The organism is Luteimonas endophytica (assembly GCF_029887875.1).
Taxonomy (GTDB): domain Bacteria; phylum Pseudomonadota; class Gammaproteobacteria; order Xanthomonadales; family Xanthomonadaceae; genus Luteimonas; species Luteimonas endophytica.
The window spans coordinates 74,611-130,397 of the sequence record NZ_JARXRM010000028.1 but is presented as its reverse complement, the minus strand read 5'-3'; the positions used below and the strand labels follow the sequence as shown (position 1 = coordinate 130,397).

The 55,787-nt window shown below is 70.1% G+C and carries 48 protein-coding genes, 2 tRNA genes, 3 rRNA genes and 1 other RNA gene (1 of these 54 running past the window's edge); 32 read left to right on the top strand and 22 right to left on the bottom strand.

Annotation, left to right across the window (positions count from 1 at the left end):
- On the top strand, positions 1-361 hold the end of the coding sequence (locus QFW77_RS08015; RefSeq protein ID WP_280573957.1) for an SDR family oxidoreductase. It extends 458 nt beyond the left edge of the window; 361 of the gene's 819 nt are visible here — the last part of the coding sequence; its start codon lies beyond the left edge, outside the window; its stop codon occupies positions 359-361.
- Between the two features lie 22 nt (positions 362-383).
- Here QFW77_RS08015 and QFW77_RS08010 read toward each other — a convergent pair whose 3' ends face one another.
- Positions 384-1,265 carry an ion transporter gene (locus tag QFW77_RS08010; protein WP_280573956.1) on the bottom strand — a complete coding sequence of 294 codons (882 nt, stop codon included), beginning with the start codon at positions 1,263-1,265 and terminating at the stop codon, positions 384-386.
- A gap of 61 nt (positions 1,266-1,326) precedes the next feature.
- Between QFW77_RS08010 and QFW77_RS08005 the strand changes: the two genes are divergently transcribed.
- Complete coding sequence (locus QFW77_RS08005; RefSeq protein WP_280573955.1) at positions 1,327-2,547, top strand: acetylornithine transaminase; 1,221 nt, start codon at positions 1,327-1,329, stop codon at positions 2,545-2,547.
- A 37-nt stretch (positions 2,548-2,584) separates the two neighbouring features.
- On the opposite strand, the gene QFW77_RS08000 is transcribed toward QFW77_RS08005, so the two are convergent.
- The 4 genes from QFW77_RS08000 to thiE form a co-directional block, all read right to left on the bottom strand.
- Positions 2,585-3,709, bottom strand: coding sequence for a trans-sulfuration enzyme family protein (locus tag QFW77_RS08000; protein ID WP_280573954.1), 1,125 nt, complete (start codon positions 3,707-3,709; stop codon positions 2,585-2,587).
- A 52-nt stretch (positions 3,710-3,761) separates the two neighbouring features.
- Positions 3,762-4,427 carry an HAD family hydrolase gene (locus tag QFW77_RS07995; RefSeq protein WP_280573953.1) on the bottom strand — a complete coding sequence of 222 codons (666 nt, stop codon included), beginning with the start codon at positions 4,425-4,427 and terminating at the stop codon, positions 3,762-3,764.
- Positions 4,424-5,716 (bottom strand): glutamate-1-semialdehyde 2,1-aminomutase, encoded by a 1,293-nt coding sequence (hemL, locus tag QFW77_RS07990; protein WP_280573952.1) that lies wholly within the window; start codon positions 5,714-5,716, stop codon positions 4,424-4,426. The genes QFW77_RS07995 and hemL overlap by 4 nt, the downstream gene beginning before the upstream one ends.
- Before the next feature lie 64 nt (positions 5,717-5,780).
- A complete protein-coding gene (gene thiE / locus QFW77_RS07985) occupies positions 5,781-6,419 on the bottom strand; it encodes a thiamine phosphate synthase (RefSeq protein WP_280573951.1) in 639 nt (212 codons plus the stop codon).
- A 68-nt stretch (positions 6,420-6,487) separates the two neighbouring features.
- On the opposite strand from thiE, the gene QFW77_RS07980 reads away from it, so the two are divergent.
- Complete coding sequence (locus tag QFW77_RS07980; protein WP_280573950.1) at positions 6,488-6,682, top strand: rubredoxin; 195 nt, start codon at positions 6,488-6,490, stop codon at positions 6,680-6,682.
- 28 nt (positions 6,683-6,710) lie between these two features.
- Here the strand turns inward: QFW77_RS07980 and QFW77_RS07975 are convergent, their stop codons facing one another.
- Together QFW77_RS07975 and QFW77_RS07970 are read right to left on the bottom strand one after the other, a co-directional pair.
- On the bottom strand, positions 6,711-7,556 hold the full coding sequence (locus QFW77_RS07975) for a SirB1 family protein (RefSeq protein ID WP_280573949.1): 846 nt from the start codon (positions 7,554-7,556) through the stop codon (positions 6,711-6,713).
- 44 nt (positions 7,557-7,600) lie between these two features.
- The gene (locus QFW77_RS07970) at positions 7,601-8,044 is read right to left on the bottom strand and encodes a DUF192 domain-containing protein (protein ID WP_280573948.1); all 444 of its coding nucleotides are present in this window, start codon (positions 8,042-8,044) and stop codon (positions 7,601-7,603) included.
- A 581-nt stretch (positions 8,045-8,625) separates the two neighbouring features.
- On the opposite strand from QFW77_RS07970, the gene QFW77_RS07965 reads away from it, so the two are divergent.
- The 5 genes from QFW77_RS07965 to rrf all read left to right on the top strand — a co-directional run bounded on the left by QFW77_RS07965 (position 8,626) and on the right by rrf (position 13,859).
- Positions 8,626-10,170: ribosomal RNA gene (locus QFW77_RS07965) — 16S ribosomal RNA — on the top strand.
- A gap of 106 nt (positions 10,171-10,276) precedes the next feature.
- Positions 10,277-10,352 (top strand) — tRNA-Ala (locus QFW77_RS07960).
- A 68-nt stretch (positions 10,353-10,420) separates the two neighbouring features.
- Positions 10,421-10,497: transfer RNA gene (locus tag QFW77_RS07955), tRNA-Ile, on the top strand.
- A 227-nt stretch (positions 10,498-10,724) separates the two neighbouring features.
- Positions 10,725-13,606 (top strand): 23S ribosomal RNA (locus QFW77_RS07950).
- A 139-nt stretch (positions 13,607-13,745) separates the two neighbouring features.
- Positions 13,746-13,859: ribosomal RNA gene (gene rrf, locus QFW77_RS07945) — 5S ribosomal RNA — on the top strand.
- Together the 16S, 23S and 5S rRNA genes with 2 tRNA genes alongside form the textbook arrangement of a ribosomal RNA operon.
- Before the next feature lie 59 nt (positions 13,860-13,918).
- On the opposite strand, the gene rpiA is transcribed toward rrf, so the two are convergent.
- The 7 genes from rpiA to QFW77_RS07910 form a co-directional block, all read right to left on the bottom strand.
- Positions 13,919-14,566, bottom strand: coding sequence for a ribose-5-phosphate isomerase RpiA (rpiA, locus tag QFW77_RS07940; RefSeq protein ID WP_280573947.1), 648 nt, complete (start codon positions 14,564-14,566; stop codon positions 13,919-13,921).
- Between the two features lie 10 nt (positions 14,567-14,576).
- A complete protein-coding gene (locus QFW77_RS07935) occupies positions 14,577-15,047 on the bottom strand; it encodes an EVE domain-containing protein (RefSeq protein ID WP_280573946.1) in 471 nt (156 codons plus the stop codon).
- The gene (locus tag QFW77_RS07930) at positions 15,044-15,631 is read right to left on the bottom strand and encodes a 5-formyltetrahydrofolate cyclo-ligase (RefSeq protein ID WP_280573945.1); all 588 of its coding nucleotides are present in this window, start codon (positions 15,629-15,631) and stop codon (positions 15,044-15,046) included. Before QFW77_RS07930 ends, QFW77_RS07935 begins: the two co-directional genes overlap by 4 nt.
- A 120-nt stretch (positions 15,632-15,751) precedes the next feature.
- A non-coding RNA gene (gene ssrS, locus QFW77_RS07925) (6S RNA) lies at positions 15,752-15,937 on the bottom strand.
- Positions 15,938-16,088: 151 nt separating this feature from the next.
- Positions 16,089-16,385: a cell division protein ZapA gene (locus QFW77_RS07920; RefSeq protein ID WP_280573944.1), complete on the bottom strand. Its 297-nt coding sequence runs from the start codon at positions 16,383-16,385 to the stop codon at positions 16,089-16,091.
- Positions 16,382-16,603: a TIGR02449 family protein gene (locus QFW77_RS07915; RefSeq protein WP_280573943.1), complete on the bottom strand. Its 222-nt coding sequence runs from the start codon at positions 16,601-16,603 to the stop codon at positions 16,382-16,384. Before QFW77_RS07915 ends, QFW77_RS07920 begins: the two co-directional genes overlap by 4 nt.
- 31 nt (positions 16,604-16,634) lie before the next feature.
- Positions 16,635-18,851: a putative bifunctional diguanylate cyclase/phosphodiesterase gene (locus QFW77_RS07910; RefSeq protein WP_280573941.1), complete on the bottom strand. Its 2,217-nt coding sequence runs from the start codon at positions 18,849-18,851 to the stop codon at positions 16,635-16,637.
- A gap of 124 nt (positions 18,852-18,975) precedes the next feature.
- Between QFW77_RS07910 and QFW77_RS07905 the strand changes: the two genes are divergently transcribed.
- Positions 18,976-19,515, top strand: coding sequence for a UPF0149 family protein (locus QFW77_RS07905; protein ID WP_425603295.1), 540 nt, complete (start codon positions 18,976-18,978; stop codon positions 19,513-19,515).
- 64 nt (positions 19,516-19,579) lie between these two features.
- Positions 19,580-20,905, top strand: a complete 1,326-nt coding sequence (locus QFW77_RS07900; RefSeq protein ID WP_280573939.1) for an aminopeptidase P N-terminal domain-containing protein — start codon at positions 19,580-19,582, stop codon at positions 20,903-20,905.
- Between the two features lie 30 nt (positions 20,906-20,935).
- Here QFW77_RS07900 and pepQ read toward each other — a convergent pair whose 3' ends face one another.
- The 6 genes from pepQ to rph form a co-directional block, all read right to left on the bottom strand.
- Positions 20,936-22,264, bottom strand: coding sequence for a Xaa-Pro dipeptidase (pepQ, locus tag QFW77_RS07895; RefSeq protein ID WP_280573936.1), 1,329 nt, complete (start codon positions 22,262-22,264; stop codon positions 20,936-20,938).
- A 76-nt stretch (positions 22,265-22,340) separates the two neighbouring features.
- Positions 22,341-22,694, bottom strand: coding sequence for a PilZ domain-containing protein (locus QFW77_RS07890; RefSeq protein WP_280573933.1), 354 nt, complete (start codon positions 22,692-22,694; stop codon positions 22,341-22,343).
- On the bottom strand, positions 22,691-24,982 hold the full coding sequence (locus QFW77_RS07885) for a DUF1631 domain-containing protein (RefSeq protein WP_280573930.1): 2,292 nt from the start codon (positions 24,980-24,982) through the stop codon (positions 22,691-22,693). Before QFW77_RS07885 ends, QFW77_RS07890 begins: the two co-directional genes overlap by 4 nt.
- 90 nt (positions 24,983-25,072) lie before the next feature.
- Complete coding sequence (gene hemW / locus QFW77_RS07880) at positions 25,073-26,266, bottom strand: radical SAM family heme chaperone HemW (protein WP_280573929.1); 1,194 nt, start codon at positions 26,264-26,266, stop codon at positions 25,073-25,075.
- A gap of 9 nt (positions 26,267-26,275) precedes the next feature.
- Positions 26,276-26,875, bottom strand: a complete 600-nt coding sequence (gene rdgB / locus QFW77_RS07875) for an RdgB/HAM1 family non-canonical purine NTP pyrophosphatase (protein ID WP_280573927.1) — start codon at positions 26,873-26,875, stop codon at positions 26,276-26,278.
- Positions 26,876-26,939: 64 nt separating this feature from the next.
- Entirely contained in the window at positions 26,940-27,665 is a 726-nt protein-coding gene (gene rph, locus QFW77_RS07870; protein ID WP_280573925.1) for a ribonuclease PH, read from the bottom strand.
- Between the two features lie 96 nt (positions 27,666-27,761).
- Between rph and QFW77_RS07865 the strand changes: the two genes are divergently transcribed.
- The 10 genes from QFW77_RS07865 to QFW77_RS07820 all read left to right on the top strand — a co-directional run bounded on the left by QFW77_RS07865 (position 27,762) and on the right by QFW77_RS07820 (position 38,327).
- Positions 27,762-28,622 carry a YicC/YloC family endoribonuclease gene (locus tag QFW77_RS07865; RefSeq protein WP_280573924.1) on the top strand — a complete coding sequence of 287 codons (861 nt, stop codon included), beginning with the start codon at positions 27,762-27,764 and terminating at the stop codon, positions 28,620-28,622.
- 111 nt (positions 28,623-28,733) lie between these two features.
- Complete coding sequence (gene gmk, locus QFW77_RS07860; RefSeq protein ID WP_280573920.1) at positions 28,734-29,360, top strand: guanylate kinase; 627 nt, start codon at positions 28,734-28,736, stop codon at positions 29,358-29,360.
- Positions 29,361-29,507: 147 nt separating this feature from the next.
- A complete protein-coding gene (gene rpoZ / locus QFW77_RS07855; RefSeq protein WP_180679963.1) occupies positions 29,508-29,810 on the top strand; it encodes a DNA-directed RNA polymerase subunit omega in 303 nt (100 codons plus the stop codon).
- 230 nt (positions 29,811-30,040) lie between these two features.
- Complete coding sequence (locus tag QFW77_RS07850; protein WP_280573917.1) at positions 30,041-32,221, top strand: RelA/SpoT family protein; 2,181 nt, start codon at positions 30,041-30,043, stop codon at positions 32,219-32,221.
- Positions 32,222-32,280: 59 nt separating this feature from the next.
- Complete coding sequence (locus tag QFW77_RS07845) at positions 32,281-32,664, top strand: Rid family detoxifying hydrolase (protein WP_280573914.1); 384 nt, start codon at positions 32,281-32,283, stop codon at positions 32,662-32,664.
- Between the two features lie 56 nt (positions 32,665-32,720).
- Positions 32,721-34,865, top strand: coding sequence for an ATP-dependent DNA helicase RecG (gene recG, locus QFW77_RS07840; protein WP_280573912.1), 2,145 nt, complete (start codon positions 32,721-32,723; stop codon positions 34,863-34,865).
- A 94-nt stretch (positions 34,866-34,959) separates the two neighbouring features.
- The gene (locus QFW77_RS07835; RefSeq protein WP_280573911.1) at positions 34,960-35,910 is read left to right on the top strand and encodes a nucleoside hydrolase; all 951 of its coding nucleotides are present in this window, start codon (positions 34,960-34,962) and stop codon (positions 35,908-35,910) included.
- 59 nt (positions 35,911-35,969) lie between these two features.
- Complete coding sequence (locus tag QFW77_RS07830; RefSeq protein WP_280573910.1) at positions 35,970-36,218, top strand: type B 50S ribosomal protein L31; 249 nt, start codon at positions 35,970-35,972, stop codon at positions 36,216-36,218.
- Positions 36,219-36,465: 247 nt separating this feature from the next.
- Entirely contained in the window at positions 36,466-37,755 is a 1,290-nt protein-coding gene (locus QFW77_RS07825) for a citrate synthase (protein ID WP_280573909.1), read from the top strand.
- Positions 37,755-38,327: a hypothetical protein gene (locus tag QFW77_RS07820; protein WP_280573907.1), complete on the top strand. Its 573-nt coding sequence runs from the start codon at positions 37,755-37,757 to the stop codon at positions 38,325-38,327. The genes QFW77_RS07825 and QFW77_RS07820 overlap by 1 nt, the downstream gene beginning before the upstream one ends.
- 12 nt (positions 38,328-38,339) lie before the next feature.
- Here QFW77_RS07820 and QFW77_RS07815 read toward each other — a convergent pair whose 3' ends face one another.
- A complete protein-coding gene (locus QFW77_RS07815) occupies positions 38,340-38,981 on the bottom strand; it encodes a hypothetical protein (RefSeq protein WP_280573905.1) in 642 nt (213 codons plus the stop codon).
- A gap of 134 nt (positions 38,982-39,115) precedes the next feature.
- Entirely contained in the window at positions 39,116-41,629 is a 2,514-nt protein-coding gene (locus QFW77_RS07810) for a penicillin-binding protein 1A (RefSeq protein ID WP_280573903.1), read from the bottom strand.
- A 221-nt stretch (positions 41,630-41,850) separates the two neighbouring features.
- On the opposite strand from QFW77_RS07810, the gene QFW77_RS07805 reads away from it, so the two are divergent.
- The 12 genes from QFW77_RS07805 to QFW77_RS07750 all read left to right on the top strand — a co-directional run bounded on the left by QFW77_RS07805 (position 41,851) and on the right by QFW77_RS07750 (position 55,504).
- Positions 41,851-42,909, top strand: a complete 1,059-nt coding sequence (locus QFW77_RS07805; RefSeq protein ID WP_280573902.1) for a pilus assembly protein PilM — start codon at positions 41,851-41,853, stop codon at positions 42,907-42,909.
- Positions 42,909-43,553: a PilN domain-containing protein gene (locus tag QFW77_RS07800; protein WP_280573900.1), complete on the top strand. Its 645-nt coding sequence runs from the start codon at positions 42,909-42,911 to the stop codon at positions 43,551-43,553. Before QFW77_RS07805 ends, QFW77_RS07800 begins: the two co-directional genes overlap by 1 nt.
- 14 nt (positions 43,554-43,567) lie before the next feature.
- Complete coding sequence (locus QFW77_RS07795) at positions 43,568-44,206, top strand: type IV pilus inner membrane component PilO (protein ID WP_280574179.1); 639 nt, start codon at positions 43,568-43,570, stop codon at positions 44,204-44,206.
- A 7-nt stretch (positions 44,207-44,213) separates the two neighbouring features.
- The gene (locus QFW77_RS07790) at positions 44,214-44,747 is read left to right on the top strand and encodes a pilus assembly protein PilP (protein WP_280573899.1); all 534 of its coding nucleotides are present in this window, start codon (positions 44,214-44,216) and stop codon (positions 44,745-44,747) included.
- A gap of 14 nt (positions 44,748-44,761) precedes the next feature.
- Positions 44,762-46,756: a type IV pilus secretin PilQ gene (locus QFW77_RS07785; RefSeq protein WP_425603300.1), complete on the top strand. Its 1,995-nt coding sequence runs from the start codon at positions 44,762-44,764 to the stop codon at positions 46,754-46,756.
- A 373-nt stretch (positions 46,757-47,129) separates the two neighbouring features.
- Positions 47,130-48,128, top strand: a complete 999-nt coding sequence (locus tag QFW77_RS07780; protein ID WP_280573897.1) for an AAA family ATPase — start codon at positions 47,130-47,132, stop codon at positions 48,126-48,128.
- 202 nt (positions 48,129-48,330) lie between these two features.
- Positions 48,331-49,170, top strand: coding sequence for a DUF58 domain-containing protein (locus QFW77_RS07775; RefSeq protein ID WP_280574176.1), 840 nt, complete (start codon positions 48,331-48,333; stop codon positions 49,168-49,170).
- Positions 49,167-49,619, top strand: coding sequence for a DUF4381 family protein (locus tag QFW77_RS07770; RefSeq protein WP_280573895.1), 453 nt, complete (start codon positions 49,167-49,169; stop codon positions 49,617-49,619). Before QFW77_RS07775 ends, QFW77_RS07770 begins: the two co-directional genes overlap by 4 nt.
- Positions 49,616-50,674 carry a vWA domain-containing protein gene (locus QFW77_RS07765; protein ID WP_280573894.1) on the top strand — a complete coding sequence of 353 codons (1,059 nt, stop codon included), beginning with the start codon at positions 49,616-49,618 and terminating at the stop codon, positions 50,672-50,674. The genes QFW77_RS07770 and QFW77_RS07765 overlap by 4 nt, the downstream gene beginning before the upstream one ends.
- Positions 50,671-52,449 (top strand): tetratricopeptide repeat protein, encoded by a 1,779-nt coding sequence (locus QFW77_RS07760; RefSeq protein WP_280573892.1) that lies wholly within the window; start codon positions 50,671-50,673, stop codon positions 52,447-52,449. Before QFW77_RS07765 ends, QFW77_RS07760 begins: the two co-directional genes overlap by 4 nt.
- A gap of 4 nt (positions 52,450-52,453) precedes the next feature.
- A complete protein-coding gene (locus QFW77_RS07755) occupies positions 52,454-54,157 on the top strand; it encodes a BatD family protein (protein WP_280573891.1) in 1,704 nt (567 codons plus the stop codon).
- A 42-nt stretch (positions 54,158-54,199) separates the two neighbouring features.
- Positions 54,200-55,504: a dicarboxylate/amino acid:cation symporter gene (locus QFW77_RS07750; protein ID WP_280573889.1), complete on the top strand. Its 1,305-nt coding sequence runs from the start codon at positions 54,200-54,202 to the stop codon at positions 55,502-55,504.
- Positions 55,505-55,787: the final 283 nt, after the last annotated feature.

Genomic DNA, 55,787 nt, shown 5'->3' with positions numbered 1-55,787 from the left:
GGATCCGAAATGGTGGGCGCCGCACACCGGCTATACCCTGGCGAAGATGGGGATGAGCTTCGTCACCCTGGGCCTGGCGGGAGAGTTCGGCCCGCGCGGCGTGGCGATCAACGCGCTCTGGCCGCGCACCCTGATCGCCACCGACGCGCTCAACATGATCCCCGGTGTGGAGCAGGGCAATGGCCGCGACCCGGCGATCATGGCCGACGCCGCGCATGCGATCCTCACCCGTCCCGCGCAGGGGTTCAGCGGGCGGTTCCTGATCGACGACGAGGTCTTGCGGGAAGCCGGCGTCACCGACCTGGATCGCTATGCGGTCGATCCGTCGATGCCGCTGTTGCCGGATCTGTTCCTCGACTGAGGCGGGCGCGGGCGCGGCGGCGTCAGTCCGCGCGGGGCAGCGAGGCGCCGCACCGGCGGCAGTGCGCGGCATCGGCGGCGTGGCCGAGCAGCCCGCAATGCCCGCAACCGCGCACGTCGTGGCTGCGGGCCTCGTCCTCGGCCTCGCGCAGGTTGTTGATCAGCTCGGCGGTGTAGATGCCGGTGGGCACGGCGATGATGCTGTAGCCGATCAGCACCAGCACGGAGGTGACCACGCGGCCGGTCGCGGTGTGCGGGACGATGTCGCCGAACCCGACCGTGGCCACGGTGATGATCGCCCAGTACATGCTCAACGGAATGTTGTCGAAGCCGTTGGCGGGCCCCTCGATCACGTACATCACCGCGCCCGCGATCACCACGATCGTGAGCACCGCGGAGATGAAGACGAAGATCTTGCGACGGCTGCGCCACAGCGCGCGGGCGAGCACCCCGCTTTCCTCCACGTAGCGGGTCAGCTTGAGGATCCGGAACAGGCGCAGGATGCGCAGGATCCGCACCACCAGCAGGCTCTGGCTGCCGGGCAGCAGCAGCGACAGGTAGGTCGGCAGGATCGACAGCAGGTCGATCACCCCCCAGATGCTCAAGGCGTAGCGCAGCGGCCGGCGCACCACCAGCAGCCGCAATACGTACTCGGCGGTGAACAGCAGGGTGAACGCCCATTCCAGGCGATAGAGCAGGCGCGCGTGCCCGTGGTGGATCGAGGCCACGCTGTCCAGCATCACCGCCAGCACGCTGGCGAGGATTGCGACGACCAGCAGCAGATCGAAATTCCGCGATATCGGGGTGTCGTGCCGATAGATGATGTCGAACCAGGTGCGGCGCCAGCCGGTCTGGCTGGCGGGCTCGAGGTGCGGGGCGGGCCCCGCGCGGGTGGCCGTGTTCATCGGCCAATTGTGCCGCAGGCGTGGTGAGGGCGAGAATGCGCCATCCCCGGGGCCGCTGATCATGCCGAACCAAACCCATTCTCCGCTGGCGCTCGCCGCCCGCTACCTGCCGGTGTATCGGCAGCGCGAGCTGCTGCTCGAACGCGGCCTCGGCTCCAGGTTGTGGGACAGCGAAGGCCGCGAGTACGTCGATTTCGCCGCCGGCATCGCCGTGTGCGGGCTCGGGCACGGGGATCCGGACCTGCTGGCCGCGCTGCAGGAGCAGGCCGGCCGGCTCTGGCATACCAGCAACGTCTTCCACAGCGAGCCGCCGCTGCGACTGGCCGATGAGCTGGTGGCGGCCTCGCGCTTCGCCGCCCGGGTCTTCCTGTGCAATTCCGGGGCCGAGGCCAACGAGGCGGCGATCAAGCTGGTGCGTAAATGGGCGGCGGCGCAGGGCAGAGCGCCGGAGCGGCGCACCATCCTCACCTTCCGCGGCTCGTTCCACGGCCGGACCCTGGCCGCGGTGACCGCCACCGCGCAGCCGAAGTACCAGGCCGGCTACGAGCCGCTGCCGGGCGGTTTCCGCTACCTCGACTTCAACGACGTGGCGGCGCTGGAAGCGGCGATGGCGGGCGGCGACGTGGCCGCGGTCATGCTCGAGCCGGTGCAGGGCGAGGGCGGGGTGATGCCTGCCGCGCCCGGCTTCCTGCAGGCGGCGCGCGCGCTGTGCGACCGCCATCGCGCGCTGCTGGTGCTGGACGAGATCCAGTGCGGGATGGGCCGCACCGGTGGCCTGTTCGCGCATTGGCAGGACGGGGTGACCCCGGACATCGTCACCCTGGCCAAGGCGCTTGGCGGGGGCTTTCCGATCGGCGCGATGCTGGCCGGCCCGGAGGTGGCCGAGGTGATGGGGTTCGGCGACCACGGCACCACCTTCGGCGGCAACCCCCTGGCCGCGGCGGTGGCGCGGGTGGCGCTGCGCAAGCTCGGCTCGGCGGAGATCCAGGCCAACGTCGCGCGGCAGGGCGCAGCGCTGCGCGCCGGGCTCGCCGCGCTGGACGACCAGCTCGGTCTTTTCACCGAGGTGCGTGGGCGCGGGCTGATGCTGGGGGCGGTGCTGGCGCCGGATGTGGCCGGGCGCGCCGCCGAGATCCTCGACCATGCCGCTGCCGAAGGCCTGCTGCTGCTGCAGGCGGGGCCGGACGTGTTGCGCTTCGTGCCGCCGCTGAACATCGGCGACGCCGACATCGCCGACGGCCTGCAGCGGCTGGGCGCCGCGCTGCGCGCGCTGCGGCGCTGAGCCCGCACCGCCGGCCGCGCAGGGGCGTCCGCCGAGATCAGAGCGCGGCGAGCGCCTGGCGCAGGTCTCCGATCAGATCCTCGACGTGTTCCAGGCCGACCGACAATCGCAGCAGCCCGGGCGGCGACACCGGCCGATCGCCTTCCACCGAGGCGCGGTGTTCCACCAGCGACTCGCAGCCGCCCAGCGAGGTGGCATTGGTGAACAGCCGCAGCGCGCCGGCCAGCGCGAGCGCGGCATCGCGGCCGTCGCGCAGCTCGATGCTGAGCATGCCGCCGGCATCGGCCATCTGCCGCGTGGCGGCCGCGTGTCCGGGGTGAGAAGCGAGCCCGGGATAGTGGACCTCTTCGACCTGGGGCTGGCCCGCGAGGAACTCCGCCACCCGCCGCGCGTTGGCGCAGTGCATCGCCATCCGCGCCGGCAGCGAGCGGCAGCCGCGCAGCGTCAGCCAGGCGCTGAACGGTGCCAGCGTCGCCCCGGTCACGTGCAGCCGGTGCGCCACCCGCGCGAACAGCGCATCGGTCCGGGCGAACGCCAGGGCCCCGCCCAGTACGTCGCTGTGCCCGCCGAAGTACTTGGTGGTCGAGTGCATCACGATGTCGGCGCCCAGCGCCAACGGCCGCTGCAGCACCGGCGTTGCGAAGGTGTTGTCGCAGGCGAGCAGCGCGCCGTGCTCGTGGGCGATGGCCGCCAGCGCCGCGATGTCGCTCACCTCCAGCAGCGGATTGGACGGCGTTTCCGCCCAGATCATGGCCACCCCCGCACCGCAGGAGGCACGCACCGCCCCTGGATCGGTGGTGTCGACGGCCACCGCCTCGATTCCCCTGGCCGGCAGGAACTCGGCCGCGAGCACCCGCAGGCCGGTGTAGCAGTCGCGCGGAATCAGGATCCTGGCTCCGGGCTCGAGCGACTCGAGCAGCGCCGAGATCGCCGCCATGCCCGAAGCGAAGGTCAACGCCTTCTCGGCGCCCTCCAGCGCGCAGATCGCGGTTCGCAGGCGGTCGTTGGTCGGGTCGCCCTCGCGCTGGTATTCGTAGCCGGCGATCCGCTCGGCAGCGGGTCCGTGGCGGAAGGTGGTGGCCAGGTGGATCGGCGGCGAGAGCGCGCCGGTGGCGGCATCGGCGTCGCCGCCGGCGTGGATGGCAAGGGTTTCCAGGCGCATGGATCGGTTCCGTGGGCGGGCCGTCCGCGGGCTGCGTCCGGTCCGGGAGAAGCTAGCCGATCCCGGCGCCCGCTGCGCGCTCGCCCGGGTCCGGCTGGAGCGCGAAGCCGTGGCGGCGCAACGCATCGCCCAGGCCCGCCGCGTCGGCCACGCACTCGGCGCGCAGGCCCACCGCCCGCGCGCCGGCGACGTTGGCGGGCTTGTCGTCGAGGAACAGCGCGTGTTCGGGCGGGACACCGAAATGCCTCAGCGCGTGGTGGAAGATCGCCGCGTCCGGCTTGCGCATGCGCAGCGCACCCGAACACAGCACCGCGCCCTCCAGCGCCGGAAAGAGCGGGGCCAGCAGCGTCCGGCAGGCGACGGCGAGCAGCGCGCCGTTGTTGGTCAACACCCCGACCCGCGCCTGGGCGGCCACCGACCGGGCCAGCGCGAGCACCGCCGGATCCACGCGGCTGCCCGCCAGCCGCGAGGCGATCCACCGGGTCTCGTCGACCGGCGCGCCCAGGCCGTCGCCGAGCCGGGCGAGATAGGTCGCCGTGTCGATCAGCCCGGCGTCGTATTCGTCTTCGAGCCCGGACTCGAAGAGCACCGCGGAGACGCGCTCGCCGGACACCCCGCAACACCCCGCCAGATGGGCGATACGCGCCTGGTGCGAGTAGCTGGCCAGGACGTCGTCGAAGTCGAACAGCACCAGCCGGGGCGGCGCGCCCCCGGTCATTGGCGGACGGCGGCGAACGCGGCGCGCGCAGCCTCGATCGTTTCGGCGACGATCGCCTCGTCGTGGGCGGCGGAGACGAAGCCCGCCTCGAACGCCGACGGCGCCAGGAACACCCCGCGGCCGAGCATGGCGCGGAAGAATCGCGCGAACGCGGCGGCGTCGCAGGCCACCGCGCCGGCGTAGCTGTCGACCATCGGCGATTCGGTGAAGAACATGCCGAACATCGCGCCGACCCGGTTGCTGGTGAACGGCACGCCGGCCTCCTGCGCCGCCGCCTCCAGCCCGTCGCACAGCGCGTTGGCCGTCGCCTCCAGGCGCTGGTGGAAGCCGGGCTCCTGCACCAGCTCCAGCATCGCCAGCCCCGCGGCCATCGCCACCGGATTGCCGCTCAGGGTGCCGGCCTGGTAGACCGGCCCGGCTGGCGAGACCTGCTCCATCAGCTCGCGGCGGCCGCCGTAGGCGCCCACCGGCATGCCGCCGCCGATGATCTTGCCGAAGGTGGTGAGGTCCGGCGCCACGCCGTAGCGCGCCTGCGCCCCGCCGAGCGCGACGCGGAATCCGGTCATCACCTCGTCGAAGATCAGCACCGCGCCGTGGCGGGTGCAGAGCTCGCGCAGGTGCCGCAGATAGCCCTCGCGCGGCGGCAGGCAGTTGGCGTTGCCCACCACCGGCTCGATGATCAGCCCGGCGATGTCGTCGCCGGAGCGGTCGAACAGCGCGCTGGCGGCGTCGAAATCGTTGTAGGGGAGGGTCAGGGTGAGGTCGGCCAGCGCCTTCGGCACGCCGGGCGAGTCGGGCACGCCGAAAGTCAGCGCGCCGCTGCCCGCCTTGACCAGGAACGAGTCGCCATGGCCGTGGTAGCAGCCTTCGAACTTGACGATCCGCGCCCGTCCGGTGGCGCCGCGCGCCAGCCGGATCGCCGACAGCGTCGCCTCGGTGCCGGAATTGACCATCCGTACCATTTCGCAGGACGGCACCAGCCGGGTCAGGGTCTCGGCCATGGTCACCTCGGCGGGGCAGGGCGCGCCGAAGGAGAGCCCGTCGCGGGCCGCACGCTCGACTGCCTCGCGCACCCGCGGGTGGTTGTGGCCGGTGATCATCGGGCCCCAGGAGCCCACGTAGTCGATGTAGCGGTTGCCGTCGACGTCGAACAGGAACGGGCCGTCGGCGCGGGCGACGAAGAACGGGTCGCCGCCGACCGACCTGAACGCCCGCACGGGAGAATTCACCCCGCCGGGCATCAGCTCGCGGGCGCGGGCGAAAAGGGCGTTCGAGCGCTGCTGTTTCATCGATCGGGTCCTGTGGCGGAGCGTTGGCGGCGCCCGCCGGGGGCGGAGGCACCGGGCGGAGGCGTCAGGGCGGCGCCGGAGCATCGAAGCACTGCCGCAGGGCGCGCGCCGCGGCCGGCGGGTCGGGAGCGTCGAACACGGCGCCGATCACCGCCACCAGGTCCGCGCCCGCCGCCACCAGCGGGGCTGCATTGTCGGCGGTGACGCCGCCGATCGCCACCCGCGGCAGCGCCCAGCAGGCGGCCGCGCGCAGCAATCGCGCATCGGCGCGGCGCGTGGTGATCTTGCTGCGGGTGGGGTGGAAGGCGCCGAAGGCGAGATAGCTGGCACCGGCTGCGGCCGCGCGCGCCGCGCGCTCCAGGTCGTCGTAGCACGACACGCCGACCAGGGCGCCGGCGCCCAGCGCCTGGCGCGCCGTCGCCGGGTCGGCATCGTCCTCTCCGAGGTGGACGCCGTCGGCCGCGACCGCGCGCGCCAGCGCCAGGTCGTCGTTGACGATCAGCGGTACGCCGGCCGCGGCGCAGCGCGCCCGCAGGGCGAGGGCCTGTTCCCGGCGCAGTGCCGCGCCCGCGGCCTTGTTGCGGTACTGCAGCCATGTTGCCGCGCCCAGCACCGCGTCGACCCGACGCAGCAGCCGCGCGGTGTCGGGGTCGTCCGGGGTGATCAGGTAGAGGCCCCGGGGCGCGGCGCTGGATCCGTTCATGCACGTTGGTTCCGATATCTGCCTTCAGGTGGGACAATGGCGCATCCCGCACCGCAGCGCATCACCGGATGAACCAGCCCGTCTCGCAGGCCGCCGCCTACCGCACCTGGATGTGCGTCGTCTGCGGCTACATCTACGACGAGGCCGCGGGGCTGCCCGAGGAGGGGATCGCCCCGGGCACGCGCTGGGAGGACGTGCCCGCGGACTGGACCTGCCCCGACTGCGGCGTCACCAAGGACGATTTCGAGATGATGCCGCTGTAGCGTAGCCGCGCCGCCCCGGGTCGCCGGCTCAATTGAGCCGGCCGGGATCGGTGCTGGCCTCGATGAGGTACTCACGCACCGCCGGCGCGTCCGGCGCGTCCGGCGCCAGCAGCAGGTAGCGCCCGAGATCCTGGCGCGCGCCGCGGCGGTAGTCGAGCTGCAGGTAGCCGAGCCCGCGGTCGCGCAGCGCTTCGGCGTCCTCGGGCAGGAGCTTGAGCACGCGATCGGCGCAGCGCACAGCCCTGGCCCAGTCGCCGCGCTCGGCGTAGACCCCGTGCAGATTGCGCAGCATTCGCGTGAGGATCGCCCGGTGCGAGGCGGGATGCAGGATCTGCTGCAGGACGTGGTCGTCGATGGCGTTGCCGCCCACGTGCGGACGCGCGCGCTCGCGCAGCTCGTCCACGTCCAGCGGGCGCCCGCGGTTGAACGGGTCCATCACCAGCAGCCCGTCGTCGACCGGCAGCCGCACCAGGAAATGCCCGGGGAACGACACCCCGTCCAGCGGCATGCCCAGGCGCCTGGCGACTTCCATCTGCACCAGCGCCAGCGAGATCGGGATTCCCAGGCGCCGCTCGAAGACCTCGTTGAGGTAGCTGTTGCGCGGGTCGTAGTACTCGTCGTGGTTGCCGCTGTAGCCGACCTCGTCGAACAGGTACTCGTTGATCGCGAGCATCTTCAGCGGCCACAGCGGGATCGCCTCGATGCGTGGGCGTAGCTGCGCGACGTGGCGCTGCAGGACGCCGTCGTACTGGCAGGGGTCGAGATCGGGATACTCGTCGCGCGCGATCAGCAGCGCAGTGCCCAGCAGCGGGACGGAAGCGTCGTCGAGGGCGGCCAGCCTGTCCCAGTCCGGCAGCGGGGATTCGTGGTCCATGGTCCAAGCCTGCGCCGGGCGCAGGCGTTGCGCAAGGCGCCGATTCAGCGATCGGCGATGCCCGGGCCGAGCCGCAGCGATTCGCCATCGCTCAGGCCGAGCCGGGCCGCTTCGCCCGCGTTCAGTTCCAGCACGTAGCGCGCCGGTCCCGCGCTCGGGTACGCGGGGCAACCGACGCCGCTGGTGCAGGGCGGCACGTCGCGCTGCTGCGAGACCAGCCGCAGGCCATCATCGAAATACAGGATGTCGAGCGGTATGCGGGTGTTCTTCATCCAGTAGGCCTGGCGCTCCTCGCGCTCGTGGATGAACAGCATCCCCCGGTCTTCCGCCAAGGCGTCGCGGAACATCAGGCCGCGGGCGCGCGAGTGGTCGTCGGCGGCGATCTCCACCCCGTAGCGGCGCCCCCCCAGCTCGACCCAGGGTTCGCCGGCGCCGGCGCAGGCGGCGCACAGGAGCAGCAGCAGCGGCAGCAGGTTCAGGTTTCGCATCTGGTGGCGTGTCCGGGCGCGGGGCGGGTCCGGGCGACCTTCCTGCAGGCGTCCGGCGGCGTCAAGGGGGACGTTGGTCGAGAGTTGAGCGTACCCCCTTCCCAGGCCCCCGCAACCCGTGCACAATGCGCCCCCCGCCACGGCGCGGCCGGCACGTCGGCCACCGCAGCGGGGCGAAGAATCGGCCATCACGAGGTGTTGACGTTCTTCGAAACCGCGCTAGAATGTGCGGCTCCCTCGACGGGAACGCCTCCGGGCCGAACGTTGAACGGATGGCAGGGTCGCCCCGAAAAAGGGTGTTGACGAAAGCCAAAGTCGCGCTAAGATGGGCGGCTCACCTCGACGGAAGTCGAGGTTCGCGGAACCAGGCGCTGAGGCCGGTCCCGGAAGTTCTTTGACAGTGTGCGCAGGTGACTTGTGCGGGCGTCTGGCGGGTGGATGACCATCCAACTTGCAGACGTTCGTAACAGAGCAACAAGTCAATTCAAATGCATGCAAATGCAAGCGAGTAATTTGGGGCTCAGGAGCGACGACTGCACTCAAGCTATTGGCCGAGTCCTTCGGGGCGAAGCCGCAAAACTTAAGTGAAGAGTTTGATCCTGGCTCAGAGTGAACGCTGGCGGCAGGCCTAACACATGCAAGTCGAACGGCAGCGCGGAGGAGCTTGCTCCTCTGGCGGCGAGTGGCGAACGGGTGAGTAATGCATCGGAATCTGCCCAGTCGTGGGGGATAACGTAGGGAAACTTACGCTAATACCGCATACGACCTTCGGGTGAAAGCAGGGGATCTTCGGACCTTGCGCGATTGGATGAGCCGATGTCGGATTAGCTAGTTGGCGGGGTAAAGGCCCACCAAGGCGACGATCCGTAGCTGGTCTGAGAGGATGATCAGCCACACTGGAACTGAGACACGGTCCAGACTCCTACGGGAGGCAGCAGTGGGGAATATTGGACAATGGGCGCAAGCCTGATCCAGCCATGCCGCGTGGGTGAAGAAGGCCTTCGGGTTGTAAAGCCCTTTTGTTGGGAAAGAAAAGCAATCGGTTAATACCCGGTTGTTCTGACGGTACCCAAAGAATAAGCACCGGCTAACTTCGTGCCAGCAGCCGCGGTAATACGAAGGGTGCAAGCGTTACTCGGAATTACTGGGCGTAAAGCGTGCGTAGGTGGTTCGTTAAGTCTGATGTGAAAGCCCTGGGCTCAACCTGGGAATTGCATTGGATACTGGCGGGCTAGAGTACGGTAGAGGGTGGCGGAATTCCCGGTGTAGCAGTGAAATGCGTAGAGATCGGGAGGAACATCCGTGGCGAAGGCGGCCACCTGGACCAGTACTGACACTGAGGCACGAAAGCGTGGGGAGCAAACAGGATTAGATACCCTGGTAGTCCACGCCCTAAACGATGCGAACTGGATGTTGGGTTCAACTAGGAACTCAGTATCGAAGCTAACGCGTTAAGTTCGCCGCCTGGGGAGTACGGTCGCAAGACTGAAACTCAAAGGAATTGACGGGGGCCCGCACAAGCGGTGGAGTATGTGGTTTAATTCGATGCAACGCGAAGAACCTTACCTGGCCTTGACATGCACGGAACTTTCCAGAGATGGATTGGTGCCTTCGGGAACCGTGACACAGGTGCTGCATGGCTGTCGTCAGCTCGTGTCGTGAGATGTTGGGTTAAGTCCCGCAACGAGCGCAACCCTTGTCCTTAGTTGCCAGCACGTAATGGTGGGAACTCTAAGGAGACCGCCGGTGACAAACCGGAGGAAGGTGGGGATGACGTCAAGTCATCATGGCCCTTACGGCCAGGGCTACACACGTACTACAATGGGAAGGACAGAGGGCTGCAAACCCGCGAGGGCAAGCCAATCCCAGAAACCTTCTCTCAGTCCGGATCGGAGTCTGCAACTCGACTCCGTGAAGTCGGAATCGCTAGTAATCGCAGATCAGCATTGCTGCGGTGAATACGTTCCCGGGCCTTGTACACACCGCCCGTCACACCATGGGAGTTTGTTGCACCAGAAGCAGGTAGCCTAACCGCAAGGGGGGCGCTTGCCACGGTGTGGCAGATGACTGGGGTGAAGTCGTAACAAGGTAGCCGTATCGGAAGGTGCGGCTGGATCACCTCCTTTAGAGAACCGGACGGCACTCGCCTGTCCAGGCGTCCGCACAAGTGACCTGCATCCAGTAGTTCCCGGCGACATGCCACGACATGCCCGTCGAGGGAGCGTCCCTTACGGGGCCATAGCTCAGCTGGGAGAGCACCTGCTTTGCAAGCAGGGGGTCGTCGGTTCGATCCCGACTGGCTCCACCACGCTCCCCGGCATGCGGACTCCTTCGCGGCAGCGGCCCACCTGGCCGGTGCCCGGGACGAGCATCTTCGGGTCTGTAGCTCAGGTGGTTAGAGCGCACCCCTGATAAGGGTGAGGTCGGTGGTTCGAGTCCTCCCAGACCCACCATCGATGCGAGCCCGCTAGAAGTACTGGATGACCTGCACACACTCAAGAATTGATACGCAGCGGCGCTGAAGCCGTTGCGATGATCTTTGAAAATCGGGATGTAGCGAAGCGTTTGAGACGAATGTCCAGACGTGTCGTAGAGGCTAAGGCGGGGGCTTCGAGCCCCTGAAACTTGAATGTCGTTGATATTCGCAACGATGTGGCCCCGAGGCGACTTGGGGTTATATGGTCAAGCGAATAAGCGCACACGGTGGATGCCTTGGCGGTCAGAGGCGATGAAGGACGTGGCAGCCTGCGAAAAGTGTCGGGGAGCTGGCAACAAGCTTTGATCCGGCAATGTCCGAATGGGGAAACCCACCTCGCAAGAGGTATCGTGCAGTGAATACATAGCTGTACGAGGCGAACGCGGTGAACTGAAATATCTAAGTAACCGTAGGAAAAGAAATCAACCGAGATTCCCTGAGTAGCGACGAGCGAACGGGGAGCAGCCCAAAAGTCGAATTGGTTCTAGCAAAACAGTCTGGAAAGACTGGCCATAGAAGGTGACAGCCCTGTATGCGAAAGGGCCATTTCGATGAAAAGTGAGTAGGGCGGGGCACGTGAAACCCTGTCTGAACATGGGGGGACCATCCTCCAAGGCTAAATACTCCTGACCGACCGATAGTGAACCAGTACCGTGAGGGAAAGGCGAAAAGAACCCCGGCGAGGGGAGTGAAATAGACCCTGAAACCGTGTGCGTACAAGCAGTAGGAGCCCTTCGGGGTGACTGCGTACCTTTTGTATAATGGGTCAGCGACTTACTGTTCGTGGCGAGCTTAACCGTATAGGGGAGGCGAAGGGAAACCGAGTCTGATAAGGGCGCATAGTCGCGGGCAGTAGACCCGAAACCGGGTGATCTAGTCATGCCCAGGGTGAAGGTTGAGTAACATCAACTGGAGGCCCGAACCCACTCCCGTTGCAAAGGTAGGGGATGAGGTGTGATTAGGAGTGAAAAGCTAATCGAACCCGGAGATAGCTGGTTCTCCTCGAAAGCTATTTAGGTAGCGCCTCATGTGAATCCTCTCGGGGGTAGAGCACTGTTATGGCTAGGGGGTCATCGCGACTTACCAAACCATGGCAAACTCCGAATACCGAGACGGACTGCATGGGAGACACACGGCGGGTGCTAACGTCCGTCGTGAAAAGGGAAACAACCCAGACCCACAGCTAAGGTCCCAAATTCATCGCTAAGTGGGAAACGATGTGGAAAGGCACAGACAGCCAGGAGGTTGGCTTAGAAGCAGCCACCCTTTAAAGAAAGCGTAATAGCTCACTGGTCGAGTCGGTCTGCGCGGAAGATTTAACGGGGCTAAGCGATGAACCGAAGCTTGGGGTGCACAAACTTGTTTGTGCGCGGTAGAGGAGCGTTCCGTAAGCCGTTGAAGGTGGATTGAGAAGTCTGCTGGAGGTATCGGAAGTGCGAATGCTGACATGAGTAACGATAATGCGGGTGAAAAGCCCGCACGCCGAAAGCCTAAGGTTTCCTTGCGCAACGTTAATCGGCGCAGGGTGAGTCGGCCCCTAAGGCGAGGCAGAAATGCGTAGTCGATGGGAAGCTGGTTAATATTCCAGCACCTCGCATAAGTGCGATGGGGGGACGGAGAAGGGTAGGTGTACCGGGCGTTGGTTGTCCCGGGGAAAGGAGGTAGGTTTGGGGCTTAGGCAAATCCGGGCCCCTTCAAGACCGAGCACCGAGACGAGTCCTATTGGACGAAGTCACTGATCCCACGCTTCCAGGAAAAGCCCCTAAGCTTCAGCTTATGCAGACCGTACCGTAAACCGACACAGGTGGGCAGGATGAGAATTCTCAGGCGCTTGAGAGAACTCGGGTGAAGGAACTAGGCAACATAGCACCGTAACTTCGGGAGAAGGTGCGCCCTTGGTCGTGGCCCATGCGGGCTATAGCGATCGAGGGCCGCAGTGACCAGGCCGCTGCGACTGTTTATCAAAAACACAGGACTCTGCAAACACGAAAGTGGACGTATAGGGTCTGACGCCTGCCCGGTGCCGGAAGGTTAATTGATGGGGTCAGCCGCAAGGCGAAGCTCTTGATCGAAGCCCCGGTAAACGGCGGCCGTAACTATAACGGTCCTAAGGTAGCGAAATTCCTTGTCGGGTAAGTTCCGACCTGCACGAATGGCGTAACGATGGCGGCGCTGTCTCCACCCGAGACTCAGTGAAATTGAAATCGCTGTGAAGATGCAGCGTTCCCGTGGCAAGACGGAAAGACCCCGTGAACCTTTACTATAGCTTTACACTGAACGTTGAGTTCGTCTGTGTAGGATAGGTGGGAGGCTTTGAAGCGATGGCGCCAGCTGTCGTGGAGCCAACCTTGAAATACCACCCTGTCGTGCTTGACGTTCTAACCTGGGCCCGTAATCCGGGTCGGGGACCGTGTATGGTGGGTAGTTTGACTGGGGCGGTCTCCTCCCAAAGAGTAACGGAGGAGCACGAAGGTACGCTCAGCGCGGTCGGACATCGCGCACTGTGTGCAAAGGCATAAGCGTGCTTGACTGCAAGATCGACGGATCAAGCAGGTACGAAAGTAGGTCTTAGTGATCCGGTGGTTCTGTATGGAAGGGCCATCGCTCAACGGATAAAAGGTACTCCGGGGATAACAGGCTGATACCGCCCAAGAGTTCATATCGACGGCGGTGTTTGGCACCTCGATGTCGGCTCATCACATCCTGGGGCTGTAGTCGGTCCCAAGGGTATGGCTGTTCGCCATTTAAAGTGGTACGCGAGCTGGGTTCAGAACGTCGTGAGACAGTTCGGTCCCTATCTGCCATGGGCGTTGGAGATTTGAGAGGGGCTGCTCCTAGTACGAGAGGACCGGAGTGGACGAACCTCTGGTGTTCCGGTTGTCACGCCAGTGGCACTGCCGGGTAGCTATGTTCGGAAACGATAACCGCTGAAAGCATCTAAGCGGGAAGCGTGCCTCAAGATGAGATCTCCCGGGAGCTTGACTCCCCTAAAGGAACCATCAAGACCAGGTGGTTGATAGGCTGGGTGTGTAAGCACAGCAATGTGTTGAGCTAACCAGTACTAATGATCCGTGCGGCTTGACCATATAACCTCAAGTGGCCTTGGACTCGACGACGCGTCGACGTTCGGACCAGAGCTTCGCTACGTCCCACCCTACGAGAGCGTGAGCGCGATCGTTTCCTCGGCAACCGCCTTGGGAGCGACCCGCGACCCTCCACCCTCTCCCTGGTGATAATAGCTGCGTGGAACCACCCGATCCCATTCCGAACTCGGAAGTGAAACGCGTACGCGCCGATGGTAGTGTGCACTCAGCATGCGAGAGTAGGTCATCGCCAGGGTTTTTACCCCGGAAACCCCGCAGCCTGGCTGCGGGGTTTCTTTTTTGCCCGCTTCGGGCTCAGAGGATCTGCGGCGGCTCGCCGCCGACGATGACGACGTCGGCCGGGCGGCGTGCGAACAGGCCCACGGCGACCACGCCCGGGATCTGGTTGAGCTCGCGTTCGACGACCATGGGGTCGGTGATCGAAAGGCCGTGTATGTCCAGGATCCAGTTGCCGTTGTCGGTGACCACGCCCTCGCGCCAGACCGGCTGGCCTCCTGTCGCAGCGAGAATCGCCCTGGCGACCAGGCTGCGGGCCATCGGGATCACTTCTACCGGCAGCGGAAAACGGCCCAGCACGCGAACCCGCTTGGCCGGGTCGATGATGCAGACGAAACGCGTGCTCGCTTCGGCGATGATCTTCTCGCGAGTCAGTGCTGCGCCGCCGCCCTTGATGAGCCGCTTCTGCGGATCGCACTCGTCGGCGCCGTCCACATAGAGCGGTAGCGGCCCGATCGCGTTCAGGTCCACGACCTCGATGCCGTGGCTTCGCAGGCGTTCGCTGCTCTGCTCTGAGCTGGATACGGCGCCTGCGATCCGATCGCGGATCCGCCCGAGCGCGTCGATGAAGTATCCCACGGTCGATCCGGTGCCGACCCCCACGATCATGCCTTCTTCGACGTACTCGATGGCCTTTTCGCCGGCGAGGCGTTTCGCTTCGGACATGGCGGCTCCGTCATTCCAGGGCGAGCAGGAGTTTCCATTGCGTGGCGGTCACCGGCAACACCGAGAGTCGCGTGCCCCTGCGGATCAACGCGAAATCCTCGCCCAGCCGCCCCGCGTGGGCGCGGATCTCGTCCAAGGGGACGGGCCGCCGCAGCTTGCGCACGAAGCCCACGTCGACCAGGAACCAACGCGGCTCCTCGCGCTTGGACTTCTCGTCGAAGTACTTGGAGCGGCGGTCGAACTGGGTCGGGTCGGGATAGGCGGCCGAAGCCACCTCGGCGACGCCGTAGATGCCCGGAACGGCGGTGCTGGAGTGATAGAACAGGACCCCATCCCCCGGCTGCATGCCATCGCGCATGAAGTTGCGCGCCTGGTAGTTGCGTACGCCGGTCCAGGGCTCGACGCCGACGCGCTCGAGGTCGTCGATGGAGAAATCGTCGGGTTCCGACTTCATCAGCCAATAGCGTTTTCGAGTCGTCATGCGGGGCCCGTGCACGGATAGGTGGCGGATTCTGTGCAGATCGCGTCCAGCGGGACATCCCAGCCCGCCACGGCCAGCGCCGCGACCCGCTGCGCCTCGAACGCCGCGCCGACCAGGCGCGGCGGCGCGGCGGTGTCGCGGCGGAAGGCGAAGGTGCGATCGTACCAGCCGGCCCCCATGCCGAGCCGGTTGCCGCTGGTATCGAAGCCGACCAGCGGCAGAATCGCCAGCGAGAGCGCGTCGGCGTCGAGCAACGAGCTCCGCGCGACCTCCGGCTCCGGAATCCCGTAGCGGTTGGTGACGAGGGGATCGCCCGGACGCCACGGCGCGAAGCGCAGGCGCGCATCGTCGCAAAGGACCGGGAGGCAATAGGCCAGCGCGGGTGGCAACCGCAGTTGCCAGGCGTGCAGGGCGATCTCGCCGTCGTTGGCCCAGTACCCCGCGGCATATCCGCGATCGGGCAGGCCCGGCAATGCCAGCAGGCGCTGGGCGAGCGCTTCGGCCGCGGCGATCCGGCCGGCGGCGGGAATGGCGCGGCGCCGTTCGCGCAGCTCACGGCGCAGGGCCGTGCGGTCGTCGGTCATCGGGCGGAATGCAGGCAAGCCAAACGGGATTGTGCCCGGCCGCGGGCGCCCGGCAAAGCCCGCCCCGCCGACGATCGTGCCGCGGGGCGCGGCCTGTCGGGCGTCGCGGCGAAAAAAGGTACGTCCTCCGCCATGGCGATGCGCGCCAAACGACCTTGAACCCGGGGTTCAAGTGGGAACGCCGGGTTTCCATCGGGCTTCCCGCTGCGAGGCGGACATGCACACCCGGAAACCGCTGCGTCCCCGAGGTCGTCATTAAGGGACAAGGCGAATGTTTGCGCACGCCGTCGAACACGGCAGAGGACGCAACGCCAGTATAGCCCGCACGGCGGTTTCGCCAAGTCCGTTTGTCGGGCGCTGGGGGGCTCGATTGCGCTGCCGTTCAAGTCGGCCGCCCAGGCCGGCGAACGGCGCATCGGCGCGGCTGGTTGCGCCGCGCGCAGCGGTCGCGGATCCGTCAGCCCGCTTCCGCCGCGGCATCGAGCCTGCGCTGCAGTTCCGTCACTGCCCGCGCCAGGTCCCGCTCGCGCTGTCCCTGCTCGTTGCGCAACTGCTCGAGTTCATGGGCGAGGTTGAGCGCGGCCAGAACGGCCACGCGATCGACGGCCGCCATGCGGTTCGCGCCGCGTACTTCGCGCATCCGCGCGTCGAGCAGGCGGGCAGCCGACATCAGCGCATCGCGCCCTTCGGTCTCGACGCCGACGGTGTACTCGCGGTCCAGCACCCGCACGTTGACCGGTTCGGTCGCGCTCATGTGTGCTGCTCCAGGGACTTGAGCCGGGCGATCATCGCCTCGACGCGAGAGCGGGCCTGCTCGTTCTTGGCCAGCAGTTGCGAGCGGTCGCTGGCGAGCTGCTCGTGCTGCTGCCTCAGGCTGCGATTCTCGTCGGTCAGCCGGTGGACGCGATCGACCAGTTCGTCGATGCGCGCGACCATGGCGTGCAGCTGGGCGATCGGATCCTGGCTTTCCATCACGGCAAGATAGGCAGGGGGCGGGGGGCGGTCAAGGCGAGATCGCCGGCAGCGGGCGGCCGGCGCCCTGCGCCTGGGTCCAGTTGCGGATGAAGGCCAGGCAGGCATGGGGGTCGAGCGGCTGGGCCAGCCAGAAGCCCTGGATCTCGTCGCAGCGGTGTTGCGACAGGAACCGCAGTTGCGCCTCGGTCTCCACCCCCTCGGCGACCACGTTCAGGCCGAGCGAGTGCGCCATGGTGATCACCGTGCTGGTGATGGCGGCGTCCTCCGGGTCGTGGCTGAGGTCGTCGATGAAGGCCTTGTCGATCTTGATCGTGGTGATCGGCAGCCGCTTGAGGTAGGCCAGCGACGAGTAGCCGGTTCCGAAGTCGTCGATCGCCAGCGAGACCCCGATGGCCCGGAACGCCTGCAGCTTGGCGGCGGTCTGCTCGGCATTGGCCATGAGCACGCTTTCGGTCAGCTCCAGCTCCAGCGCCTCGGGCGCCAGACCCACATCGCCCAGGACCCGTCGTACCACCTCCGGAAAATCGCCGCGCAGCAACTGCAGGACCGAGACGTTGACGGCCACCGTCAGGCCGCCGACTCCGTGCTGCTGCCAGCGGCGCAGGGTCAGGCAGGCCTCGCGCAGCACCCACTCGCCGATTTCCAGGATCAGACCGCTTTCCTCCGCCAGCGGGATGAAGTCCGCGGGCGCGATCTCGCCGTGCTCGTCGCTCGACCAGCGCAGCAACGCCTCCACCCCGGTGATCCTCGAGTCGGCAAGGGCCAGCCGCGGCTGGAAGGCCAGCCGCAGCTCGCCGCGGTCGAGCACCTTGCGCAGCGCGCCCGAAAGCGTCGCACGCTGCCGCGTCGCCACGTCCATCGCGTCGTCGTAGCGCATGAAGGTGCGGCGCCCGGCGGCCTTGGCCTGGTACATCGCGGTGTCGGCGCGCTTGAGCAGCGCGGTCGGGACATGGCCGTGGTCGGGGTACAGGCTGATTCCGATGGAAGGGGAGATCGCGATCTCCTGGCGTTCGTCCAGCAGCAACGGGGCCTCGAAGGCCATGATGATCTCGCGCGCCGTGCGCTCGGCGGCCTCGGGCGTCTCCAGGTTCTCGAGCACCACCGTGAACTCGTCGCCCGACAGGCGCGCCACGGTATGGTGCTGGCCCACGGTGTCCTGCAGACGCTTGGCGGCCGCGCGCAGGATACGGTCGCCGGCGGCATGGCCGAGCGAGTCGTTGATGTCCTTGAAGCGGTCCAGGTCCAGGAACAGCACGGCGATGCGGCTGTCCTGGCGGCGGGCCCGTACGATCGCGCGCGACAGCCGTTCCGACAGCAGCGCCCGGTTCGGCAGGTTGGTCAGGGTGTCGAAGTTCGCCAGGTAGCGAAGCTCCTGCTCGGCGCGCTTCTGGCGGGTGATGTCGTTGAGCACGGTGACGTAGAGCAGCTCGCTCTCGTGGCCACCGGACACCACGCTGGCTTCGATCGAGCAGAGGAATTCCTCGCCGTCCTTGCGCCGCTGCCACATTTCCCCGGTCCAGCGGCCGTGGCGCGCGAGCTGCCCCCGGATGTGGCCGTAGAAGGCGGCGTCGTGCTGGGTGCTGTCGAGCAGGTCGGCGTTGGCGCCGATGACCTCGTGCTCCTCGTAGCCGGTGATGCGCAGGAAAGCGGGGTTGACCGACACGAAATGGAAATCGCGATCGACCACCGACACCGCCTCGCTCATGCTGTGCAGCACTTCGCTGGCGATGCGGCGGTCGCGGTCCGCCTGGCGGCTGCCGGTGATGTTGAGCGCGGTGCCCGCCACGCGCAGGGCGCGCCCGGCATGGTCACGGTGCACCACCCGGCCGCGGGCGCGCACCCACACCGGTTCGGGCCCGTCCAGCAGGACCCGCGCCTCTGCCAGAAAGCTCCTGGCAGCCCCGTCGAGATGCTTGCGCAGCTCCCGCCGCGCCGGTTCGATGTCGTCCGGGTGCAGAAGCCGGGCCGGATCGAACACCCTTTCGACCATCACGTCGGAGCGGTCGCGCGCGCCCGCTTCGACCTGCAGCAGCCGCAGGCGGTCGTGGACCACGTCGTATTCCCAGTAGTGTTCGCCGGTCGCCCAGAGCGCCATCATCAGGCGCTCCTCCCGGTCGCGCAGCGCCTTCATGCGCTGACGCTGGCGGGTGCGGCGGCGCAACAGCCAGACCAGACCCGCGACGAGCGCCGTCAACAGGACGATCGCGGCGCCCAGCAGGCGCGGGTCGGCGGGATCGGTCAGCACTGCAGCCCCTGAGTGCCGCAGGTTGCGGCAGGGGCAGTGTAGGCGCCCGCCGTGTCCGGCAACAAGCCGGCCGCCGTGCCGCGTTGCTACACTGGCGCTCCCTGGATTTACGGCGAACGGCGACGTGTCCGAACCCCTACCTTCCCTGGCCGAGGTCCACGGTGCGTGCCGTGCCGCCGGCCTGGGCATCGCCGCTTCCGAACTGCACGGCAGCCTGTGCGGCTGGCTGGCGGGCGGCGGTGCCGACGGTCCCGGTTGGCTGAACCGGGTCCTGGTGGACGATTCGGTGCCCGAACCCGCCGCTGCGCTGGAACAACTGCATCTTGCCAGCGTGGCCCAGCTGGAGGACCGCAGCTTCGCCTTCGAACTGCTGCTCCCGGATGCCGATGCCAGCCTCTACGACCGCAGCGCGGCGCTGTTCGAGTGGTGTCGCGGGTTCCTGGGCGGCTTCGGTCTGGCCGCCGGCGCGGCGCCACCCCTGTCGGACGAGGGGCGCGAGGCGCTCGCCGACATCGCGAGGCTGGCTGCGGCCAGCCCCCAGGAGGGCGGCGACCAGGAGGACGAGGCCGCGCTGGTGGAGATAGAGGAGTTCGTGCGGGTAGCGGTGCTGCTGCTGCACGGCGACTGTGCGCTCGGCCCGCGCCATCGCCAGCGCCTGAACTGACCGAACCCGTCCGCGCCGTGCGCCCTGCCACGACCCGCGCCGCCACCGATCCCGACCAGCTCGCATGACCAGAACCACCGGCATTTCCCTCTCCGCCTATGCGCGGCGGCGCCGCCAGCTGATGCGGATGGCGGGCCCGGACGCGATCGTGGTGGTGCCATCCGCGCCCGAGCGCGTACGCAGCCGCGACACCCATCACCGGTACCGCCAGGACTCCGATCTCTGGTATCTGGCCGGGTTCCCCGAGCCCGAGGCGGTGCTGGTGCTGGTTCCCGGCCGCAGCCACGGCGAATCGCTGCTGTTCTGCCGCGAGCGCGATCCCGAACGCGAGGGCTGGGACGGTCCGCGGATCGGGCCGGATGCGGCGGTGGACGTGCTCGGCCTGGACGACGCCTACCCGATCGACGACCTCGACGAGATCCTGCCGGGCCTGCTAGAGGGCCGGACCCGGGTCTACTATCACTTCGGCCGCGACACGGAGTTCGACCTCAAGCTGATCGGCTGGCTCAACCGGGTCCGCGCGCAGGTGCGGCTCGGAGCGCAGCCGCCTCACGAGTTCCTGGAACTGGGCCATTTGCTCGACGAGATGCGCCTGTTCAAGTCGCGCGACGAGTTGAAGCTGATGCGCCGCGCGGCGAGGATCAGCGTGCGTGGGCATCAGGCCGCGATGCGCGCGTCCCGCCCCGGCGTGCACGAGTACGAGCTGCAGGCCGCGCTGGAATACGAGTTCCGCCGCAGCGATGCGGAGCCAGCGTACGAGACGATCGTCGGGGCGGGGACAAACGCCTGCGTGCTGCACTACCGCGCCAATGCCGGCCGGACCAGTGCCGGCGAGCTGGTGCTGATCGATGCCGGCGCCGAATACCGCGGCTACGCCGCCGACATCACCCGGACCTTCCCGGTGGACGGCTGCTTCACCCCGGCGCAGCGCGCGCTGCACGAACTGGTAGAGGCGGCGCAGGCCGCCGCGCTCGCGCAGGCCCGGCCGGGCAGGCCGTTCGAGGCCGTTCATGAAGCGGCCATCGCCACGCTCACCGAAGGCCTGCTGCGGCTGGGCCTGCTCAAGGGCAGACTGGAGAAGCAGCTGGCCAGCGGCGGCTACCGGCGCTATTGCCGCCACAAGACCGGACACTGGATCGGCCTGGACGTGCACGACGTCGGCGAGTACCGGGTCGATGGCGAGTCGCGGCTGCTTGAGCCCGGGATGGCCTTCACCGTCGAGCCGGGCCTCTACATTCCGGCCGACGACACCAGCGTGGCGGCGAAATGGCGCGGCATCGGCATCCGCATCGAGGACGACCTGGCGCTGACCCGCGACGGCCACGAGTTGCTGACCGACGGCCTGGCGCGCGGCGCCGACGAGATCGAGGCGTTCATGGCGGGAGGATGACGCGGCGGGCCCGCCGCGCGCCGGCTCGGCTCAGCCGGCGAAGGCCTCGCGGGTCAGATTGACCGGGTCTGCATCGGTGACCACGATGTCGTCCTCGATGCGGATGCCGCCGCAGGGACGGAAGGCGTCGATGCGCTCCCAGTCGACATCGTTCGCATGGGGGCCGCCTCGCAGCTCCTCGAGCAGCAGCTCGGCGAAATACACGCCCGGCTCGTTGGTCACCACCATCCCAGGCTCCAGCTTGCGCGTCAGCCTCAGGTGGGGGTGGCCGTCCGGCGGAGCGATGCTGCCGCCACGGTCGGACTCTGCGAAGCCGGCCACGTCGTGCACCTGAAGCCCGATGCCGTGCCCCAGCCCGTGCGGGAAGAACTTCGCGCTCACCCCGGACTCCACCGCCGACTCGGCCGAGATCCTCAGCACCCCGGAATCGCGCAGCACCCCGGCCAGTTCCAGGTGCGCCTGCAGGTGCAGGTCGCGATAGTCGCGCCCGGCAACGAAGCCGGCCGAGAGCCGCTGCTGCACGGCGTCCACCGCGTCGATCAGCTGCTGGAACTCGCTTCCGGCGTCCGCGGCATAGGTGCGGGTGATGTCGCAGGCATAGCCGCCGAAGCTGGCTCCGGCATCGATCAGGAAGCTGTGGACCGGCCTTGGCGGCAGCCGGTCGCGCTCGGTGTAGTGCAGCACCGCGCCATGGGCGTTGAGCGCCACGATGTTGTTGTAGGGAAGCTCGGTGCTGTCCTGGCCGACGGCCTGGCAGTAGGCGAGGTGGATCCCGAACTCGCTGGCGCCGGCACGAAACGCGCGTTCGGCGGCGCGATGCCCGCGCACGCCACGCTGCGTCGCCTGCCGCAGCATCTCGATTTCGTAGGACGTCTTGAAACCGCGGTGATAATCGAGGTAGTCGAGCACCGGCTGCGGATTGTTGGGCTTGAACGCGCCGTAGCGGCCCAGCGCGCTCTGCGCCTCGCCGAGGATCGCGCAACGCGCCGCGTCCGGCGGCAGGTGCCGGGATGCCTCCTCAGGCTGGCGGATGACCACCAGGTCGAAATGCTCCGGCCAGTAGCCCGACGGGGCTTCCGGCACCACGTGCCAGTAGTCGAACGGCTGCAGGTACACCAGCCTGGGCCGCCGGCCCGGCGTCACCACCAGCCAGCTGCCCGGGTTGCGCGTCAGCGGCACCCAGGCCTTGAAGTGCGGGTTGACCGCGTACGGATAGTCGCGGTCGTCGAACAGCTGATAATGGACGGTGCCGCTCGGGATCACCAGGTGCTCGAAGCCGCCGCGCTCGAGCGCGGTCTCGGCGCGCAGCTGCATGGTCGCCAGGTGGGCGGCGTAGAGGGGGGCCGGGTCGGAAGTCATCGGGGTCGCGTTTGCCGGAAAGCGCCATTGTCGCGCAGACCCCGCGGCGACCCAAGCGGGCCGCCCGGCTCCGGGGTTAGACGTACTGGCTGCCAGGCGTGTCGACCCAGGCGCGCAACTGGCGCGCCTGTTCGTCGTTGAGGCCGATGAAACGCAGTCCCGTCCAGGCCTGTCCGGCGGCGCTGACCTGATCGGTCCAGAGCAGGTGCGCACCCAGTTCCAGCAGTTGGTCGCGGCGCTCCCGGCCCCCGGGCAGGGTGAAGCGGAACTGGTACAGCGCGTCGTTGACCAGGCCGGTGTTGGCCAGCAGCAGCATGCCGGTCTCGGAGAGGTTGGCGACGCGGCCGACCACGTTGCCGGTCATCGCGTCGGTGACCACGATCGTATCGGGGGCCTTGCGGCGGCGCGCACGGCGGAACTCCTGGCTCATGCCGGCGCCCCCGCGGCCGCCGCGCCGTCGCCGCGCCCGGCGAAACTGCGCAGCGCGCTCACCGCGGCCTGCCAGGCCCGGTCCACCAGGCGCCCGCGCTGGGCCGTGACCAGCCGCGCCTGGCCGCTGGCGAACATCCGCGAGAGGCTGTCCAGGGACTGCTCGTCGACCCGCTGGCCGCGCTGGTTGACGAACAGCGCATTGTCGGTGAGCGGGCTGTACCAGGACAGTCGGCGACGCACCACGTCTCCCTGCTGATTGGTGACGAACTCGATCCACGCGCCGAACGGCATCACCCGCAGTTGCTCGTAGTGCGCCTGCTCGGTTGGCGTACGCGGCGGGAGCTTCGGCCGCGCCGCCTTGGCCTTGTCCTCGCCCAGGCGTACCCGCGCCTTGAGCTTGACCGCCAGCTCGGTGCGCGAGGCCGGGTCGTCGTCCTCGTCGTCGATGCGCCCGGTGAGCCGCTGCGCGATGACGGTGGCTTCCTCGCCGTGATAGCCGACCAGTCCCAGCGAGGCCTCGACGTGGCCGCCGAGTTCGGGGTCGGCGGCCGGGCGCTCCTGGGTGCAGGCGGCGATGATGCGGCGGGTGGCGTCGAGTTCCTGCCGCCAGTTTTCGGAGTCCTCGCCGTGGCGCAGCAGGGTCAGCGTGAGCACGTCCGCCCAGGCCTGGTTGAGCAGTGCGCGGACGAACTTGGGCAGGCGCTGATCGCCGAGCGCCTGTTCCAGGGCCTCGGCGGCGCGCATCTTCGCCACCTCCAGCTTCTCCTTGCCGCGGGCCGCTTCGACGTGGCGCCGTTCCAGCATCTCGGCCTTGCGCACCTGCACCTGCAGGTGTTCCTGCAGCTGGCTGTTGGCCTCGGAGAACACCGCCGGATCGTCCTCGAACCGCTCGACCACGTCGGCCACCACCTGGCGCATCGGCTGCACCAGTTGCGGGTCGAGCTCGTTGCGGTCCATCCACCGCGCCGCGCTCTCGGCGACCGTATTGAGAAGCTGTCGCGCGGGGTGGTCGGCGTGCAGGAAGAACGCGCGGTCGCGCAGCGCGACCCGCAACAGCGGCAATTGCAGCTCCCGCACCAGGGCCGAGGTCGGGGCGTCGTTGCGGATCTCGGTCTCGATCTGGCCGTAGAGCAACCCCAGCAGCTCGAACGTGTCGTTGTCCTCGGGCGCCAGCCCGGCGCCGGCGCCACGCTGCTGGCGGGTCTGGGCCAGGACCGCCTGTTTGATTTCCGCCACGCCGCCACGGCCCTTGGCCGAGGACGGTTGCCGTTGCAGCGCCTTCAGCGCGTCGATGAGGTCGGGCGTGCTCAGCTGCTGGCGGCTCGGCGGCGGGGGTTCCGATCGCAGCTTGCCGATCAGCTCGCGGCGGCCGGAAAGCAGCTGCTGGAGCATGGCGAACGCCGCATCGTCGTCGACGTGCTCGGCGGGCGGGCGCGCCTCGCCCATCCATGCGGTATGCGGCCGCAGCGCCTCGGGCAGCGTGGCGCCGGGCTTCGGCGCCGGGGCCGGGGGTCGTGCCGCCGCCTCGGGCCGCGCGGTGCCGGCGGGCTGCGCGGCAGCCACCGGTTCGGCCGAGCCCGGGCGGGCCCGCACCGGCACGAAGGTCAGTGCCGGCAGCACGCCCTCGGCGGCGAGCAGGTCGTTGACCCGGTCGAGCAGCTGCGGGTAGCCGGCCATCACCTGGCGGTCGAACATCCGGTACAGCAGCAGGCGCGCGTCGTAGTTGATCTCCAGGTCCACCGCGGCGGTGCGCATGGTCCGGCACAGTCTCTGCGGCCCCAGCGGCAGCCGGCCGGCATCGAACGCCGGCGCGCCGGCCAGCACGCCGAACCGCTGGCCGAGCAGGTGCAGGGCGAGGGTGGCGCGGTTCTCCTGGCGGCTGGCCACCTCGCGCAGCACGGTGTCCTCGTCCATCACCGTGTCCTCGACCAGGCTCAGGTTGCGGAAGCTGACTTCCTCGCCGCCGCGCGCCGGCGGCGCATCGCCGGGGCCGCGGACCCCGGCGAGCGCCGACTCCAGCTCCACCATGAAGCGCGGCACCAGGTCGGCGCGGTTGAGGCGGAAGCTCCGCAGGGCCTGCATGTAGCCGGATTCCGAACCCGGATTGCGGGCCACGTCGGCCAGCCGGAACAGTTCGCGTTCGAACTCCTGCAGCATCCGTCCCATGCCGTGGTCGAGCTCCTCGGACAACAGCGCCAGGGTGCGCTCGAGAATGCGGCGCACGCGCGCGGGAAGTCCGGCCGAAGCCAGGCTGGGCGGATTGCCGGTGTCCCGCGGGGTGGTCATGAGGCGGCCGCGAATGCGGATTCGATCACGATTCTTACCACGGCACGCGGCCGCGGCCAACCGCCATGCGCGCGCAGCCGCGGCCCGGGCTCAGCGGCCGGGCTGCGGCCCGGTGGTCGGCTCCGGGCCGGTGTCCGGCAGGAACAACTGCATGACGTCATTGGCGAAGCGCCCCCCAAGCGCCGTCGGCAGTATGCGCCCGCCTTCCTCGATGAGCCAGCCGCGCCGGCGCGCTTCCGCCAGGGGCGCCTCGATCGCGGCGCGGGGCAGGCCGGTGCGCGCCTCGAAGTCGCCGGGGCGGAACCCTTCGCGCAGGCGCAGCAGATTGAGCATGTATTCGAACGGGCGCTGCGCGGGCTCGATCGCGTCGTCGCCACCGAGTGCCGCGGCGCCGCCAGCCGCGGCCAGCCAGGCGCTGGGATGACGGACGCGCCAGCGCCTGCGGATCTGCTGGGCGCCGCCCAGCGTGAGCTTGCCGTGGGCGCCGGCACCGATGCCGATGTAGTCCCCATAGCGCCAGTAGTTGAGGTTGTGCCGGCACCGCCGGCCCGTCCGGGCATAGGCCGAGACCTCGTACTGCGCGTAGCCGGAGGCGGCCAGCAGTGCCTGGCAGCGCTCCTGCATGTCCCAGGCCAGGTCTTCGTCGGGCAGGCCCGCGGGCGGCCGCGCGGCGAACACGGTGTTCGGTTCCAGGGTGAGCTGGTAGTGCGAAACGTGCGCCGGCGCGAGCGCGAGCGCGCGCTCCACGTCGCGCTCCGCCATCGCCAGCGACTGCCCCGGCAGGGCGTACATCAGGTCGAGGTTGAGATTGTCGTAGCCGGCGTCCTGCGCCAGCTTCACCGCGGCCTCGGCGTCGGCGCTGTCGTGGATGCGGCCCAGCCGCTGCAGGCAACCGTCGTCGAAGCTCTGGATGCCGAAGCTGATCCGGTTGACGCCGGCGGCGCGGTAGTCGGCGAAACGGCCGTGCTCGGCGGTGCCCGGATTCGTCTCCAGGGTCACTTCCAGGCCCGGCGCGAAGCGCAGCCGCGCGCTGGCCCCCTGCAGGAAACGGTCGATCGCCGGCGCCGGGAACAGGCTCGGGGTGCCGCCACCGAAGAACACCGAGCTCACCGTGCGCCCCCAGGCCAGCGGCAGATCGTGGTCGAGGTCGGCGAGCAGCGCGTCGACGTAGGCATCGAAGGGCAGGGCACCGCGCGCCTGGTGCGAATTGAAGTCGCAATAGGGACACTTGCGCACGCACCACGGCAGATGCACGTAGAGCGCCAGCGGCGGTACGGCCAACATGGCGGGCGTTCAGCGGGCGAACGCGCGGGCGAGCTGGGGCTGCAGCGCCGCCAGCGCCCGGCCGCGGTGGCTCGCGCGGTGCTTGCGGGCCGGATCCAGCTCGGCGGCCGACAGCCCCGATTCCGGGTCCAGGAACACCGGGTCGTAGCCGAACCCGCCGCTGCCGCGGGGCGTCTCCAGGACCCGCCCGTGCCAGCTGCCCTCGGCGATCAGCGGCTGCGGATCCTCGGCATGGCGCAGCACCACGATGACCGCGTGGAAGTGCGCGGTGCGCCGTGCGGCCGGGACGCCCTCCAGGGCGGCGAGCAGCTTGGCGATGTTCGCCGCGGCGTTGCCATGGCCGCCGGCGTAGCGCGCCGAATAGAGGCCGGGGGCGCCCGCGAGCGCATCGACGCAGAGCCCGGAATCGTCGCCCAGTGCCGGCAGCCCGGTGGCGCGCGCGGCATTGCGCGCCTTCAGCAAAGCGTTCTCGACGAAGCTGAGCCCGGTCTCCTCCACGTCAAGCACGCCCAGCTCGCCCTGGGCGACGAAATCGATCCCGCCCGCGCCGAGCAGATCGCGGAACTCGCCCAGCTTGCCGCTATTGCCGCTGGCGACCACCAGCCTCATGGCCGGGTCCATCGCTCCCGGCGGTGTCCGCTGGGTGCGCCGGCCGGTCGCGCGAGGATCGCGTTCACCGCGCCAGCGCCTCGCGCTGCATGTCGACCAGCTCGCCCACGCCGGCGGCGGCGAGCGCGGTCATCGCGTCCAGCTCCTCGCGGCGGAAGGCGTGGCCTTCGGCGGTGCCCTGCAGCTCGATGAAGCCGCCGCCGTCGTTCATCACCACGTTCATGTCGGTATCGCAGGCGCTGTCCTCGGCGTAGTCGAGGTCCAGGACCGGCACCCCGCGCCAGATCCCCACCGACACCGCGGCGACCGCGCCGAACACCGGATCGCGGGTGATCTCGCGCCGCGCCTGCAGCCAGCGCACCGCGTCGACCAGCGCCACGTAGGCGCCGGTGATCGCCGCGGTACGGGTGCCGCCATCGGCCTGCAGCACGTCGCAGTCCAGGGTGATGGTGCGCTCGCCGAGCAGCTTGCGGTCGACGCAGGCGCGCAGCGATCGGCCGATCAGGCGCTGGATCTCGAGGGTGCGGCCGCCCTGCTTGCCGCGCGCCGCCTCGCGGTCGCTGCGGGTGTGGGTGGCGCGCGGCAGCATGCCGTATTCCGCCGTCACCCAGCCCTCGCCCTTGCCGCGCAGGAACGCCGGCACGCGGTTGTCGACGCTGGCCGTGCACAGCACCCGGGTCTGCCCGAAGCTGATCAGCACCGAGCCCTCGGCGTGCGCCGTGTAGCCGCGCTCGATGCCGACGTCGCGCAGTTGGTCCGGCGCGCGGCCGCTGGGACGGGAAATGGTCATGCGCGGGGTCCGATCTGCGGGCGGGAGAGTCTAGCAGCCGGCACCGGCCCGGGCGCGGATGGCATACTGCCCGGCCGTACCGCAGCCCGGATCCGCATGACCAGAAGCATGACCGCCTACGCCTCGGGCGAGCGCGCCACGCCCTGGGGGGCGCTCGGCTGCGAATTGCGCGCGGTCAACCACCGGTTCCTCGAACTCGGAGTGCGGGCGCCGGACGAGCTGCGCGGCTTCGAGCCGCTGCTGCGCGAGCGCGTGGCGGCGAAGGTCTCGCGCGGCAAGCTCGACCTGGTGCTGCGCCTGCGCCCGGCGGAAGGCGGCGACTCGCTGCAGGTGAACACGGCGGTGCTCGATCAGCTGGCCGAGCTTGCCGATACCCTGAACCGGCGGCTTCCCGGCCTGCATGCCGAGTTCACCGAGCTGCTGCAGTTCCCGGGCCTGCTGCAGTCGCGCGACGTGGACCCGGAAGCCATGCAGGCCGAGGCCATGGCGCTGGTGGACGAGGTGCTGGCCGCCTTCGTGGCGGCGCGCGAGCGCGAGGGCGGCAAGCTGGCGGGGGCGATCGCCGAGCGCGTGGACGCGATCGCCGCGATCGTCGCGGAAGTGCGCACGATGATGCCGGCGATCCGCGAGGGGCTGCGCGCGAAGCTGGAGGCGCGCGTCGCGGACCTGGGGCAACCGCTCGACCCGGGCCGCCTGGAACAGGAGCTGGTGCTGTGGCTGCAGAAGCTCGACGTGGACGAGGAGCTCGACCGCCTCGACAGCCACATCGACGAGATCCGCCGGATCCTGGCACGGCGCGAGCCAGCGGGCAGGCGTCTGGACTTCCTGCTGCAGGAATTCAACCGCGAGGCCAACACCCTGGGCTCGAAATCGGTGGACCGCCGCACCTCGCAGGCCGCGGTCGACCTCAAGGTGCTGATCGACCAGGTGCGCGAGCAGGTGCAGAATCTTGAATAGCGGTGATGGGTGACCGGTGATTCGCGAAAAGCGATACGGTCCGGTTCCCGGGCCACACCGGGACCAGGGCCGTTGCCAATCACGAATCAGGAATCGCCAACCACGGCCGTTATGCGCGGAACCCTCTACATCGTCGCGGCGCCTTCCGGGGCCGGCAAGTCCAGCATCGTCAATGCGTGCCTGGCGCGCGATCGCCACATCTGCCTGTCGATCTCGTTCACCTCGCGCAGCCCGAGGCCCGGCGAGCGCCACGCCGAGCACTACCACTTCATCGATGCGGACGGGTTCCGGCGGATGATCGATGCCGGAGATTTCTTCGAGTACGCGCAGGTGCACGGCGACTGGAAGGGCACCGCGCGCCAGTCGGTAGAGCCGCAGCTGGCGGCGGGGCGCGATGTGCTGCTGGAAATCGACTGGCAGGGCGCGCGCCAGGTCCGCGCCCAGGTGCCCGAGGCGGTCAGCATCTTCATCCTGCCGCCGTCGCGCCAGGCGCTGGAGGAGCGGATGCGCAAGCGCGGCCAGGACAGCGAGGAGGTCATTCGCCAGCGGCTGGCCGCGGCCCGGGAGGAGATGGCGCACCACGACGAGTTCGACTACGTGATCGTCAACGAGGATTTCGCGACCGCGGTCGACGAGATGTGCGCGATCTTCGTGGCCAGCCGGCTGCGCCGGCCGCAGCAGGCCAGCCGCCACGCGGCACTGATCTCCGCGCTGCTGGCCGAGGCGCCGGAAACCTAGGCGCGTCCCGGTCCCGCGGCCAGGGCTTTCCGCCCAAGTCTTTGATTTACAAAGCCAGGCCTTGCGGCTTGAAGCGCCGTCGGCTAAGCTTCGCGGTCACCTCAACCATCGAATTCGCGCGACCCGCCGGTCGCCCGGGAGCCCGCTATGGCCCGCATCACCGTGGAAGACTGCCTCGAAGTGGTCGACAACCGTTTCGAACTGGTCATGATGGCCGCCAAGCGCGCGCGCCAGCTGGCCAACGGCGTCGAGGCGCAGCTGGACAACAGCGAGCACGACGACAAGCCGACCGTGCTGGCGCTGCGCGAGATCGCCGCCCGCAGCATCGACGACGACTACATCGAGGCCGTGGACAAGGCCGAGCGCGAGCGCAAGGAGCGCGAGGCGCTGGAGTGGGCCGCCGCAGAGGTGGTCGCCGACGACGACCTCTCCAAGGGCGACGACCTGTAAGAGCCGGGGTTCGGGGTTCGGGGTTCGGGACAAGCGGTCCCGTCGCGATTCTTTCCGCCTCGACCTCGAAGCCGCGTTTTCGCAACGGCCCCGCTCCGCGGGGCCGTTGCCGTTTGGGCGCCGCCCGCTCGGCCCGGCCCCGGCGGACCGGAGCGGCCGCCGCGTCCGTCGCATTCACGATGCCTCCATTCCCTATTCCCCATTCCCGGCCTTCGCTTTAGGCTCCCTCCATGAGCCCTGCCGAAACCGTCCAGGCGAACGGCCCGGTCCCCGCCGACGACGCGGTGCCGGAGTACATGCTCGCGCTCGAGCAGGCCACCGGCTACCTGTCGGCCGGGCAGCGCCGGGTGCTGCGCCGGGCCTGGGCGGTCGGCGCCGCCGCGCACGCCGGCCAGACGCGCAAGTCGGGCGAGCCCTACATCACCCACCCGGTGGCGGTGGCGAGGGTACTGGCCGAGCAGAAGGTCGATCTGGAGACCCTGGTCGCCGCGATCCTCCACGACACCATCGAGGACACCCCGCTGACGCGAGAGGCGCTGGCGGGTGAGTTCGGCGAGACCGTGGCGGAGCTGGTCGACGGCGTCACCAAGCTCGACAAGCTGCATTTCGGCAGCCGCCAGGAGGCCGCCGCCGAGAGCTTCCGCAAGATGATGCTGGCGATGGCGCGCGACCTGCGCGTGATCCTGATCAAGCTGGGCGACCGCCTGCACAACATGCGAACGCTCGGTGCGCAGTCGGCCGAGGCGCGCGAGCGGATCGCGCGCGAGACCCTCGAGGTCTATGCGCCGATCGCGCAGCGGCTCGGGATGAACCTGATCAAGGCCGAACTCCAGGACCTCGGTTTCCGCGCGCTGCACCCGATGCGCCACGCGGTGCTGCAGAAGCGGATCCGCGCCCAGCCGCTGGTGCGGCGCGAATCCCTGGCCAAGATCGAGGCGCAGCTGGCCCAGCGCCTGACCAACGAGGGCCTGCAGTACCGGCTGGTCGGGCGGGTGAAGTCGCCCTGGAGCATCTACAACAAGATGCAGGCCGAGGGAAAGACCTTCGACCAGGTGATGGACGTGTTCGGCTTCCGGGTGATCGTGCGCACGGTGGCCGAGTGCTACCACGCGCTCGGCGTGGCGCATTCGGTGTACAAGCCGCTGGACGGGCGCTTCCGCGACTTCATCGCCATACCCAAGGCCAACGGCTACCAGTCGCTGCACACGGTGCTGTTCGGGCCCTACGGGGCGCCGATCGAGGTGCAGATCCGAACCGAGGAAATGGACCTGATCGCCGAGCGCGGCATCGCCGCGCACTGGGCCTACAAGCACGGCGGCAACCCGACCAGCGCGCAGACCCGCGCGCACTCGTGGATCTCCAACCTGCTCGAGTCGCAGAGCGCCACCGGCTCGTCGCTGGAGTTCCTGGAGAACGTCAAGGTCGACCTGTTCCCCGACGAGGTCTACCTGTTCACGCCGAAGGGCGACATCCTGGCGCTGCCGCGCAACGCCACCGCGCTGGATTTCGCCTACGCGGTGCACACCGACGTGGGCAACCATGCGGTGGCGGCGCGGGTGGACCGCAAGCTGGTGCCGCTGCGGACCCGGCTGGCCAGCGGCCAGCAGGCCGAGGCGATCACCGCCAAATCGGCGGCGCCGAAGCCGCAATGGCTTGAATTCGTGGTCACAAGCAAGGCCCGCACCGCGATCCGGCAACAGCTCAAGCAGCTCGAGCACGAGGACGCGGTCCAGCTGGGCCACCGCATGCTCGATCGCGCGCTGGAGGACATCGGCAGCTCGCTCGAGCGCCTGCCCGGCGAGCGCCTGGAGGCGTTCCTGGGCGAATACCGCTATCCGCGCCTGGAAGAGCTGCTCGCCGACATCGCCCTGGGCAATCGCATGCCCGCGCAGGTGGCGCAGTCGCTGGCGCAGCATGCCCACGGGGAGGAGGCCGAAGGCGCCCGCGATGCGGCGGATCCGTCGCGGCCCGGCGACAGCATCCTGATCACCGGCAACGAGCGCGGCGTGATCGCCTTCGCCAACTGCTGCACGCCGATCCCGGGCGACGACATCATGGGCTACCACACCGCCGGCAAGGGCGTGGTCGTGCATCGCCTGGAGTGCCCGAACCTGGCCGACTACCGCAAGTCGCCGGACCGCTGGGTGGCGATCGGCTGGGACCGCGAGGTCTCCGGGGACTACAGCGTGGCGCTGCGGATCGAAGTGGAGAACCGGCCCGGAGTGCTGGCGCAGGTGGCCGCGGCGATCGCCCAGGCCGATTCCAACATCGAGGGGGTGGACTACCTCGAGCGCGACAGCAACGTCGCCGCGATCCGCTTCTCGATCGAGGTGCGCAACCGCAAGCACCTGGCGGACGTGATCCGCCGTACCCGGCGGCTCGGCGTGGTGCATGGGGTCCAGCGGCTGTAGCCGCGTGCGCGGCGGCCGCCGGTCGCTACAATTCGCGTTCCGCTTCCTGGAGCCGCAACATGCCCCGCACTCCCGTCAGCACCGCCGGCGCGCCCGCTGCCATCGGTCCCTATTCGCAGGCCACGCGTGCGGGCGAGACGGTGTTCCTGTCCGGCCAGATCGCGCTCCACCCCGACAGCGGCGAGCTGGTCGAAGGCGGCATCCGTGCCCAGGCGCGGCGCGCCTTCGCCAACCTCGAGGCGGTTTGCGCCGCCGCCGGGGGCTCGCTCGACGATGTGGTGAGGGTGGGCCTGTACCTGACCGACCTGGGCGAGTTCGCCGAAGTCAACGCGGTGATGGCCGAGGTGTTCGCCGAACCCTATCCGGCCCGTTCCACCATCGGCGTGGCGGCGCTGCCGCGCGGCGCCGCGTTCGAGGTCGACGCGGTGATGGTGCTGAGCTGAAGCGCGCCACCGGCGGTGGGGGTTGCGCTCGCCCGCTCTCGCGGCATGCTTGAGCGATGCCGGCGCCCCCTACCGCAACGAGCACCGATTCCGCGCGCCTGCCGCTTGCCGGTCTCTCCGGCGTGGGCGCGCGGACCGCGGAAAAGCTCGCCGCCCGCGGCCTGGTGACCCTGCAGGACCTGTGGCTGCAGCTGCCGCGCCAGTACGAGGACCGCACCCGCATCGCACCGATTCGCGGGCTGCAGCCGGGCCGCCCGGTGCAGGTGGAAGGCGTGGTGGAAGCGGTCGAGCGAGGCTTCCGCTACCGGCCGATGCTGCGGGTGGCGCTGGGCGACGATTCCCGCGCCACCCTGGTGCTCAGGTTCTTCCATTTCCGCCCCGCCCAGGTCGCCCAGTTCCGGGTCGGCGCGCGGGTCCGCTGTTACGGAACACCGCGTCCGGGGCAGCATGGCCTGGAGATCGTGCACCCCAGCTATCGCGTGCTCGGCGGGGACGAACCGGCCGGGCTCGGCGACAGCCTCGACCCGGTGTACCCGCAGGTCGAGGGGGTCGGCACGGCGACGATGCGCCGGCTGATCGCCCAGGCGCTCGAGCGCCTGCCCGGCGATGCCGCACTCGAACTGCTGCCGGCCGAGGTGGCGGCCGCACGCGGATTGCCGACGCTGCGCGAGGCGCTGCTCACCGTGCACCGCCCACCGCCCGAGGCCGACCTGCAGGCGCTGCTCGCGGGCACCCATCCGGCGCAACGGCGGCTGGCGCTGGAGGAACTGCTGGCCCATCACCTCAGCCTGCGCCGCCAGCGGATCGCGCTGCAGCGCCATGGCGCACGGCCCTTCGACGTGCCGGGGGCGCTGGCCGGAAGGCTCTGCGATGCCCTGCCGTTCGCGCTCACCGCCGCCCAGCGGCGGGTGTTCGAGCAGGTCCGCGACGACCTGGGCCGGCCGGTGCCGATGCTGCGCCTGGTCCAGGGCGACGTCGGCAGCGGCAAGACCGTGGTGGCGGCGCTGGCCGCGCTGCTGGCGGTGGAGGCCGGCGCCCAGGTCGCGCTGATGGCGCCCACCGAGCTGCTGGCCGAGCAGCACCTGGTCAACTTCCGCGCCTGGCTGGAGCCGTTGGGCGTGCGGGTGGGGTGGCTGGCGGGGAAGGTCGGCGGCAGGGCGCGTACGCGCACGCTCGCCCAGATCGCCGCCGGCGAGGTGCAGGTGGTCGTCGGCACCCATGCCCTGATGCAGGAGGGCGTGCAGTTCAGCACGCTGGGGTTGGCGATCGTCGACGAACAGCACCGCTTCGGCGTGCACCAGCGGCTGGCGCTGCGCGACAAGGGCGCCACCGGGGGGCGCGTGCCGCACCAGCTGGTGATGACCGCCACGCCGATCCCGCGCACCCTGGCGATGACCGCCTACGCCGACCTCGACGTCTCGGCGATCGACGAGCTGCCGCCGGGCCGGGCCCCGGTGCGGACCGTGGTGTTGAGCGCCGAGCGCCGCCCGGAGCTGATCGAGCGGATCCGCGGCGCCTGCGCCGAGGGCCGCCAGGCGTACTGGGTATGCACCCTGATAGACGAGGATGCGACCAGGCCATCGCCCGCCACGCGCGGCGGCCCCCCGGGCGACGTGGTCGCCCAGGCCGCCCAGAGCACCTTCGAAGCGCTGGGAAAGGCCCTACCGGAGTTGCGCGTCGGCCTGGTCCACGGCCGCATGAAGCCGGCCGACAAGCAGCTGGCGATGCGCCGGTTCAAGGAAGGCGGGATCGACCTGCTGGTGGCCACCACGGTGATCGAGGTCGGGGTCGACGTTCCCAACGCTTCGCTCATGATCATCGAGAACGCCGAACGCCTGGGGCTGTCGCAGCTGCACCAGCTGCGCGGGCGGGTGGGCCGCGGGAGCGCCGCGTCCAGCTGCGTGCTGCTGTACCAGCCGCCGCTGTCGCAGATGGCCCGCCAGCGCCTGGCGACCATGCGCGCGACCGGGGACGGTTTCGTGATCGCCCAGAAGGATCTCGAACTGCGCGGGCCGGGCGAGCTGCTGGGCACCCGCCAGACCGGGCTGGCGGCGTTCCGGCTCGCCGACCTGGCGCGCGACGCCGATCTGCTGCCCGCGGTGCACGCGATCGGGGAGCAGCTGCTGGCCGGCGCGCCGCGGGTCGCCGACCGGCTGATCGAGCGCTGGATCGGCGGTGCGGCGCGCTATGCGGCGGCGTGAGCCGGGCGCGGGCGCGGCGGCCTCGGGCAGCTCGGGCGCGGCGGCGCACGCCGGCGATTGGACAGCCGGCCTCGGCGCCGGGGGATAATGGGCCATGGACCAACCCATTCCCATGCTGATCGACACAGATCCCGGCGTCGACGACGCCCTGGCCCTGCTGCTCGCGTTCAACGACCCGCGCCACCGGGTGGAGGCGCTGACCGTGGCCGCCGGCAACGTCGGGCTCGAGCACACCGTGGCCAACGCGCTGAAGCTGGTCGAGCTGTGCGCCGCCGACGTCCCGGTTCACCCCGGCTGCGCCGCCCCGCTGCTGCATCCGGCCCGCGATGCGGCCTACGTGCACGGCCGCGACGGCTTCGGCGACGTGGGCTACGTGCCGGCGGCCCGCGCGGCCGAGCCCGAACACGCGGCGCTGGCGATCCTGCGGTTGTCGCACCTGCACGCCGGCCGCCTGCTGCTGGTGGCGCTGGGGCCGCTGACCAACCTCGCGCTGGCGCTGAAGCTGGATCCGACCCTGCCGCGCCGCGTGGCGCGCCTGGTGGTGATGGGCGGTGCGGTGACCGCGCACGGCAACATCACGCCGGCGGCCGAGTTCAACATCGCCTTCGACCCGGAAGCCGCGCGGATCGTGTTCGAGGGATTCCCGCGCTTCGACCTGGCCGACTGGGAAGCGGTGCTGGCGCACGGCTTCCCCCATGCCGAGGCAGAGACCTGGCTGCGCGCCGACTCGCCGCGCGCGCGGTTCTACGAGGCGATCTCGCGCCAGACCCGGCTATGGTCCGCGGATCGCCGGGGCGAGTTCTGGCATTCGGCCGACGCGCTGGCGATGGCCTGGGCGCTGGAGCCGGCCGGCGCCGTCGAGACGGTGGAGCGGCCGGTCGCGGTGGAGCTGGCCGGTACCCACACCCGCGGCGCCACCGTGGTCGACTGGCAGCGCCAGGGCGACGCCCCGGACAACGCCAGGATCCTGTCGCGCTACGACCAGGCGCGTTTCCACGGCCTGATCCGGACGGCCCTGGCCGCCGGCGCCGCCGTGCGGGGGTGATTGCGCACGGCGGGGATGGGCGGCTACAATAATCGGCTTCCCGCAATTCCGGTGCCGCCATGAAGGCCGAGATCCACCCCGAGTACCGCGAAGTCGTGTTCCAGGACGTGACTTCCGATTTCAGGATCCTGACCCGTTCCACCCTCGCCAGCTCCGCCAAGGAGACGGTGAAGTGGGAGGACGGCAACGAGTATCCGCTGGTCAAGATCGAAGTGTCGTCGGCCTCGCATCCGTTCTACACCGGCCAGAACAAGATCATGGACACCAGCGGCCGCGTCGACAAGTTCCGCAAGCGCTACGCCAAGTAGCGCCGCTACCGCGCGGCCGGGTCGGGCCCGGTCTTCGCGCAACGCGCCGATGTCTCCGTTTGGCCGCCTCCGGGCGGCCTTCGTCGTTGGGGCCGCCGCCGGGCCTGCGGGCGGTCCGGGCCGGACCGCACGGCGCCGTATGCGATAATGCGCGTTCTCCGCGGCCCGCCGCGGTCTCTCCCACGATCCACCCGCATCGCCGCGGCCCAGTCGCCGTGGCCGATGCCGATCCCGAAAGGAGTGTGCTGTGTCAGATCTTGACCAGGTCACGCTGGGCGCCGGCGACAAGTCGGTGACGCTGCCGGTGCACACCGGTACGCTCGGCAACCCCTGCATCGATATCTCCAGGCTGCCGAAGGAGACCGGCTGCTTCACCTACGATGCCGGATTCACCGCCACCGCCTCGTGCAAGTCGGCGATCACCTACATCGACGGCGACGCCGGCGTGCTGCTGTACCGCGGCTACCCGATCGACCAGCTCGCCGAGAACTCCAGTTTCCTGGAGGTGGCCTACCTGCTGATCAACGGCGAGCTGCCGGACGCGAAGCAGTTCGAGGCCTTCAGCCACGACGTCACCCATCACACGATGATGCACGAGGCGCTGAAGAGCTTCCTCAACGGCTTCCGCCACGACGCACACCCCATGGCGATGCTGTGCGGGTCGGTGGCCTCGCTGTCGGCGTTCTACCACGACACCCTGGACCTCAACGATCCGGAGCAGCGGCGCATGGCCGCGGTGCGCCTGATCGCCAAGATCCCGACCATCGCCGCGGCCGCCTACCGCTACTCGATCGGCTGGCCGATCCGCTACCCGCGCAACAACCTCGACTACGTCAGCCGCTTCCTGCACATGATGTTCGAGGTGCCGAGCGAGCCGCTGGAACTCAACCCGGTGGTCGCCAAGGCGCTGGACCTGCTGTTCATCCTGCACGCGGACCACGAGCAGAACGCCTCGACCTCGACGGTGCGGCTGGTCGGCTCCACCGGCGCCAATCCCTACGCCTGTGTCTCGGCGGGGATCGCGGCGCTGTGGGGGCCGGCCCACGGCGGCGCCAACGAGGCGGTGCTGAAGATGCTCGAGGAGATCGGCACCCCGGACAAGGTGGAGAGCGCGATCGCCCGGGCCAAGGACAAGGAGTCCGGCTTCCGCCTGATGGGCTTCGGCCACCGCGTCTACAAGAACTTCGATCCCCGCGCCAGGATCATCCGCGAGATGACCCACAAGGTGCTCGGCGAACTGGGCGTGGACGACCCGCTGCTGGAAGTGGCGATGAAACTGGAGGAGGCCGCGCTCAAGGACGACTACTTCGTCGAGCGCAAGCTGTACCCGAACGTCGACTTCTACAGCGGCATCATCTACAAGGCGTTGAAGATCCCGACCGAGATGTTCACGGTCATGTTCGCCATCGGCCGCACCGCCGGCTGGGTGGCGCACTGGCTCGAGCAGCAGACCGATCCGGAAGCGAAGATCGGCCGGCCCCGGCAGATCTACACCGGCGCCGACACCCGCGACTACCTGGCCATCGACCGGCGCTGATGGCGGGGGCGGGTGCGGTCCGCCCGACGAAGCCGCGGCCGGTCCGCGGCTTCGCGCTTTTCAAATGGTCGCTCTACGCGCTGCTGGCCGGGAACGTGGCCCTGTACGCGCGGCAGGGCACGGCGACCGAAACGGTCGATACGGCGGCCTGGGTGGTGCTGTTGCTGCTGTTCGAATGGGAGACAGGCGGCTGGCGGCTGCCGCGGTGGTCGCGGCTGGCGGTACGGCTGCTGCGGGGTCTGGCCGGCCTGGCCGTGGCCTGGGCCTGCATCGACTACGGCCTGGCCGGCCAGACCCTGGACTTCGCCAACGCCTCGGCATGGCTGGGGGTGGTGGTGGCGCTCGAGCTGGAGCTGCGGGTCCCGCAGCGCCGGCGCGGCTTCCACGCGCTCCGGCGCGCGGTCGCCTGGCTGCTGTACCTGGCACTGGCCGGCTTCGTGCTGGCATGGTGGCTGCAGGTCGCCGCCGGCGAACATGGCGCATGGCTGGATGCCTGGGACGCGAGCCTGTGGTTGGCGGCGTTCGTGACGATCGAGCTCAACGTGTTCGGGATCGGCAAGCCGCGGGACTGAAGCGCGGGGCGGTCATTCGCGGTCCCATTCCATCTCCTGCTCGGCGAGCAGCTGCCGCAGCTGGGCGGCGCTGGCGCGCCGCATCGGCCGCTCGTCGACGCCGGACAGCGGCGCCTGGCGCAGGGCATCGAGCGGCAGCACGGTCAGGTCGAAGGCCAGGTCCTCCGCCGCGAACACCCAGACCGGGAAGTCCGCGCTGCGTGCCCGGTCCAGGCGCAACCGGCGGCCGCGCGCCTCCGCCGGAATACCATGCTCGTCGAGGAACCGCGGCACCGCGTCGACGTCCTCGGCGTACAGGTGCAGGGCGACGGGAGAATGCGCATCGGCGGTGCCGTCCAGCACCGGGCCGACCAGGCGGGGTTCGAAGGCGGCGAAGAAGTCGAGCGCGCGCAGGGCCGCCTCTCGCCGTTGCCGCAGCGCGTCGGCCTGGCTGGTGCCGAGGAACAGCCGCTGGTACTCGCGCAGCGCATCCTCGATCTCCCGGTTGCGCGGCAGCGAGGCGTCGTCGTGGATGCCGAGCCGTGCGGCGGCCTTCAGCTTGGCCTGGTGGAAGTCGCGGATCCCGCCCTCGGCCATCATCCGGGCGGCCTCGTGGGCCAGCCGGTGGCGGCGTTCGCGGGTGCGGGTCTCGGCGTGCTGGCGGGCGCGGTGCATGGCAGCTTCCCGGTCGAGGCCTGGCCCGACTCTATACCAGCCGGCGAGCGACCGGGAAGGGTGGACCACGGCGCGGCTGCGCGGCGCGGGCCCGCAACGGGCGGGCAGCTCGCGGGCGGGGCCGGAGATCCGGCCTAGAAGATGTCGAAGGCCTCCTCGCTGGGCAGTGAATCGTCGAAGACCTCGTCGACCTCGCTGGCCATCCGCTCCAGGTCCTCGGCCTTGACGTATTCGGTGATGCCGCCGGCGCCGCCCGGCAACAGCCGGCCGCTGGCGCTCACGCTCACCTGCACCATGCCCTCCGGCGGCTCGTGCGGCATCGGCGGCTGGCCCTCCAGGGCGACCCGCATGTAGTCGATCCAGATCGGCAGGGCCGCGCGGCCGCCGTACTCGCGATAGCCGAGCGACCGATTGTCGTCGCGGCCGACCCAGACCGTGGTCACCAGATTTCCGCCGAAGCCCGAGAACCACGCGTCGCGGTGGTCGTTGGTCGAGCCGGTCTTGCCGCCCACGTCCTCGCGCTCGAGCACGCGTGCGGCGGTGCCGGTGCCGCGGCGGACCACGTCGCGCATCATCGACACCAGTTGCCAGGCGACGCGCTCGTCGATCGCGCGCGGGGCCTGTGGCAGCTCCAGCTCGGCCGCGCCCTCCTCGACCGGAGCCTCCGCGGATGCGGCGGCTTCGGGTGCCTCCGGTGTCGGTTCGGACGCCGGCGTGGCGGCCGGCCCCAGGTTGAAGCCGTCGACGATGTGGGCCTGCGAGGTGCGGCCGGGGCTGCCGCCCGCGCCGCAGCCGCGGCAGGCGGTGGCCGGGGTTTCCTTGAAGATCACCTCGCCGTCGCGGTCGCGGATCTCGTCGATGAACCACGGCGTCACCCGGAAGCCGCCGTTGGCGAACACCGCGTAGCCCCGGGCGATGTCGAGCGGCGCGAGCGACGGGGTGCCCAGCGAGATCGACAGGTTGGGCGGCAGTTCGGCCTCGTCGAAGCCGAAATGGCTGATGTAGCGGCGCGCGTAGTCGACGCCGATGGCGTCCAGCAGCCGTACCGAGACCAGGTTGCGCGAGCGCACCAGCGCCTCGCGCAGACGCATCGGGCCGAGGAACTTGCCGTCGTCGTTCTGCGGGCGCCAGTCCTGGCCGCGGCGCATCCGGAACACCACCGGGGCATCGAGCACGATCGAGGCCGGGTTGAAGCCGCGCTCGAATGCAGCGGCATAGATGAACGGCTTGAAGCTGGAACCGGGCTGGCGCCGGGCCTGGGTGGCGCGGTTGAACTTCTGGCCGGCGAAGCTGAACCCGCCGACCAGGGCCCGCAGCGCGCCGTTGTCGTACTCCAGCGAAACCAGGGTGGACTGGGCGCGGGGCAGCTGCTCGAGGCGATAGCCGATCTCCGGTGCCGCCGCGGGGTTTTCCTCGCCGGCTGCGGCGGCGGACTCGACCCGGCGCACCCGCACCAGCTGGCCGCGCTCGAGCAGCGCCGAGGGCGAACGGTTGGTCCAGCGGCTGGACGCGGCGTCCAGGGTGACGGTGCTGCCGTCGGCCAGGACCACCTCGGCGGTGCCGTCGCCGCTGCGCAGCACGATCGCCGGCAGCATCCCGGCCTGCGCCGGGGTGCTGCGCAGGCGCTCGGCGATCGCGGCGGCGTCCTCGTCGGCGCCCAGTTCGAAGGTCTGCTCGGGCCCGGCCCAGCCGTGGCGGCGGTCGTACACGGTGAGACCGTCGCGCAGCGCCAGCTCCGCCGCCGCCTGGTAGGTGGGATCGATGGTGGTGACCACGTGGTAGCCCCGGGTCAGCACGTCGCCGCCGTAGCGGGCGATCATCTCCTGGCGCACCATTTCCGCCACGTAGGGCGCATAGACCTCGACCGGGCGCTCGTGCGGGGCGGCGTGCATCTGCGCCGCCTGGCCCGCGCGCTCCTGCGCGGGCGTGATGAAGCCGAGCTCGCGCATCCGCTGCAGCACGTAGTCGCGGCGGATGCGGGCGCGCTCGGGATTGGTGACCGGGTTGCCGCTGGAAGGGAACTTGGGGATCGACGCCAGCGTGGCCACCTCGTCCAGGCTCAGCCGGTCCAGCGGCTTGCCGTAGTAGAACTCCGCCGCGGCGGCGATGCCGTAGGCGCGGTTGCCGAAGAAGCTCTTGTTCAGGTAGAGCTCGAAGATCTCGTCCTTGGTCAGCTCCCGCTCCATCTTCATGGCCAGCAGCATCTCCGCCAGCTTGCGGGTGTAGCTGTACTCCGAACTCAGGAAGAACTGGCGCGCCACCTGCTGGGTGATGGTCGAACCGCCCGGCACGCGGCGGTCGTCGGTGGTGGCCAGCAGCCAGATCGCCCGCGCCACGCCGCGGTAGTCGACCCCGCCGTGCTCGTAGAAGCGGTTGTCCTCGATCGCGATGAAGGCCTGCTTGACCGCCTCCGGGACCTCCTCGATCTTCACCGGATACCGCCGGGTCTCGCCGAACAGCGCCATCAGCCGCCCGTCCCGGGCATAGACGTACATCGGCTCCTGCAGCTCGACCCGGCGCAGGCCCTCGACCTCGGGCAGGCGCGCGGAGACCACGAAGTAGAGCGTGGCCGCCGCCAGCGCCCCGAGCAGGCCCAGGCCCAGGCAAGCGATCAGGAGCCAGCGCAGCAGGCGTCGGATTGGGGGCATCTGGCAGTTCCGGCCGGGGAGCGGCGTTTCGTCGTGGTGGCGGAGTATAGAGGACTCGGCCGGGTGGCCCCCGGAGGCCGGTGCCGCCGTTCACCCGGCGGGTGAAGGGGGCACTGCGGCACGGTTCCGGCATGCCGACGGTTGCCAAGGGGTGAAAAGTCCGTTATTTAATGCGCCGGGGCACGATGCGCACGTAAGCGCCCGTGACAAAGGGGAAAACCGTGGGGTTAATCACAAAAAGCCAGTCGCCGCTCGTGGGCGTCGACATCAGCTCGACAGCGGTCAAGCTCCTGCAGCTCTCGCGCTCGGGCGACCGCTACCGGGTCGAGCACTACGCGGTCGAGCCGCTCCCGCCCAATGCGGTGGTGGAGAAGAACATCGTCGAGGTCGAGGCGGTCGGCGAGGCCATCCGCCGGGCGATGTCGCGTTCGGGCAGCAAGGCCAAGCATGCCGCCGCGGCGGTGGCGGGCTCGGCGGTGATCACCAAGGTGATCCCGATGCCGGCCGACCTGGACGAGGAGGAGATGGAGTCGGCGGTCGAGCTGGAGGCGGTCAACTACATCCCGTACCCGATCGAGGAGGTCAACCTCGACTTCGAAGTGCTCGGGCCGATGCCCGGCAACACCGAGATGGCGCAGGTGCTGCTGGCCGCGTCGCGCTCGGAGAACGTCGAGATGCGCGCCTCGGCGCTGGAGCTCGGCGGCCTCGCCGCGCGGGTGATGGACGTCGAGGCCTTCGCCATCGAGAACGCGTTCGCGCTGCTCGCCGGCACCCTGAACACGCCGCATGACGGCATCGTGGCGCTGGTCGACGTCGGCGCGACCATGACCACCCTGAACATCCTGCGCAACGGCCGCAGCATCTACAGCCGCGAGCAGGTCTTCGGCGGCAAGCAGCTGACCGACGAGGTGATGCGCCGCTACGGGCTCAGCTACGAGGAGGCGGGCCTGGCCAAGCGCCAGGGCGGCCTGCCGGAAAGCTACGAGATCGAGGTGCTCGAGCCCTTCAAGGAGGCGCTGGTGCAGCAGATCAGCCGCCTGCTGCAGTTCTTCTACGCCGGCAGCGAGTTCAACCGCGTCGACCAGATCGTGCTGGCCGGGGGTTGCGCCTCCATCGCCGGCGTCTCGGAGATGGTGGAGGAGCAGCTGGGCGTCCAGACCGTGGTCGCCAACCCGCTGGCGCAGATGACCCTCGGTTCGCGCGTGCAGGCGCACGCCCTGGCGCAGGACGCGCCGGCCCTGATGATCGCCTGCGGGCTCGCATTGAGGAGCTTCGACTGATGGCCCGGATCAACCTGCTGCCGTGGCGCGCCGAGCGCCGCAAGCAGCGTCAGAAAGAGTTCGGGATCATGCTCGCCCTGGCCGCGGTGGCCGGGGTGGCGGCCTGGTTCCTGGTCAACTCCTACTACAACGGCCAGATCGAGGGCCAGCACGAGCGCAACGCCTATCTCGACCAGCAGATCGCCCAGGTCGACGAGAAGATCAAGGAGATCGACGAGCTCGACCGCCAGCGCGCGCGGTTGCTGGCGCGCAAGGACGTGATCGAGGAGCTGCAGGCCAGCCGCTCGCAGATGGTGCACCTGTTCGATTCGCTGGTGCGCACGATCCCCGACGGGGTCATGCTCACCACCCTCAAGCAGGAGGGCCAGAAGCTGACCCTGGAGGGTCGCGCCCAGTCCAACGCCCGGGTCAGCACCTACATGCGCAACCTGGAGGGCTCGGGCTGGATGACGCGTCCGGACCTGTCGATCATCGAGGCCAAGGCCGCCGAGGGCGCCGCCTTCAACCCCGGCCTGCCGTACCAGTTCCAGCTCTCGGTCACCCTCGCCAGCCCGAACGCCAGCGAGAGCGAGAGCGGCGCCGAGGGGGCGGAGGAAGGCGCGCCCGCCGAGCCCGCCGCAGCCGCAGAAGGAGCCGAGTCGTGAGCCAGAAACGCAAGATGTCGCTGCGCGAGCTCGACTTCCACAACACCGGGTCCTGGCCGCGCGAGTACAAGATCGGTTTCTGCGTGCTGCTGGGACTGCTGATCTTCGGCCTGCTCTGGTGGCTGTTCGTTCGCGACAAGCTCAGCGAGCTGGAGAGCCTGGAGCGGCAGGAAACCGAGAAGCGCCAGGAATTCGAGACCAAGCAGGGCCGTGCCGCCAACCTCGAGCCGCTCAAGCAGCAGCTGGCGCAGATGGAGCAGCAGCTGCAGCAGATGCTGCGGCAATTGCCCAGCCGCACCGAGATGCCGGACCTGATCGTCGACATCTCCCAGACCGCGCTGGCCACCGGCATCCAGAACGAGCTGTTCCAGCCCGGGCCGGAAACGCCGAAGGAGTTCTACGCGGAGAAGCCCATCTCGCTGCGCATGCAGGGCACCTACCACCAGTTCGGCGCATTCGTCAGCGGGGTCGCGTCGCTGCCGCGCGTGGTCATCATGACGATGCACGACATCTCGCTGAAGCCGAGCGACGGCACCGCGATCCGGCCCGGATCCAACCTGGAGCTGGCGGGCACGGTGAAGACCTACCGCTACCTCGACGAGGAAGAGACCGCGGAGCAGGAAGCGGCGGCCACCGACGGGGGAGGGCACTGACATGCGCATGAGCAGCAAGGCACTGCGCGGCCTGGCGTGGGTGGCCCTGGCGGCGGCCATCGCCGGTTGCGGACGCGGCGTCACCAGCACCCCGGGGGACGCACCGAACCTGGAGGAGTGGGCGGCCAACGTCCGCGCCCGGCCGGCGCCGCCGCTCGATCCGCTGCCGGTGATGCAGCAGTTCGAGACCTTCGAGTATGCCGCGCAGGGGCTGCGCGATCCCTTCAGCGACGCGTTCACCTCCGACGCCGGGGGCAGCGGGCCGCGCCCGGATTCGGACCGGCGCAAGCAGCCGCTCGAGGAGTTCCCGCTCGACAGCCTCGACATGGTCGGCACGATCGGCCAGGGTGGCGGGCTGGTCGGGCTGGTGATGGCGCCGGACAAGGTGACCCACCGGGTCCGCGTGGGGGACTACCTGGGCCAGAACGACGGCCGCATCACCTCGATCGCCGAGGACCAGATCGAACTCGTTGAACTTGTGCCGGATGGCGCGGGCGGCTGGCTGGAACGCCCGGCGTCGGTTGCGCTCGAAAACAATTGATTAGGGGAAGCATGATGACCGTTAGCAACGCGCAAGGCCCGAATTCGACGCGCCGCGTCCTGCCGCTCCGCACAGCAGCCGTCGGACTCGCCGCCGGCCTGCTGGCGGCCACCGTCGGGGTGCATGCAGCCCAGCCTGCCGGCGTGGTGCCCTACCTGGCCATGGCCCAGGTCGGCGCGGCCCCTGCCAGCGACCCCGCCAAGCAGGTGCCGGGCGCGGTCACCGTCGACAACATCGACTTCAAGCGCGGCGAGGGCGGCTCCGGCAAGCTGATCCTGCGCTTCGACGGCGAGGGCGCGGTCCCGGACATGCGCACCCAGGGCGACAGCGTGGTGGTGGAGGTCGGCAACGCGACCCTGCCGGCCTCGCTGCAGCGCCCGCTCAACGTCACCGACTTCGCCACCCCGGTGCAGCGCATCGACGCGATGCAGGGCAGCGGCGGCGCGCGGCTGGTGCTGAGCGCGCAGGGCGAGTTCGAGCCGATGGCCTACCAGAGCGGCCGCGAGTACATCGTCGAACTGGTGCCGCGCGCCGCCCCGGGCCGCGCCGTCGGCGCGGCCACCACCACGGTCGCCACCGCCCAGGCCTCGGCCACCGCCGAGGGCGCCGCGCGCACCTACAGCGGCCGCCCGGTGACCTTCAACTTCCAGGACGTGCCGGTGCGCACCGTGCTGCAGCTGATCGCCGAGGAGTCGAACCTCAACATCGTCGCCTCCGACACGGTGCAGGGCAACGTCACCCTGCGCCTGATCAACGTGCCGTGGGACCAGGCGCTGGACATCGTGCTGCAGGCCAAGTCGCTGGACAAGCGCCGCAGCGGCAACGTGGTGTGGGTGGCGCCGCAGTCCGAGATCGCCAAGTTCGAGCAGGACAAGGAAGACGCGCGGCTGGCGATCGAGGAACGCGCGGAGATGGTCACCGAGTACATCCCGATCAGCTACGGCAATGCCGAGGACATCGCCACCCTGCTCACCGACGAGAGCAAGAACAGCTCCGGCGGCGGTAGCAGCGGCGGCGGAACCGCGAGCAACAACCGCGGTTTCCTATCTTCTCGCGGGAGTCTGAGCTTCGATCGGCGCACCAACACTCTGCTTGTGATCGACATCCCGCAGCGGGTGGCCGAGATCAAGCGCCTGGTGACGATGCTCGACAAGCCGGTCGACCAAGTGATCATCGAGGCGCGGATCGTGATCGCCAACGAATCGTTCGCGCGAGACCTCGGTGCCAGATTCGGAGTTTCGGGTGCCAAGTATCGGGAGGAGCGCCTACCTGACGGCACCATAATCCGTGTACCGCGGGCTGTCGGTTCCGGTTCGCTCAGCGCCAATCATGGTTTTATCAATAGCTGGGTCGACAGCTTGACGGATTCCGATGAGAACCCGACGTGGACCTATCCCGACACCCTCACAAACGACTTCACTATCCGCGATCTGAATCCGGGCTCGATCGCCCTAACGATTCTGGGAAACACTATTAACTGGGATCTAGAGCTCCAGGCTCTACAGCAAGAACAGCGCGGCGAAGTGATCTCCAATCCCCGGATCGTCACCAGCAATCAGCGCGAGGCGGTGATCAAACAGGGTCGCGAGGTCGGTTATCTGACCGTCACGGGCGGTCAGAGCAACAACGTGCCGACGGTGCAGTTCAAGGAGGCGCTGCTGGAGCTGACGGTTACCCCGACCATCACCAACGACGGTCGCGTATTCCTGGCGATGAACGTGAAGAAAGACGAGATCGAGGACTTTACGGAGATTGGTAATTTCGGCGCGGTACCGAACTTGGCCCGTCGGGAAATCACCACAGCGGTGCTGATCGACGACGGCCAGACCGTGGTGATCGGCGGTGTGTACGAGTTCCAGGATCGCCATACGATGTCGAAGATTCCCTTCCTCGGCGACATCCCGATCCTCGGCAATCTGTTCAAAACACGCGGCAGGTCGAACAGCAAGGCAGAATTGCTGATCTTCGTCACACCGCGAGTGTTACGTGTAGCGCAGCGTAGCTACTGATAGACGGCTTCGTTCGACTCTAAGAAGGAGGGGCCCCATGACGGGGCCCCTATTGTCGCTTCTGGCGCTTTCGCGCTCTGGACTGCCAAGGCGCTGGCGAAGGTATTCCTGCCAGCCGGGCGAGAACTTCGATATCGGGCGGGGGCTGGGACGCTTCGCGTACGAGAAGGCGAAGGCCTTTCAACAAGGCGTCGACGAGTTGTCCTAACCGGGTGTGGGCAGCAGGCCATACATGGCCTGCTGCGGCGGGTGGAGGGGCGGAGCGGACTGAAGCGATGGCGGGGGTTTCCCCGCCTTTGCATGCCAACTGAACTAAATTGGTTTCGGGCAGGTCTAACTGGATGCCGCGACACGCGTCGATACGACCCACGTCATGCACAGCGATGCTGATAGTTTCCTCACCGCCCGCCTTCACGATGCCTTCCGCGCGCTGCGCGACGCGCTTTCCGCGGAGATCGTCGGCCAGCAGGCGCTGATCGAGCGGCTCCTGATCGCGCTGCTGGCCGACGGGCATCTACTGGTCGAGGGCGCGCCGGGGCTGGCCAAGACCAGCGCGATCCGGGCGCTGGCGGCGCGCCTGGAGGCGGATTTCGCCCGCGTCCAGTTCACCCCCGACCTGTTGCCCGCCGACCTGACCGGCACCGAGGTCTGGCGGCCGCAGGACGGCCGCTTCGAGTTCCAGCCCGGGCCGATCTTCCACCCGCTGCTGCTGGCCGACGAGATCAACCGCGCACCGGCCAAGGTGCAGTCGGCGCTGCTGGAGGCGATGGGCGAGCGCCAGGTCACGGTGGGGCGCCACACCTACCCGCTGCCGGCGCTGTTCCTGGTGATGGCGACCCAGAACCCGATCGAACAGGAGGGCACCTTCCCGCTGCCGGAGGCGCAGCTCGACCGGTTCCTGATGCACGTGCGGATCGGCTATCCGGATGTCGCGGCGGAGACCGAGATCCTCCGCCTCGCCCGGGAGCGCGCCCGCAGCGCGATGAAGCCGGATGGCGCCCTGCCGGCGCGCCTGCCGCTGGAGGACGTGTTCGCGGCCCGCGCCGCGGTGCTCGACCTGCACCTGGCGCCGCAGCTGGAGCGCTATCTCGTCGAGCTGGTGCTGGCCTCGCGCGATGCGGCACGCTACGACGAGGCGCTGGCGCGGCGGATCGCCTGGGGCGCCAGCCCGCGCGGATCGATCGCGCTCGAACGCTGCGCGCGTGCGCGCGCCTGGCTGGCCGGCCGCGACTACGTCACCCCGGAGGATGTCCGCGAGGTGGCCCCGGACGTGCTGAGGCACCGGGTCCTACCGAGCTACGAGGCGACCGCCGAGGGCTGGGACGGCGAGCGGCTGGTGGCCGAGCTGATCGAACGGGTACCGCTGCCGTGATGGCCGTGGCTGGTGATTGGTGATTGGTGATTGGCCAGAGCGCGGAACGGCGAAGGGTCCACAGATGAAGATCGCGTTGGCCAAGACCGGAAGAACGGAGCTTGCCGCTTCTCGCGAGGCTGAGGCTGTTCCGAATCACCAATCACGAATCACCAATGACGGCGTCGTGCCGACGCTCGCGGAACTGGTCGCGCTGCGGTCGATGGCGGCCGCGCGGCGCGCGCCGCGCCGCGGCCGCCACGGCAGCAGCGGCCAGGCCCCCTCGGCGCTGCGTGGACGGGGCATGGAATACGCCGAGTCGCGCGAGTACGCGCCCGGCGACGACGCGCGGCACATCGACTGGCGGCTGACCGCGCGCAGCGGCCGCGCCCATACCAAGCTCTACCAGGCCGAGCGCGAGCGCCTGACCCTGATCGTCGCCGACACCGCGCCGGCGCTGTACTTCGGTACCCGGGTACGCTTCAAGTCGGTGCAGGCGGCGCGCGCCGGCGCGGTCGCCGCGTGGGCGGCGCTGCACGACGGCGATCGCGTCGCCGCGCTGCGCGGCAGCCATGCCGAGGCGCCGGTGCCGCCGGGGGCCGGGCCGCGCGGGGTGCTGAGGGCGCTCGACGCGCTGGTGCGCTGGTACGCGGCGCCCCCAGCGGACGATGCCGGGCTCGACGTCGCCCTCGACCACGCCGGACGCCTGCTGCGCCCCGGCTCGCGCCTGCTGGTGCTGGCCGACCCGGCCAGCATCGCCGCGGTCGCGCCGCGGCGGTGGCCGGCGCTGGCGCTGCACGGCCAGGCGACGGTGCTGCTGTTGACCGATCCGCTCGAGCGCGATCCGCCGCGTTCGCTGCTGCCGTTCCAGCAGGGGCGGCTGCGCCTGGAGCTCGATCTCGGCGCGGCCGCGCAGCGCCAGCGCTGGCGCGGGGCGTTCGAGACGCCGTTGCAGGAAGCGCTGGCCACGCTCGCCCGGCGCGGCGTGCGCGCCCGCGCGCTCTCGGTCGACGAGGCGAGCGACGCGTGGCTGGCGCTGTTCGCCACCCGCTTATCGGCATGAACGGGCTGGTGCTGCGCGATATCCACGAGCCGCCGGGGCCGGGCTGGTGGCCGCCGGCGCCCGGCTGGTGGCTGTTGGCGCTGGTGCTGCTGGCGGCCGCGGCGATCCTGGCCTGGTGGCTGCGCCGGCGGCGCCTGCAGCGGCGGCGGATGGAGCGCATGTTCGACGACGCCGTCGACGCCGCCGCGACGCCCGCCGAAGCCGTCGCCGCGATCTCCGAGCTGCTGCGGCGCGCGGCGCGGCGGCGCGACCCCGGCGCCGACGCGCTGGACGGCGAGGACTGGCTGCGCTTCCTCGACCGCGATGCGCGCCAGCCCGGCTTCGACGGCGAGGAGGGCCGGCTGCTGCTCACCGGCGGCTATCGCCGCGAGGTCGACGCGCGCCGGCTGGAGACGCTGCGGGCGATCGCGCGCGCCCGGTTCCTGGAATGGACCACGGGGCGCCGATGAGCGCGTTCGACTGGTCCTGGCTGCGCTTCGGTTTCGACGGTTTCGCCTGGCCGTGGCTGCTGCTGGCGCTGCCGCTGCCATGGCTGGTGCGCAGCCTGCTGCCTCCGCAACGGGCCGCGGGGGCGGCGCTGCGGGTGCCGTTCTTCGCGCGCCTGGGCGCGATCGGTTCGGCGCGCGGCCCGGCCAGGGCCGGCGGCGGCCGGGCGCTGTGGCTGGGCGCCGCGGCCTGGGCGCTGCTGTGCGTGGCGGCCGCGCGGCCGCAGCAGGCCGGGGAGCTGGTGCAGCCGCCGCAGGCGGGCCGCGATCTGATGCTGGCGGTGGACCTGTCGGGCAGCATGGCCGAGGAGGACATGCTGCTCGGTGGGCGGGTGGTGGACCGGCTCACCGCCGCCAAGGCCGTGATCGCCGACTTTCTCGACCGGAGGGCCGGCGATCGGGTCGGCCTGCTGGTGTTCGGGCGCCGCGCCTACGCGCTGGCGCCGCTCACCCTCGACCGCGACAGCGTCCGCGAGCAGCTGCTCGACAGCGTGGTCGGGCTGGCGGGGCGCGAGACCGCGATCGGCGATGCGATCGGCCTGGCGGTCAAGCGGCTGCGGGCGCAGCACGGCGCGGGCGGCGACGCGCCGCGCGTGCTGATCCTGCTGACCGACGGGGTCAACACCGCCGGGTTGCTGGAGCCGCTCAAGGCCGCCGAGCTGGCGCGCGACGCCGGAGTGCGGATCCACACCGTCGCGTTCGGGGGCGAAGGCGGCGGACTGTCGATGTTCGGCTTCCGCATGCAGGCGCCCGGTGGGGAGGAGATCGACGAGGACACGCTGCGGCGCATCTCCGCGCTGACCGGAGGGCGCATGTTCCGCGCCCGCGACACCGGCGAGCTGGCGGGCATCTACGCCGAAATCGACCAGCTGGAGCCGGTCGAGCGCCCGGCGCAGGCGCTGCGCCCGCGGGTCGAGCGCTACCACTGGCCGCTGGGACTGGCGCTGCTGCTGGGCTTCGATGCGCTGCTGCTGGCGGGGCGGCCGCGCCGCGCCAGGACCATGCGGGCGCCGGCATGAGCGGCCTGCTCGACCAGCTGCAGTTCCTCCGTCCGCAGTGGCTGTGGCTGTTGGCGGCGGTGCCGCTGCTCATCTGGTGGTGGCGCACGCGCCGGCGGGCGCGCAGCGCCTGGAGCGACAGCGTCGATCCTCACCTGCTGCCGCATCTGCTCGGGTCCCCGGGAACCGGGCGCGCGGCCCTGGCGCCGGCACTGGCGCTGGTCGCGTTCGCGCTCTCGGTGCTCGCGCTGGCGGGGCCGAGCTGGCGGTCCGGGACCCAGCCGCTGTGGGAGCGGAGCATGCCGCTGGTGATCGCGGTGGATCTGTCCAGCGCCACCCTGGCCGACGACCTGCCGCCTTCGCGGTTGTTGCGCGCCCGCGCCAAGATCGAGGCGCTGCTCGGCGCGCGTGCCGGCGGCCAGGTCGGCCTGGTGGCGTTCGCCGACGATGCATTCACGGTGGCGCCGCTCACCGCCGACGCGGCCAACGTGGCGCTGTTCGTCGATGCGCTGGCGCCCGACATCATGCCGGTCGATGGCCACCGGCCCGCGCGCGCCATCGAATGGTCGGCGCGATTGCTGCGCCAGGCCGGGTTCGACCGCGGCCAGATCCTGCTGCTGACCGGCACCGCCGACGCCGCCGCGCGGCGCGCGGCCGCGGCCGTCGCGGCCGACGGATACCGGGTCTCGGTGCTCGGGCTCGGCAGCGCGAGCGGCGGGAGCTATCGCGATGCCGCGGGCCGTGCGCGCGAGGCCCGTCTGGACGAGGCCGCGCTGCGCGCGCTGGCCGCCGCCGGCAGCGGCACCTATGCCGAAATCGCCGCGGGCGAGCAGGACCTGCGCGCGCTCGGCGTGCTCGACGCCACCTCCGCCGCGGCCGCCGGCACCGCGCGTGGCGGCCGCGCCGGGGTCCGTCTCGACGAAGGCTACTGGCTGCTGCTGCCGCTGCTGCTGCTCGCGGCGCTGGCGTTCCGCCGCGGCGGGATGCTGGGCGCGGTGCTGCTGTGCCTGTGGCTTCCGCTGGGGCCGGCCCGGGCCCAGGCGCCAGCGGAGCGCGAGGCAGCTGAGCGCCCGCCAGTGCAGTCGCGCTCGGCGGAGGGCGCGGTCGAAGGCGGCCTGTGGCGGCGTGCCGACCAGGTCGCGCATGCGCGCATGCAACGCGCCGTCGAAGCCTTTCGCCGCGGCGACTTCGCCGCGGCCGAGCGGGTCTGGGGGGAACTGCCGGGGCCCGCAGCCGCGTACAACCGCGGCAACGCCCTGGCGAAGGCCGGCCGCTACGAGGAGGCCATCGCCGCCTACGACCGGGCACTGGCGCTGCAGCCGGGCATGGAGGACGCCGTGGCCAACCGCGCCGCGGTCGAGGCGGCCATGCAGCGCCAGCCGCCGGCCGGCCCGCGCGCCGACGCCGCCGGGGACCCGCGCGAAGGCGAGTCGCCGCAGGCACCCGGTGAAGGCGCGCCGCCGCCCCCGGAGGCGCAGCGCGGCGGCGACCGCCCGGGCCAGCAGCAGGCACGCGACGATGCGCAGCCGGAACCGCCGCCGCCGCAGCCGGCCGACGCCCGCGCCCAGCAGGACGCCGACGCCGCGCAGCGCGAACGCATGCGCCGCCAGTTGCAGGCCGAGGAGGCCGGAGACGAGGGCAGGAGCGCGGCCGACCCGTCCGAGACCAGGGCGGAACGCGAGCTGCGCGAGGCCAACGAGGCCTGGCTGCGGCGCGTGCCCGACGATCCGGGCGGCCTGCTGCGCGCCAAGTTCCAGCTCGAACACGAGCGCCGCCGCCGCGATGGTGCAGACTGAGCCGATGCCGAAACGACCCGGTTTTCTCGTGGCGCTGTTGTCGCTGCTGCTGCTGGCGGCGCCGGCATCGGCCGAGACCCGCGCCTGGCTCGACCGTGACCGCATCGAGCTGGGCGAGACCGCCACGCTCAACATCGAGACCGATCAGGGCGCCGTCGGCGTGCCCGACTGGTCGCCGCTGGACGCCGACTTCGCGGTCAGCGGCCACACCAGCAGCCGCCGCGTGGAGAGCGCCGGCGGCGGCATGCGCGTGCGGGTGCTGTTCGCGGTGGCGTTGCAGCCGCGCCGCGAGGGCCTGCTCACTGTGCCGGGGCTGCGCGTCGGCGGGGAGCGCACCGCGCCGCTCACGCTGACCGTCGCGCCCGCCAGCACGGCGCCGGCGCGTGCGGGCGCGGCGGCCTTCATCGAGGCCGAGGCCGACAGCAGCGAGGCCTACGTGCAGCAGGCGATCGGCTACGTGCTGCGCCTGTACTACGCCACGCCGCTGGTCTCGGGGCAGCTGCTGCAGCCGCAGCCCGAGGGCGCCTCGCTGCAGCGGCTCGGCAACGACCTGCAGTACAGCCGCGACATCGACGGCCGCCGCTATACCGTGGTCGAGCGCCGGTTCCTGCTGGTGCCCGAACGCAGCGGCACCCTCACGGTCCCGGGCGCGCAGTTCACCGGGCGCGGCAGCGGCAGCTTCTTCGACGACGTCTTCGGCAGCGGGCCGCGCGAGCTGCGCGCCAATGGTGCGCCGCGCTTCATCGAGGTCCGGCCGGTGCCCGACGCCGCGCCGCGCCCCTGGCTGCCGCTGCGCGGTTTGGAACTGCGCTATCTGGAGGCGCCGCGGACCGCGCGCGCGGGCGAGTCGGCCACGGTCGTGGTGGAGTTGGCCGCCGACGGCGCCACCGCGGCGCAGCTGGCCGAGCCGGAGTTGAGCACCGATGGCGATGCCGAGGTGTTCGCGGAACCCGCCGAGACCGAGGAGCACTTCGATCGGGGACGCCCGCAGGTGAGGATGACCCGGCGGTTCTCGATCGTCCCCGCCGAGCCCGGCACGCTGCTGGTGCAGGGGGCGCGCATGCAGTGGTGGGACGCGCGCGCCGGCCGCCAACGCAGCGCCACGCTTCCCGACATCGAGATCGAGGTCGCGCCGGGCGCCGCGTCGCCACCGGCCGCAGCGGGGGACCGGCTCGGGCAGGGCGAGCCGGACCCACCGCCCCGCGAGCGCTGGATCCGGGTGCCCGGGGTGCAGGGCGAGGTCCATCCCTGGGCGCTGCTGACCGTGCTGTTCGCGCTGCTCTGGCTCGGCACCCTGGCATGGGGCCTGCAGCGGCGCCGGCCGGCCGCGACGGCCCCGGGCGCAGCCGTGACGGGCGCGCAGGGCGGGGCCGGTGCGCCGTCGCAGGGTGCGCGCTTGCGGCGGTTGCGGACGGTGCTGGACACCGGCGACCTGGGCGAGATCGCCGAGGCGCTGTGCGCGCTGGCGGCGCCACCCGCCGCCGGGATCGATGCGCTCCGCGCGCGCTTGGCGGCCCCGGCGCAGCTCGCGGCGGTCGACGCGCTGGAGCGCGCGCGCTGGGCCGGCGGCGAGCCCGCGGCGGCCCGCGCCGCGGTGCGCGGGGCGTTCGCCGACGGCCCGGTCTGGAAGCCGCGGGCGCCGGCGCCCGCCGCCCCGCCGCTAGCGCCGCTCTACCCGGAGCGCCGCGGACCGGACCGGCGCGAATGACGCTTTGCTAAGCTGCGCCGGACTTCAGCGGAGCCTTCCTGGATGACCGAGACGAGCGTGGCCAACCGGCCCGGCATGGCGCTGCACACGAAGATGCTGATCGGCTTCGTGGTCGGCGTCGTCGCCGGCATCGCCGCCAACCTGTTGGCGGCGGACGCTCCCTGGCTCGAGGGCTTGATCGCCTACGTCACCGACCCGATCGGGCAGCTGTTCCTGCGGCTGCTGTTCATGCTGGTCATGCCGCTGGTGTTCTCTGCCCTGGTCCTCGGCGTGGTGGAGATCGGCGATCCCCGTGCGCTGGGCCGGATCGGCACCAAGACCCTGCTGTGGGTCCTGGCGGTGACCGCGATCGCGGTCACCATCGGCCTGGTGCTGGTGAACCTGATCCAGCCGGGTACGGGGCTGCCGCCCGAGGTGGGGGAGGGCCTGATCGCCGCGTCGTCCGATCGCGCCATGGAGATCGCCACCGCCCGCGAGGGCGTGTCGGGCATCCAGATCCTGCTCAACATCGTGCCGCGCAATCCGGTCGAGGCGGCCGCCAACGGCGACCTGATCGCGGTGATGTTCTTCGCGCTGATGTTCGGCATCGCCGCGACGGTGATCCGCAGCCAGGGCACCCGCAGTTTCGTGGACGCGGTGCAGGGGATCTACGACATCTGCCTGAAGCTGATCGGCTGGGTGATCGCGCTGGCGCCGTATGCGGTGGCCGCGCTGCTGTTCTCGATCACCGCCAAGCTCGGCTTCGACGTGCTGGTGCAGCTGGCGCGCTTCGTCGGCACGGTGCTGGCGGCGCTGGCGATCCATTTCTTCGTGGTGTTCCCGCTGCTGCTGCGCGCGTTCGGCGGCATGGGCCCGATCACGTTCCTGCGCGGCGCCGAACCGGCGCTGCTGACCGCGTTCTCGACCTCTTCCTCGAGCGCGACGCTGCCGACCACGCTGAAGGTGACGGTGGACAACCTCGGCGTGCCCAGCCGGGTGGCGCGCTTCGTCTGCACCCTGGGCGCGACCGCCAACATGAACGGCACGGCGCTGTTCGAGGGCATCACGGTGCTGTTCCTGGCGCAGTTCTTCGGCGTCGAGCTGACGATCGCGCAGCAGGTGATGATCCTGGTGCTGTGCATTTTCGGGTCGATCGGCGCCGCCGGCGTGCCCGGCGGGTCGCTGCCGGTGATCGCGATGATCCTGGCGATGTTCGGGATCCCGCCCGAGGGCATCGGCCTGATCCTCGGGGTCGACCGCCTGCTCGACATGTGCCGCACCGTGGTCAACGTCGGCGGCGACATGGCCGGCTCGGTGGTGATCGGCCGCAGCGAAGGCAAGGCGGAATCGCTCCAGCAGGCGGCCTGAGCGCCGCTTCGCGCCAGGCAGTCCTATCCGTAGCGGCGATCTCGCACCGTCGCCACGGGGGAACCACGTTGAATAGCCACTTCGGAAACCGCACGGGGCGTGAGCCGCGCCGGGGGTGTTACTCCGCCCTTCCGTCCGGCCATCCATGGCCGGAGTCAGGGCCGCAGGCCATCCATGGCCTGCTCTGCGCAGCATCCCGCCACGTCTCCCGCTTCGACGTTGGTGGGCTTCGGATGGATTGGCTTACCGAGCATCCGACAATGAATCGCAGACGCGGCGCCCG

Excerpts from the sequence above, each read along its gene's own strand:
- QFW77_RS08010 (WP_280573956.1), bottom strand. The coding sequence starts at position 1,265 with ATGAACACGGCCACCCGCGCGGGGCCCGCCCCGCACCTCGAGCCCGCC.
- QFW77_RS08005 (WP_280573955.1), top strand. The coding sequence starts at position 1,327 with ATGCCGAACCAAACCCATTCTCCGCTGGCGCTCGCCGCCCGCTACCTG.
- QFW77_RS08000 (WP_280573954.1), bottom strand. The coding sequence starts at position 3,709 with ATGCGCCTGGAAACCCTTGCCATCCACGCCGGCGGCGACGCCGATGCC.
- QFW77_RS07995 (WP_280573953.1), bottom strand. The coding sequence starts at position 4,427 with ATGACCGGGGGCGCGCCGCCCCGGCTGGTGCTGTTCGACTTCGACGAC.
- hemL (WP_280573952.1), bottom strand. The coding sequence starts at position 5,716 with ATGAAACAGCAGCGCTCGAACGCCCTTTTCGCCCGCGCCCGCGAGCTG.
- thiE (WP_280573951.1), bottom strand. The coding sequence starts at position 6,419 with ATGAACGGATCCAGCGCCGCGCCCCGGGGCCTCTACCTGATCACCCCG.
- QFW77_RS07980 (WP_280573950.1), top strand. The coding sequence starts at position 6,488 with ATGAACCAGCCCGTCTCGCAGGCCGCCGCCTACCGCACCTGGATGTGC.
- QFW77_RS07975 (WP_280573949.1), bottom strand. The coding sequence starts at position 7,556 with ATGGACCACGAATCCCCGCTGCCGGACTGGGACAGGCTGGCCGCCCTC.
- QFW77_RS07970 (WP_280573948.1), bottom strand. The coding sequence starts at position 8,044 with ATGCGAAACCTGAACCTGCTGCCGCTGCTGCTGCTCCTGTGCGCCGCC.
- rpiA (WP_280573947.1), bottom strand. The coding sequence starts at position 14,566 with ATGTCCGAAGCGAAACGCCTCGCCGGCGAAAAGGCCATCGAGTACGTC.
- QFW77_RS07935 (WP_280573946.1), bottom strand. The coding sequence starts at position 15,047 with ATGACGACTCGAAAACGCTATTGGCTGATGAAGTCGGAACCCGACGAT.
- QFW77_RS07930 (WP_280573945.1), bottom strand. The coding sequence starts at position 15,631 with ATGACCGACGACCGCACGGCCCTGCGCCGTGAGCTGCGCGAACGGCGC.
- QFW77_RS07920 (WP_280573944.1), bottom strand. The coding sequence starts at position 16,385 with ATGAGCGCGACCGAACCGGTCAACGTGCGGGTGCTGGACCGCGAGTAC.
- QFW77_RS07915 (WP_280573943.1), bottom strand. The coding sequence starts at position 16,603 with ATGGAAAGCCAGGATCCGATCGCCCAGCTGCACGCCATGGTCGCGCGC.
- QFW77_RS07900 (WP_280573939.1), top strand. The coding sequence starts at position 19,580 with ATGACCAGAACCACCGGCATTTCCCTCTCCGCCTATGCGCGGCGGCGC.
- pepQ (WP_280573936.1), bottom strand. The coding sequence starts at position 22,264 with ATGACTTCCGACCCGGCCCCCCTCTACGCCGCCCACCTGGCGACCATG.
- QFW77_RS07890 (WP_280573933.1), bottom strand. The coding sequence starts at position 22,694 with ATGAGCCAGGAGTTCCGCCGTGCGCGCCGCCGCAAGGCCCCCGATACG.
- QFW77_RS07885 (WP_280573930.1), bottom strand. The coding sequence starts at position 24,982 with ATGACCACCCCGCGGGACACCGGCAATCCGCCCAGCCTGGCTTCGGCC.
- hemW (WP_280573929.1), bottom strand. The coding sequence starts at position 26,266 with ATGTTGGCCGTACCGCCGCTGGCGCTCTACGTGCATCTGCCGTGGTGC.
- rdgB (WP_280573927.1), bottom strand. The coding sequence starts at position 26,875 with ATGAGGCTGGTGGTCGCCAGCGGCAATAGCGGCAAGCTGGGCGAGTTC.
- rph (WP_280573925.1), bottom strand. The coding sequence starts at position 27,665 with ATGACCATTTCCCGTCCCAGCGGCCGCGCGCCGGACCAACTGCGCGAC.
- QFW77_RS07865 (WP_280573924.1), top strand. The coding sequence starts at position 27,762 with ATGACCAGAAGCATGACCGCCTACGCCTCGGGCGAGCGCGCCACGCCC.
- gmk (WP_280573920.1), top strand. The coding sequence starts at position 28,734 with ATGCGCGGAACCCTCTACATCGTCGCGGCGCCTTCCGGGGCCGGCAAG.
- rpoZ (WP_180679963.1), top strand. The coding sequence starts at position 29,508 with ATGGCCCGCATCACCGTGGAAGACTGCCTCGAAGTGGTCGACAACCGT.
- QFW77_RS07850 (WP_280573917.1), top strand. The coding sequence starts at position 30,041 with ATGAGCCCTGCCGAAACCGTCCAGGCGAACGGCCCGGTCCCCGCCGAC.
- QFW77_RS07845 (WP_280573914.1), top strand. The coding sequence starts at position 32,281 with ATGCCCCGCACTCCCGTCAGCACCGCCGGCGCGCCCGCTGCCATCGGT.
- recG (WP_280573912.1), top strand. The coding sequence starts at position 32,721 with ATGCCGGCGCCCCCTACCGCAACGAGCACCGATTCCGCGCGCCTGCCG.
- QFW77_RS07835 (WP_280573911.1), top strand. The coding sequence starts at position 34,960 with ATGGACCAACCCATTCCCATGCTGATCGACACAGATCCCGGCGTCGAC.
- QFW77_RS07830 (WP_280573910.1), top strand. The coding sequence starts at position 35,970 with ATGAAGGCCGAGATCCACCCCGAGTACCGCGAAGTCGTGTTCCAGGAC.
- QFW77_RS07820 (WP_280573907.1), top strand. The coding sequence starts at position 37,755 with ATGGCGGGGGCGGGTGCGGTCCGCCCGACGAAGCCGCGGCCGGTCCGC.
- QFW77_RS07815 (WP_280573905.1), bottom strand. The coding sequence starts at position 38,981 with ATGCACCGCGCCCGCCAGCACGCCGAGACCCGCACCCGCGAACGCCGC.
- QFW77_RS07810 (WP_280573903.1), bottom strand. The coding sequence starts at position 41,629 with ATGCCCCCAATCCGACGCCTGCTGCGCTGGCTCCTGATCGCTTGCCTG.
- QFW77_RS07800 (WP_280573900.1), top strand. The coding sequence starts at position 42,909 with ATGGCCCGGATCAACCTGCTGCCGTGGCGCGCCGAGCGCCGCAAGCAG.
- QFW77_RS07795 (WP_280574179.1), top strand. The coding sequence starts at position 43,568 with ATGTCGCTGCGCGAGCTCGACTTCCACAACACCGGGTCCTGGCCGCGC.
- QFW77_RS07790 (WP_280573899.1), top strand. The coding sequence starts at position 44,214 with ATGAGCAGCAAGGCACTGCGCGGCCTGGCGTGGGTGGCCCTGGCGGCG.
- QFW77_RS07785 (WP_425603300.1), top strand. The coding sequence starts at position 44,762 with ATGACCGTTAGCAACGCGCAAGGCCCGAATTCGACGCGCCGCGTCCTG.
- QFW77_RS07780 (WP_280573897.1), top strand. The coding sequence starts at position 47,130 with ATGCACAGCGATGCTGATAGTTTCCTCACCGCCCGCCTTCACGATGCC.
- QFW77_RS07775 (WP_280574176.1), top strand. The coding sequence starts at position 48,331 with ATGGCGGCCGCGCGGCGCGCGCCGCGCCGCGGCCGCCACGGCAGCAGC.
- QFW77_RS07770 (WP_280573895.1), top strand. The coding sequence starts at position 49,167 with ATGAACGGGCTGGTGCTGCGCGATATCCACGAGCCGCCGGGGCCGGGC.
- QFW77_RS07765 (WP_280573894.1), top strand. The coding sequence starts at position 49,616 with ATGAGCGCGTTCGACTGGTCCTGGCTGCGCTTCGGTTTCGACGGTTTC.
- QFW77_RS07760 (WP_280573892.1), top strand. The coding sequence starts at position 50,671 with ATGAGCGGCCTGCTCGACCAGCTGCAGTTCCTCCGTCCGCAGTGGCTG.
- QFW77_RS07755 (WP_280573891.1), top strand. The coding sequence starts at position 52,454 with ATGCCGAAACGACCCGGTTTTCTCGTGGCGCTGTTGTCGCTGCTGCTG.
- QFW77_RS07750 (WP_280573889.1), top strand. The coding sequence starts at position 54,200 with ATGACCGAGACGAGCGTGGCCAACCGGCCCGGCATGGCGCTGCACACG.